This window comes from Okeania sp., from assembly GCF_035285525.1.
Classification (GTDB): domain Bacteria; phylum Cyanobacteriota; class Cyanobacteriia; order Cyanobacteriales; family Microcoleaceae; genus Trichodesmium.
In genome coordinates this window covers 1-51,437 of record NZ_JAYKGW010000058.1, presented here as the reverse complement: position 1 = coordinate 51,437, position 51,437 = coordinate 1, and the positions used below count along the sequence as shown (strand labels likewise).

Below are 51,437 nucleotides of genomic sequence, written 5' to 3'. Positions count from 1 at the left end.
GTTTCAGAAAAAGAGTTATCTAAAACTGAAACTGTTGTTAGTTCGATTCCTTATTTTGAAAAAATAATAGAGGATGTAGGAATGTGGAGTTAATTTTCAATAGATTATCAGTTGTGAGTTAGTAGTTTTATATAGCAACCCTAAATAATTCTTGGAAAAAACTGTAGGGGTTTGCTTTCCAAATCCCTTATTGGTTTGTGTTTGGAGACCAAACCCATACGAGTAAATTTTACAACTTATTTAGTATTAAAATATAGAATTTATCAAGTTACTGAAATACAATTTTTTTCCTGATTTTCTATTCACTATTTCCTAAATTACTGCTACTCCCTACTGCCCACTCCCTAAATAGGATTTATCAAGTTACTAAAATACAACTTTTTTCCTGATTTTCTATTCCCTATTTCCTGAATTACTACTACTCCCTACTCCCTACTCCCTACTCCCTACTCCCTACTCTGTCAAATAGCAATGAATAACCAACTTGATTCTCAACAAAAAAGTTATTATGAACTGCTACGATATCTACTTTTAAATATAGAAAACTTTCAAATATCATCCAAAATTAAATTAGAAACAAACTTACCCCAAAAAGTTAGAAACCTAATTAAAACTTATTTTGGTACTTATAAATCTGCTTGTGAATTTGCTAACCAAATATTCTTAGAACTTTATCAACCAGGAACCATAAAAAAATACTGCCAACAAAGCCAAATAGGGAAAAAATTACCAACTGCATTTTATATTCATATCTCAGCTTTAGAAAAACTTCATCCTTTTCTACAACTTTACGAAAATATCGCTCATCATTTATATTTGAAATCTCTTTCTCACCAAAAAACTGATGCCAAAACCATAACATTAATCAAATTTAATTTTGATAAACCAACAATTTCTTATTTACACTATCCAGATTTTAATATTCACCCTCATCCTGCCTTAAAAAATAGCATTTCTATTAATCTGAATAATGGAAAAGTTGAACAGAGAAATTACAGTAATAGTGAAAATCCTCCGGTTCTGCATCGGAAAGAAACTTTTGTTACTCCTGAATATCGCCACTATCAAAAATTTGCTAAATTAACCTCTGCTGAAGTTAAACTCGGACTGTTAGATAATACTCGTTTAATTGGTACTCGTCAAGGATGGTTAAAACACCTAAAAAATCATGGCATAGAAATTAAAGACCATCGTGTAATTCAACATACTATTGAAAAACCAATTCCGCAAATAGAACGTCATAAAGCTGCTATAGTTCGTAAAAAAATTTCTAAACCAGTACGTTTAGCTCTAGAAGCAAATTTATTTACAGAAAACACAACCTTTTTTGACTATGGTTGTGGTCATGGCGAAGATATTAAATTTATTAATCAAAAAGGTTATTTAAGTGCTGGTTGGGATCCTTATTATTTGCCAGAAACTTCTTGCATTGCTGCTGATATTGTTAATCTTGGTTATGTAATTAATGTGATAGAATCTTTAGCCGAACGTAGGGAAGCTTTGATTAAATCTTGGCAGTTAACTAAAAAAGTTTTAATTGTTTCTTCTTTAGTATTAGTTAATGATAGTAAAACTGAAGGAAAACTTGCTTATGGAGATGGCATAATTACATCTCGTAAGACTTTTCAAAAATATTATGAACAAGAAGAATTAAAATCTTATATTGACCAAGTTTTAAATGTAGATTCAATTCCTATTGATTTAGGAATTTTCTTGGTTTTTAGAGATGAAGCAGAAGCTCAAAATTTCCGCGCATCTCGATTAAGAACTCGTTTATCTACCCCCAGAATTAGTTGTAAAAATAAACGCTTTGAAGATTATCAAGAACAGCTTATTCCTTTGATGAACTTTATGAGCGATCGCGGTCGTTTACCAGTTAGAGGAGAACTTGCGGAAGAAACAGATTTAATTGCAGAATTTGGTACTTTTCGTCGTGCTTTCCAGGTAATTCTTCAGGTAACAAACTATCAAGAATGGGATGCTATAACCGATAAACGCCGTCAAGATTTCTTAGTATATCTGGCTTTAACTAAATTTGGTAATCGACCAAAATTTTCCCAATTATCCGTAGTAGTCAGAAATGATATTAAAGCTTTATTTGGAAGTTATACAAACGCCTGCACTTTAGCTGATTTAATGTTATTTAGTTTAGGTGATTCTGATTTAATTAGCAAATGTTGTCGAAATAGTTCTATTGGTTATAAATCTACTAATTTTTTGTTAGTTCATGTTTCGGCTATAGTCAAACTTGACCCCTTATTACGACTTTATGAAGGTTGTGCTAATCGTACAATTGGTAGATTAAATGAAGTAAATATCGTTAAATTTCATTATAAGTTACCAATAATATCTTATTTATTTTATCCCGACTTTGATAAAGAAGCTCACCCAGTTTTACATACAACAATGAATGTTGATTTGCGAGACTTGAGCGTGAGCTATCAGGATTATACAAAAGAATATAATCCACCAATTTTGCATAGAAAAGATGCTTTAGTTACTTCAGATTATCCCCACTATGAAAAATTTGCTAAACTGACAGTACAAGAAGAAGATAGAGGACTTTTAAATAATTTCAAACAAATTCAAAATAGACTAGGATGGCTCAAATGTTTAGAAGAAAATTGTACAGAAATTAAAGGTCATCGTCTTTATTGGCGTAACGATGTTGACCCTTATCAATTAAAATTATTAAAATCTACTGATGCTGCTCGAAAGCGCAAAAGAAAACAATAAATAATCCCCCTAAATCCCCCTTTGTAAGGGGAACTTTTTCTTGGCTATTCCTTTACAAAGGAGAGTTTTTTCTTGACTCCCTTCTTGCAAAGGGGGGATATAAAAATGGATATAAAAACGACTAATTATTGTTATCATATTATAAAATTTATATATTATTTTTATAAGTGATTTTTTTTAAGTCTTTAAGAGTATTGTAAACATAAATCAAAGATAATGATTACTATTAATTTAAAACCATAAATTGAAGCTAAAATCAAAGAAAAAGCTAAATTCTAATACTTATCAATTGAAAAATATATTGAAACTTTAATAGAAAAAGAAATTGAAAATATTGTTTCTGAAGTTGACGAAACATCCTACTTATTGAAAAGCAAAACCAACAAAAATAGACTATTAAATGCTGTGAAAAATGTCGAACATAAAACCAATTTAATTGAACTTTCATTAGAATAAATCGAGTGAGCAAAAGAATAGTATTTGAAACTTCTGCTTTTTCATACTTTACTGAATGGGTGAAAATTGATAAAAAAATTAATCAGAAAATAATCACTCTAATTAGGACTTGTGTATGAAAATATCAAAGCTTTATTTGTAAAACCTTTTAGCATTTTTAGGTCTCAAAAAAGTACCAGCTTTCTAAGTCTTTCAAGCTAAAAAATCTAGGATTTTCTACCATAATTAGCCTATTTTTCGGGAACCGTAAATCAACGGATAATTCTTCCTCCTACCTCTTCTATAATTCCTATTCCTCCTGGATTCACCGATTCTGGATTATGGCTTCTCCCCGCTCCTAAAAGACTTTTTAAGCAAACCCTAATTAAAGATATTGACCGTTCTTCATTTTCTGGTTTACCTAAACCAAAACCTCTTAAATCTGAACTTAGTGGTTATTGCTCAAGACGTATCAATAACGAACACCATTTAGTTTATAAAGTAACTAATGATGAAATTATTATTATTGCCTATAAATACCATTATGAGTAATAAAAGAAATTCTGAAATTTAATCCAGAAGGTGAAACTACTGGTCAAGCAATTCTTCTTGAAGTTGTTCAATCTGGAAAAAATCCACTTTGCTCTAATTTAGATTTTTGTATAGTAAAGTTTTAATATTAATTTTTCCCTAAACTACCTCGCTTCATTTGTTCTCTTTCAATAGCTTCAAATAAAGCTTGAAAATTACCTTGACCAAAACCAGGAGTTTCCATTTTTTTACCATTTACCCACACAATTTTACGTTCAATAAATTCAAAAAATACTGTTGGTTGCTTAAATATTGGTTGAGTAAAAATTTGTAGTAGCATTGCTCCTGGTATACTCTTTTGCCAATCTAGCAAAATTTCACAATCTTGAACTTTTTGCCAGTCAGTTTCTGATAAACAACTTAATGCTTTCTTTTCCAAACTAGAATAATATGTTCCTGGAACTTGTAAAAAAGGTAAACCAAGCGATCGCAACTCTTCTACCACTCCCAAAATATTCTCTGTCCGTAAAGCAATATGTTGTATCCCCGCACCACAGTTAGCATCTAAAAATTCTTGAATTTGAGAATTAGGGGATGTAGGTTCATTGATCGGAAATTTTACTTCTCCCTCTGGGTGTATCATCACTTGACTACGCAAACCAGATTTTTTTGTCTGAATATCAAAATTTTGATGAGGTTGGAAATCTAAGATTTGATGATACCAGTTAAAAGCAGATTTTAAATTGTCCTCAGCTACATTCAAAACTACATGATCGATCGCTACAATATTTCTAGAAAGTTGTTTGGGAGAATTAAAAATTTGTGCATTATCAATTTTTTCGATTAAAGTATGAGTCAAGTCTCCCCATCCAGAAATTTTTGCCCACTTCAAACCTTGTAAGTTTTGTTGAATAGGTTGCAAAATATTTCCTCCGTTAACTGCTGCTTTTGTCACAACTGAGTTAATATCTCCAACCCGAAAAGCTACATCAGCGACTCCAGGAGGATGTAAACTCAGAAAATTAGCAACCGGACTTTTTGATGTGATAGCAGAAGATAAGGCAAAATATACTTGACCTCTGTTGATAATTTCTTTTTGAGTGTGTTCACTGGTTTGAGAAGCAATAGACTTAAAACCTAATTTTTCTCTAAACCACTCTCGTGACTCTATAGCATTTTCAACGTAGAAATGAATATGATCAAATTCCATAATCAACTTTTATAGCAAGCGTGATAAATTTTTGTTAGAAATGGTAGAGACGTTGCATAGTCCCTACTAACTCTTTTCCGTATAGTGCTCCGCGCAGGGAACAGGTATAGGGGGAACACTTAACTGGGAGAATAAATTGCCTATAATATAAAGCTTTGAGCTGCTTGGACACCTGCTGCAATTTGTAAATATTAAGTGCTGCTATAGATGTCAATTATTTTCAGGACTTACCCATGCGCAACGCAATTTTGTCATGGCGCGACTCGCAGCTTTGCGATAGCAAGCGACAGCGTTTCGCTCCGCGACATGAATGGGTCGCAGTCCGTCAGGATAGCAATCTCAAACCCCTATTTTTCCTACCTCATGGCTTTAGTCCTAATTTTAATCAAAATGTTATCAGGACTTACACGGGAGGAACCCGGTTTCTAGGAGAAGTAGTTGTTTTGAACAATAGACCCTTACAAGAAACCGGGTTTCTGGGTTCCTCCTGGGTAAGTCCTAATTAATGCAGCTTGCGTATTTTCTAGACTCTCTACTCCCTACACCTCCCACATTCGCTACACTCTCCTACTCCCTACTCTCTTAAAAGAATAAATGACTATCTGGTTGAATATTAATTTCCATTGGTACCGCTTGGGGTTCTGCATTGAGAGCAAACATAATAGCATCAGCAGCAGTTTCCGAACTGAGCATTTTAGAGCGATCAACTTTCAGACTAACGTTATCCCAAAAAGGAGTGTTCACTCCTCCAAAATAGAAAAGAGTCACTTTGATACCATAACGTCGCAACTCATCTGCCATACATTTGCTTAATCCTACCAAACCAAACTTAGAAGCACAATAAACACTTCCCATTGCCATTGAATGTTTCCCAAGAATCCCCACCACATTACAAATATGACCTGATTTTTGTGCTTTCATAATATTAGCAGCAGCTTGGCAAGTGTAAAAACTACCTTTCAAATTTAGGTCAAGCATCATATCCAGGTCAGCAGGTTCAATTTTGTTCCATTGTTTGAGAATACCTGCTCCTGCTGCATTAACTAAAACATCTATTCTACCAAAATGATTGGTAGCTTTTTCCATCAGGATTTCTACTTCTTGGGGGTTAGTAATATCTGTAGGTACAGTAATAATTTCGGTAGTAGATATTTGGGTGAATAAAGTATCTAATTTATGATTATCTCTGGCAGCCAAAACTAATTTAGCCCCAGAATTTCCTAATTTTTCTACCAGGGCTGAACCTATACCTCCAGTCGCACCAACTATTACTATAACTTTGTCCTTCATTTGCTTTTTCGTTACTTTTCTTTACATAATTTTTTATGATATACCACTATGTATAATTCTAAATTCTGACTTAATTTCAGAACCTATACTTCAAATCTTGTAATAAATTATACCTGAGCTTCCCTTTGACAAAACGGTTATAATTTTTATCAACTGTCTAAATCAGGAACATTGATTATGTCTAATATCCGAGAAGAAATGCCTGTATTAGTCCGCCATGAAGGAATTTGGCAGGGAATATATACAATAATAGATAATCAAGGAAATATTATTGATCGACACAGTTCCTACTTAACTTGTCAATTTCCAGAGAATGTAGAATATCCTTATTATCAAACTAATCGTTATGAATGGGCGAATGGTAAAAAAGAAGAATATCAATTTCCGGGAACGTATCGAGATAAAAAGATTTGGTTTGATACAGAAAGGTTGGATGGTTATGCTTGGGAAGCAGATAATTCAACAATTATTTTGTGGATAACTTATAAAGGAATGGCAGATTTTTATATCTATGAAATGATTAATATTAGTGCTGATAATAATCATCGCGCTCGAACTTGGCATTGGTTTCAAAACGATCAAATTGTCAAAAGAACAGTTATTAAAGAAGAAAGAGTTCGGTTAAATGAAAAGCCTAAATTCCCCTAGTTAGGAAAGGTAAGCATTTAGCCGTCAGCTCTCAGCGATTACTTTCAATTTTAGTTTTAGATAAAAGCTTTGCTAATTGAGCCAGAATTAAATCTTAACTAAAAAAGCTGACTTGAAAGCCTATATTCCATTGAAAATCTCTTCTGTTAGTGAGAGCTGACAGCTAATAGCTGAATGGTTATTAGGAAAGTAATAATTTCATCATTTTTTGGTTATTAACTAACTTAAATTATTGGGAATACTGAAATGACTAATCTATATGAAAAAGATTTTGTGCAATGGGCAGAAGAACAAGTAAAAGCTTTGAGTGAACATAATGAAAAGTCACTTGATTGGGAGAATTTGAAGGAGGAAATAGATAACTTGGGAAAAGAGCAAATTAACGCAGTTCATAGCTTTTTAAAGCCAATTATAATTCACAAGTTAAAGTTAGATTACACTAACGAAATTTCATCACGCAGACATTGGATGGATGAAATTGATGATTTCCAAGATTAAATTGAGATCAGACTGACAAATACTCTATTAAATAAAATAAATATTCAACCTGAATATGAACGAGCAAAGCGTAAATTTTTAAAAGTTTATGATGTTAATTTACCTGATATCTGTCCTTATACTTTTGCAGATTTGATGAAAAGATTGCCATAAAATTGACTATGATTATATTTTTAGGACTTACGCACCAAAAGAAGAAATCCGGTTTGTTACCATAATTATTCAATCAGGAAATTTCCTTAATAAACCTGATTTTTGCGTAAGCCCTATTGAGATTACGGTTCAAAACATTGCTGCCCAATATCAGTATTGTGAAGCATCCAATTATATCCTAGTTCTCCCTTAGTTCGGAATAACAAAAGCGACCCAGTGTCTGTCCAAAAAGGACCGTGAGGAATATGAGCAGGTCTCCAGAAATAACCATCTTGTCTCATGGTTGAGTAACGCCGATTAAATGGATCGTCATTCATCGCCCAATGACCATGAATACTCCCTATAATCATATAAGCTTCTTCAGTGGTCGGATGTCCTCCGAGAAAGTTTCCTTCAATAAACATCGGAACTAAACCAAGTATCCAAGTATCGCGACCGGTCTCTTTATTTGAAGAAAGACTTCGTCGCGCAGCACCAGGAGGTAAATATGAATATTTCGTAGTTTCCCAAGGCATTGACTTGATTTCCTTAATCGGGATATAGTCACGAACAGCGACAGCACTCTGAGCTAGCTTGTGATAGACTGAATTTTCAGGAATTTGAGGGAGTTGAGCATAGGGTTCAGTCACATAAATAGGTGTAGCTTCTGGCATCCATAATAATATGCTATCTTCCTCTGCTATCCATGGTCCGATGGGTACACCAGCAGGGATATAGGAATATGATAGCTCTCGCAGAGGGAAACCTCCCTGTTTGACTTTCCCCTTCAGCACAAATAGTTCTAAATTTTCAGTGAAGTGTCCGATAGGAGCAGTCCATCCCTTCCTAATATGTACTCGTTGAGTTGATTCACCTGTATTGATATCTGCTGAGAGAATTTGCGTCTTTGCTGCTTCACCATTAATAAAATTATCGACTGTAAAGTTGACTTTGGGAAATTCTATAACTGAGTTCAAAGATTCCTCAGATTCTACATGGATTCTTCCAATAGAAGTTTGTGCAGCAGCAGAAATATTTGTCTGAAGCTTTGGTTTTGTTTGCATCAAGAAACCTCTTCTAATACCTATTGTTTTATAGCAATGCATGAGGATGGTAAGGTACACTTAACACCTACTGCAGTTCAGCCTTCGTTTGCTGTAACAACCACCGAAGGTTGTGTTACTAAAGTTACTAAATAAAATTTTGTACCTCACGCGCGGGCGTGAAATTGCTGTAATTCTTGACAGATAGCTGAACCAGGAAACGTTCAGGGGGTAAAATTTTAATTAGATGGTGCTACTTGTTTATGATTTATAGTGAATAGTCAAGAGAAATAGGGATTTATAGAACCCCTAACCCTATCTTTGCAAATGTGCAGATTTTTGGCAAAGGAGTCACGAGTCAACCCACCCCTAACCCCGAGCGTCGAGGGAAAATAGAGAAAAAGGTAGAAAAATACCCCCATCACTCCATCACCCCATCCCCCCATTACCACACCTAATTTTATAGTTCCCAAATGGATTTTATAGAGGAGGTACACGGTTCCCGATAAATCAGAAAAATTATCCTTTGATTTTTCCGCCTTCTTCGCCAAAAACATGGTACTTTTTCCCGACCTAAAAAGGTTAAAACCTTTATCTGTTAATCTTTTTATATTTAATCAGCAAAGCCTAATTATCTAAAAAGTCCATAACTACTTTAGCAATTTCCTTAGGCATTTGATTCATCATATAAACAGTACCACCTTCAATATTAACCATCTTAGCATTAGTAATTGTTTCACCAATAAATTTTCTATTTTCTGCTTTTGCAATTCCCAATTTTTCTAGTTGTTTGATGTCTTCTGTTCCAGATAATATCAAGGTTTTACAATTGATTAATCTAAATCTTTCTAAGCTTTTTTCTGCATAATTCATTATTGCCAAAGGACCATAGGGAGGATAACCATGGCATTTAAACTCATCTAATAAACAACGATGATTTAATTCTAAATCTACATAACTTAAACGAACAGACCATCTTTTTGTTAGGTGAGAACCATCTTCTTTAATTTGGTAAACTTCAGAAAATTTATTATAAAGTTTTTTTATTTGCTCTTCCTCAAAATAATCAATGCCACATAACACAAGTTTGTTAACTATTTTTGGGTATGCTGCTGCTACTTCTGCTGCTACAAAACCACCTGTATGATACCCAAGAATATTTGCTTTTTTGATTCCTAATTTATCTAGAAGTAAAGTAACTGTTTTGGCATAGTCTTCAATGTAATACATTCTAGGAGGTTTATCGGATTCACCAAAACCCAAAAAATCCATAGCAATAACTAACTTTTTTTCTTTAATAAATAAAGGCATTAATTCTCGATATTCATCACTACTTATTGGATTTTGATGCAGCAAAATTAGTGGTTCACCTTCTCCTCCAATTCGATAATGTATTTGCCCGTCTTCTGTATCTAAAAATGCTCTCTTTATTTTCATAAAATTTAATTTATATTTATCTATATTTTATCTAAAAAATCAACAATAACTGTAGATATTTCTTCAGCCATTTGATTAATCATCCATAAAGTTCCTCCAGAGATTTTAACTGTTTGACTATGAGGAATTACTTCAGATAACCAACCTTGATTTTCTATCTTGACAAAACCATATTTGTCTAAAGGCTCTAAAGCTTTAGTACCATTACAAACTAAGGTCGGACATTGAATAATTTTAAACCTTTCTGGAGCAGAAAGACAATATTTACCCAGAGCAACTCCAGGGTAAATAGTTCCTCCAAAAGCTTTTAAATCATCTAAAACACAACGGTGATTTAATGCTCCTTTTCCTACATAATTAATTCTTGCTAACCATCTTTCCATGAGATGGGAACCATCTTCTTTTATGGTAAATCCTTGACTATATCTTTGAATAATTTTTTCCGCTTCTTCTGCATCAAAACCATGAGTATTACAAAGGATTAATTTATGCAAGCGATCGCCATAAGATACAGCAACTTCTCCAGCAATATAACCCCCCGTTAAATTTCCTAAAATATTACATTTTTTAATTCCTAATTCATCTAACAATAAAATAACAGTTTTAGCATAGTCTGAAATAGAATATTCTCTAGGAGGTTTATCAGAATCTCCTAACCCCATTAAGTCCATAGCAATAACACGATATTTAGGAGCTAAAATTGCCATTAATTCTTTAAATTCATCGCTACTTCGAGGAGTCATAGGAAGTAAAACTAGAGGTTCTCCAGCTCCTCCAATGCGGTAAAAAATTTGTCCGTCTTCTGTGTCTAAAAAAGCTTTTTTAACCGGTTGATTCATTTTTAGTTATTAGTTATAATTAGCAACTCTTGAAGTGAGGATATTGAAATACTGAAGTTTATTCTTTATCATCTTCAGGACTTACGCAGAAGCCTGGTTTATTTACCCAAATTTCCTGGTTTTAACCACAATATCATGGTAATAAACCCGGTTTATTGGCTGGGAAAGCGTAAGTTATAATCCCCTGAAAACGAAAGGATTTGTTTGGTTTTTATAAGAAGAGGTCATTTCAGTTATCAGTTATCAGTAGAGAGTGAACCTCCAACTTTAGTTGGAGGCTGGAAATACTGATTTATCGGGAACCGTGTTAAAATTTTTTCATCCCCGAACCAGGGGAGGCTTTATACCTCTTTTTTTTGGTAATTATTAATAATTAACAATTAATAATTAATTATTGAACCTGGAGTTGTTCAATAATGGGATCTAAATGAGCAGTAATCATCAAAGCACCACCATTAATATTAATAACTTGACCATTAACAAAGCTACCAAAATCCGAAGCAAGATATAGGCAAGCTTCAGCTATATCTTCCGAAGTTCCCAGACGACCCACAGGAATCAATTTTTTCATAGTTTCGTATTTAGTTTGTAAATTGGGGTAATCTTTAGCAATACGAGCAGTATCAATCGTCCCTGGACTAACAGTATTTGCAGTAATTCCGTAGGGTCCAAGTTCTGTAGCGATCGCTTTAGCGAAAGCATCAAGACCTCCTTTACAAGTAACATTATGAGCGCGGTGTGCTGCACCTATTGAACCATCATAACCAGAAATATGAATAATCCGACCCCATCCTCTAGCTTTCATCCCTGGGATTGTGGCCTTAGCTAGATAGAATGCAGAATTAAGGTTTGTATTAATTACTTGATGCCAATCTTCAAGGGAAATATCTGAAAAATTTTGTCTTTTTCGGAGGGAAACATTAGAGACAGCAATATCAACTGCACCAAACTTTTCTATAGCAGAATCAACCATGTTTTGTACTGCATCAGGGTTACTCACATCCGCCATTACTGCTATTGCTTGACCCCCTAAATCACGAGCTTCTTGGGCAACTTTTTCAATTGCTTCTTGATGGCGATGACCATTAATGACCACGTTAGCACCAGATGAGGCAAATAATAAGGCGATCGATCTACCTATATTCTGACCTGATCCTGTAATTATAGCGGTTCGACCTTGTAATGCTTTATTTCTATCTTTCATTATTTTGTAACCCAATTATTCAAGACCTGAACTATTTCACAATATATCACTAAATGATAGCAGTTTTCGAGTTAATCATAACTTACATATCGACTGTATATAGTGCTTATAACTGTTTAAAAAGAGTTTTTAAATCTATATCTAGTACATTTATGTAAGTCCTGTTAATTATAAAAAATACCTTTAAAATTAGGGTTGGCCTCAAAGTGAAAAGTATGCCTAATACTATAAAAATATTTAATTATAGCTATATCAGATACTTTTGTATAATTTCCAATTATGTCAAAATAAAAATATTGCTGAATTATTGAGAAGAAAAAATGTCAGAAACTGTAGATTTTGATTTAATTATTAAAAATGTACGGGTGGTGCGCCCAAATAATAATGCGATCGCTCACCTCGACTTAGGAATTAAAAATGGCAAGTTTGCTCATATCGCCCCAGAAATCAAACCAGAATTAGGTAAAGAAATATTTGATGCCAAAGAATTATTAGGTTTTCCCGGATTAGTAGACTCCCATCAACATATTGGTATTTATCAACCCCTGCCTCAAGACGCCATTACAGAAACCAAAGCTGCTGCCATGGGTGGAGTGACAACAGGTTTAACATATATTCGTACCGGACAATATTATCTCAACCGAGGCGGTGCTTACAAAGATTTTTTTCCTGAAGCATTGAAGCTTTCAGAAGGTAATTTTTTTGTAGACTATGGCTACCATCTCGCCCCCATTAGCAGTAGTCATATTGATGAATTACAGTTTTTATTTGAGGAATATGGGGTGCCATCATTTAAAATATTTATGTTTTATGGAGGCTATGGTTTGCACGGGATGTCAGACCAACAAAACCTATTTTTGATGATTGACAAGTCAGAAAGATACGATTTTGCTCATTTTGAATTTATCATGCGGGGGTTAACAAAATTACGGGAAACTTACCCAGAAATGCAGGATTATATTAGTTTAAGTTTGCACTGCGAAATTGCTGATATTCTCAATGCTTATACTAAAATCGTCCAAAATGATACTTCTGTCACTGGTCTCAAAGCTTATAGTGCTGCTCGTCCTCCTCATTCCGAAGCATTAGCAATTTTTATTGCTTCCTATTTAGCTTATGAAACTAATTGTGTCAATATTAATTTATTACATCTGAGTTCCCAGAAAGCACTGGAAGCAGCATTAATGATGCAAAAAACATTTCCTCATATTAATTTTCGCCGAGAAGTGACGGTAGGACATTTATTATTAGATGTGGATGCACCTACAGGCAAATGGGCAAAAGTGAATCCCCCTATACGTTCCCGTGAAGATGTAGAATATTTATGGCAGGCAGTGTTAAACCGCGATATTGACTGGATAGTTAGCGATCATGCTTGTTGTTCGGCAGAGAAAAAAGCTAGTAGTCAAGACCCGGAAAATATTTGGTTAGCAAGATCAGGTTTTGGTGGTACAGAATATTTATTATCTGGAGTTTTCAGCGAAGGTAGTAAAAGGGGAATGTCTGATAATCACATTGCTGAGTTGTTGTCATGGAATCCTGCACAACGTTATGGTTTGTTAGAAAAAGGAGATATTGCTGTAGGGTATGATGCAGATTTGGTACTTTTTGATCCCAATGAAACTTTTGTAGTGCGTGCGAGTGAGTCAGAGTCACAACAGGGGTATACACCATTTGAAGGAATGGAGTTGACTGGAAAAGTGAAAAGTACATTTTTGCGCGGAAATTTGATTTATAATAATGGAGAAGTTTTGGGTTCGCCCCAAGGCAAATATTTATCACGGCCTTATAAGACAGTTATCAGTTAACAGTTATCAGTTACAGCAAATCCACTGTAACACAGCCTTCGTTTGCTGTAACAACCACCGAAGGTTGTGTTACCAAACCCTTAACTACTCCCTACTCCCTACTCCCTATTCCCTATTCCCCTATGAAATATTGGCTAATCAAATCAGAACCAAAAACTTACAGTATCTCAGATATGAAACAAGAAAAAACTTGTATTTGGGATGGAGTAAGAAATTATCAAGCACGGAATTTTATCCGACAAATGAACCCTGGAGATTTAGCATTTTTCTATCATTCTAATACTACACCTCCTGGGATTATTGGGTTAGTAAAAATATTAGAAAGTGGCATTGCTGACCCTACTCAGTTTGACCCAGAAAGCAAATATTATGATTCTAAATCTACTCCTAATGCACCTCGGTGGCAGACTGTTTCTGTAGAATTTGTAGAAGAATTTCCTCAGTTAATATCTTTAGCTAATTTAAAACAACAATTTACTGAAGATGAATTATTAGTTGTTAAAAAAGGAAATAGATTATCTGTAATGCCTGTTGCTGAAAATGTGGCAGAGAAAATTTTAGCCATGAAAAATGTATAGCAATCCTAAATAGGTTGTAAGATTTTATTGTAGAGGTTTGGAGACCAAACCCCTACTACGCAGGCAAACCCAGAAACCCGGTTTTTTGTAGAAACCGGGTTTCTTTGCGCAAGTTTCTTGGTTTCAACAACAATATCACGAAAATAAATCTAGTTTATTGGTTGCTTATGCATAATTTATGCTATTAAAAACTCCTCGATAATCTATATAAATCTACATAAATTTATTTACGGAAACTAACTTTTTATTCAGGTAGTTTAAGTTTAAGCTTAATTATTTTAGAGGTATAAAGGTGTTAACCAATATATATGTATACACCTTTTTTGTGCCCGGATTTGGTATCAGAATCAATGAGAATTATAGAAGAAGTACTCGGAAAAATTGTCCCTTAGTTTTTCTGCCCAACTCTTACCCAAAATGCTAAATTTTTGTGTGGAAACACCTAAAAGCTAGCACTTTTTGATACCTAAAAATTTTCAAACCTTCAAGAGAATTAAAGGAAGCTGATCGCAAATTGCACTAACACTATATTTAGTTTTCTTTAGCTGTTTCCTCAATCTGTTTGGTTTGACCGATGTTGTTGTTGTTGTGGAGAAATTATGCAATGAATTTGCAATCTGTAAAACCAGTAAGGCTTTTGTTGATTTTTATCGCAATCTGTTTCGTTGAAGTTCCAATTTTTCGATTACGTCAGGAATTAGAGCGACAAGCTCTTAATATTGCATGGCATCAAAGTTTGAAAGAAGAAACACCTAAAACTCAGGTTTTTGAAGATTTTATCAAGAAAGCTCAGGAAAATCTTGAGGATGAGATTGACGGTCTGCGCGTGTTGCCCCAAAATCAAGAACTTTCAGATTTTAGTAAATGTAATAACGCTCTCAAAATAGAAATTAAAAAAAATAGTATAAAAAAAGATGCCTATTTTGATTGTATCTATATCGCTGACTTTGATACGGAATCGAAGACCGAATACCAAAAGCGATCTGACCAATCAAAACAAAGCGTTGTTTTTCGTCAATTTCAAAAACTAATGCTTCAGCAAGGTGAGAAGTTACTCTCGAAAAAACCTGAAGACGTTAGTCTAGAACATAGCAGAATATTTATTAAGTATCTCACAGGCGATCTGAATTTTTTAGATCGAGTACCTGGATTCAGAATAGACACTGTCTACTTATTTGATGAAAAAAATGGTGTTATAGCTCTTTATCCTGGGACTTCAGATGGAGTTTTCAATAACAGAAAACTTAACTACAGAGAGCGCCCTTGGTATAAATCTAGTATAAATGAATATGAGACTTTTTATTCGCAAAAAGTTTATGAAGGTACATCAGGACTTACTGGAATTTTCATTGATATCACTGATAAAAGGACTCCCAATGCCATCAGAGCACTCTGGTATCGTTTCAAAGACATGGATGGAAATCAATATGTTTTGGCATTTGATATGTTCTTAGATCAAACAGATAATTCTTTTCTTTCCTTTTTATGGTTATCGACTCCCTGGGAACTGATGATGTTGGTGTTAATTCCACTGTTTTTATCACTACTACTAAGTTGGCTGTATGAAAAGTTAAACAGATTTTTACTAGACGCTGATTATTTCAATAATTTGTCTGGAATTAGGTTTACTCTGGTAAAAGAATACTATGCTGATTTGAACGATCAGAGCATTTCATTCAGTGATAATAATGTCAGGAGAAACCTTTCTTCTACACAAACATCTTCAGGAGTGAAGTTCTCCCTTCCAGGAACACCTATGGAAGGCAACATTGAGCGAATCGCGCAACAGAATCGTCAAGAAGAAAAAGTTTATACCTATAGCTTCGATAACCAATACAGTTTGAAAGTCGGTCCCGTCAGACCAACCCATAAAGCTGTACAGATTTGGCAAGCTAAACGGGGCTCCTTCTTAGGTAAATCACAGGTTGTCGGTCATGTGGTTGCAGATTGGAAAACGAATAACAATGTCGATTCATCGGCAGAGTTGTCAATTAGGTCAATGTTTTGGAATGAAAACCAGAAGATATACCTTCCTTCTTTCCAACGTCAACTAAGAGATCATCTGCTTGCTGGTGAGACGAAAGAACTTACTTTAGTTCTTGATACGCAATATCAAAAAAGACAAAGCATCCCCGCTTTGTTAAGGAATATTGATCCCGATCAACTGGAGGAAGTTCCTGAATTGAAGCGAGTGATTGATAATAGCTTTGATCTTGAGCAGGGACGCTTTTTTGTCGAACAACTGGAGACGGTGGAAGCGCTTTATGCTTTAGGTCATGTCAAGGCTATATATTCCATTCCTTTTGTCCACAAGATTATAACCGACGGACACCATGATTTTTTCAAGAGAACGGCAATGGACACCGAAAGAGAAGAGTTTCGCTTCGTGCTTGAGCATGACACTCATCACTTCAAAAATCAGGTATATAATGCTCTTAATCAATCTATTCAAGATGACTGGAACAACGAATCACCATTTCAGATCATGGTACATCAGCGCAGTAACACAGAAAATGTCATCCTGGAGCAAGAAGGATTTTCGCTCATTTACATCAACCATGTGTTAAGCTTTGTATTGTACTCGTTGTCTGATGATAGATATTCAGGAATTGGCTGGGTTAGCTGGCGCCAGGTCGATCTTAAGTTTTTCCAAACCCTTTACGAGTATCAGTTTTCAAAAGGCAATACCTTCAAAACAGTGGAAAACTACATTGAACCGTAAAGTGGAGATGGGGAGATGGTTAATATAGGACTATTTTTCTACCTTTTTCCTGATTCTCTTTCTCCATCTCCCCTCCTGGGAGGGGTTCGGGGTGGGTTGAATCCTGTCTCCTTTGCCAAAAACTTGCACCTCGTCCAGAGATACCAACATGGGTTTTATATTATAGTACCTTGGTGCTTTACGAGATGCGCTAACACACCCTACCGCTCTGTAACACAGCCTTCTAGGCTGTAACAACCAGGATGGTTGTGTTACCAGTTTAATTATAGGGACGTTTCATGGAACTTACCTACAAAGTTTGATCTGAAAAACGCTGTCAAATAGTGGGAGCATCTTGCTCCCAAACTAAACAATCTGGCAAATAACAACCTTCAAATTAGGTGATTACAGTAGGTTTTTCCCTGCCTGTAATATTCTTAATTTGAGCAATTTCATCTGCTAAACTAATCAGAGAAGATAATGCTGCCTGAGTATCTTGATCTTGTTTACTAACATCTGGTTCATAACTTTCCACATACAAACGCAAAGTTGCTCCCTGAGTTCCTGTACCAGAAAGTCGGAAAATAATCCGAGAACCATCTGTGAAACCAATCCGAATACCCTGTTTTTGACTAACGCTACCATCTATGGGATCGGTATAACTAAAGTCATCAGCATATTTAACTTCATATTCGCCAAATTCTTTTCCTACAAAAGAAGGTAATAGAGAACGTAAATTATCCATCAAAGTATTAGCTTTATCAGTTTCTATTCCTTCATAGTCATGGCGAGAATAATAGTTGCGACCGTACTCTTTCCAATGTTCCTTGACAATATCCTCTACCGACTCTTGCCGTACTGCCAGAATATTCAACCAGAAAAATACTGCCCAAAGTCCGTCTTTTTCTCGTATATGATTAGAACCTGTACCAAAACTTTCCTCACCGCAAAGAGTCGCCTTGTTTGCATCTAATAAATTACCAAAAAATTTCCAACCAGTAGGAGTCTCATAACAGTCAATACCCATTTTTTCCGCTACTCGATCTGGTGCTGCTGAAGTTGGCATCGATCGCGCAATACCAGCTAAACCAGAACTATATCCAGGAACTAAATGTGCATTAGCAGCTAATATTGCCAAACTATCGCTAGGAGTAACAAAGAAATTTTTCCCTAAAATCATGTTGCGATCGCCATCTCCATCGGAAGCAGCACCAAAGTCGGGAGCATTTTCACCAAACATGATTTCTACTAAGTCGTGAGCATATACCAAATTAGGGTCAGGATGTCCGCCACCAAAATCTTCTAGAGGTACACCATTTTGCACTGTACCGACGGGAGCGCCTAACCGTTGCTCAAAAATATCTTTGGCATAAGGTCCGGTGACAGCGTGCAATGAGTCCATACACATCCGAAACTTATCAGACTTTAACAGTTCCGATATTTTGCCGAAATCAAACAATGACTCCATCAACTCAGCATAGTCTGCTACAGAATCAATAACTTCCACAGTCATTTCCCCTACTTTCTGAGTACCCAGTTCATCTAAATTAACATCCGTAGCTTCAATAATTTTGTAGCTATCAATAACTTTAGTACGTTCATAGATAGCACTTGTCACTTTTTCGGGAGCTGGACCACCATTACTAATATTGTATTTAACCCCAAAATCTTCTTCTGGTCCACCGGGGTTGTGACTAGCGGAGAGGATTATACCACCAAAAGCGTTATTTTTGCGAATAATGCAGGAAGCAGCAGGAGTAGAAAGAATCCCACCTTGACCTACTAACATTCGGCCAACTCCATTAGCAGCAGCCATTTTTAGAATTATTTGGATTGCCTCACGGTTGTAATAGCGACCATCACCACCAAGTACAAATGTTTGACCAGAAAAGTTTTCTAGACTGTCAAAGATAGACTGAATAAAGTTTTCTAGGTAGTTAGGTTGTTTAAAAGTTGGCACTTTTTTCCGGAGTCCCGAAGTACCCGGTTTTTGGTCATTAAATGGTTGGGTTGTAACTGTTTGTACGTTCATTATGGTTTATGGAAATTGTTATAGGACTTACGCAACACAAGGCATTTCTGTCATTGCTCGTGAGGTGCGTTTGCGAAGCAGTCCGTCAGGATAGCAATCTCAAATCACCAAAACTCGTCGATTATGCGTAAGTCCTGTGTTATTTAAGTTATCAGTTTTAGTTAATTTAAACTTTTAACTTTTGATTTTGAATTTTCTTCTCTAAGAAGATTCTGTATATAACTTTTACAATAAATATGGCACTTTATAAAAATTAATTTTTGTTTTTGAGTAAATCTACTCATACAGCGGTTTTCATTTTTGTAAACCACAGTAGGGACGTTGCATAACAAAAATGCTAACGTCCCTACTGGATTTTGGTTTGAACATTGTGGTTTATCCATTTAAAAAGTGCTGTAATATCCAGGAAATATCCAATTGTCTGAATCAATATCGAGGATAAAAGTATGCAGCCAGAATATGATCTAACTAAAATGAAAAGTCGTCCTAATCCTTATGCAAAAAAACTAAAGCAACAAGTGAGTTTATCTTTAGGAAATGAAGTAATAGAATATTTTGAGAAAAAAGCCCAAGAAAAAGGAATTTGCTATCAAGAATTAATTGATTGATATCTTCAAGATTGTGTCAATAACCAACGTGAACTATCTTTTTTAAAGGTAAATATTCAGTTATAGTAGGTAGTAGTTAAGAGTTAGATACGGAAGATTTATGAACCTCCTGTAAAAAATTTTTAAAGTTTTCAGCGTACTGCTAAATATTATAGGACTAAAGCCATGAGGTAGGAAAAACAGGGCTTTGAGATTGCTTACCGACCGTCGTATCGGACGAAAATACGTTGCACTTGCGTAAGTCCTGTATTAATGCTAGAATACTTGCTAATTTTAATTTTTCCTACACTTGAAAACCCTTCTAAAATTATGCACAAAACCAAATTATTATTCATCGACTCCCAGGTAGAAAATTACAGTCACCTCATCTCACAGGTTGATTCTCAGACAGAAGTAGTTATTCTACAACCCAATCAAAATGGTATAGAACAAATATCTAAAAGTTTGGGTGAATGCCATAATCTGGAAACAGTTCATATTATTTCTCATGGAGCAAAAGGTACTTTGTATCTGGGAAATAGTATCCTGAAAAATGACAATATTCATTTATACGTCGAAAGTATGCAGCAGTGGGGTAAATGTTTGTCTGCTGATGGGGAAATATTAATTTATGGTTGTCAGGTAGCAAGTGGTAAAGAAGGTAAAAAATTTGTCCGACAACTGCATCAACTCACCGGAGCAAATATTGCTGCCTCGGAAACCCTGACAGGAAATATTAACAGAGGTGGTAATTGGAATTTAGAAGTAATATTCGGTAAATTCAAGTCAGCGTTAGCATTTACTCCAGAAATTAGGGCGAGTTATGCAGGAGTGTTGGCAGATATTGTGGTAAATACTACTGAAGATATAGTAGATGATAGTGATGGAGTTACTTCTCTGCGGGAAGCAATAATTAAAGCAAACAGTACCCCAGAAGATGATACTATTCAACTGACAGCAGGAGCAACGTATAATCTGACTATCTCAGGAAGTGATGAAGATGCTGCTGCAACGGGAGATTTAGATATTGTAGCAGGAAGTGGAGAAACAACAATTATTTCTGACGGAGTTGAAAAAACAGTTATTGATGCTGGAGGTATAGAAGGATTAGGCGATCGAGTATTTCATGTTTTGGAGAATGCAAATCTAGAGTTGCAAAATGCCGAAGTTACAGGTGGTTTTGTAACAAATGATTCTGGTGGTGGTATCTTCAACTCAGGTACACTTACTCTCAATAACAGCACTATTAGTGGAAATTTAGAGAATTTCTTAAATGGTGGTGGAGGGATTAACAACACAGGTACAACGAATATTACCAAGAGCACTATTAGTGGAAATTCAGCATTTTATGGTGGAGGTATTCAAAACACAGGTACAGTCAATCTGAACAATAGCACTATTAGTGATAATTTTGGTAATAGTCTTGGTGGAGGTATTCAAAACACAGGTACAGTTAATCTCAAAGATAGCACTATTAGTGGAAACTCAGCAGATATAACCGGTGCTGGTATCTCGAATTCAGGTATAGTCACTTTGAATAACAGTAATGTTACTGGAAATTCACTAGGTACAGCTGGGAGTAATGGCGGTGGTATCTTCAATTCAGGTACAGTTAATATTAGCGACAGCACTATTAGTGGTAATTCAGCAGATACAAGTGATGGTGGTGGTATCTTTAACACAGGTACTGCTAGCATTAATAATAGCGATATTAGTGGTAATTATGCTTATAATGGTGGTGGAATTAATAACTCAGGCGAAGCTATTATCACTAACACCACTTTTAGTGGAAATGTTACATTTTTAGCAGGTGGTGGTATCAGGAACTCAGGTCAAACAGATGTTATCAATAGCACTTTTAGTACGAATTCAGCGAATCGTGGTGGCGGTGTCTACAACACAGGTACAACAAATATTAGTAATAGCACTTTTAGCGGAGGTATATCTAACCATGGTGGTGGTATATATAATGCTGGAACAGCTAGCATCAGTAATAGTACGATTACTGGTAATGGAGGTCAACCAAATCAAGGAAGTGGTATTCTGACTAAAGTTATTAATGAGTTAGAATTCAACCCCAATACTACTGTTACCTCTAGTATTGTCTCTGGTAATTCTAGCACTGATTTTGACTCTAGAGGAAATAATAACACTGTTGTTAGTGGTGGCAATAATCTAATTGGTACAGGTAACGCTATTGATATTTTTGACGATGATAGCGACAAAACAGGTATCACCGATCCTCTACTTGGAGACCTTAGTGACAATGGTGGTCTCACGTTAACTTACTTACCTTTCCCCAATAGTCCCGCCATTGATGCAGGTAGTAATCCGAACTCACTGACGACAGACCAAAGAGGGGAACCACGGTTTGTAGGAGAAGGGGTTGATATTGGTGCAGTAGAATTACAAATTTCACCAAATATCACTGGTACTCCTAAAAGCGATCGTCTGAATGGTACAAATGAAAATAACACTATTAAAGGTTTAGCAGGTAATGACACTATCAATGGTAGTGGTGGTGATGACCAAATTATAGGTAATCGAGGTAATGACTTCCTGTTTGGCAAAAACGGAAATGATACCCTCCAAGGTCGTCAGGGTAGCGATCGCCTCTTTGGTGGTAATGGTGACGACTCTCTGATTGGTGGTCAAGGTCGCGATCGCTTTAACGGTGGTGCTGGTGACGATACTCTCATTGGTGGAGGGGGTATTGACAGTTTTATTTTCAATACTAATCAAGAATTTGCTCAAGAAGATGTGGGAATAGATACCATCAGTGATTTTCTGCCAGAAAAAGATAGAATTATACTTGACAAAACTACATTTACTGCTATTACCAGTGACTCAGGAAGAGGTTTCAGTATCAATGGTGAATTTGCCATAGTTACGACTGATGCTGATGCCGAAACTTCTTCAGGAGTTATTGTTTACAACAGCAGTAACGGGAAGTTATTCTACAATCCTAATGGAACAGAAGCAGAATTTGGTAGCGGTAGTGAATTTGCTAATCTCACTAATACTGCATCTATTAGTGAGAATGATTTCATCCTGAGAGCATAAGCGACAAGAAAAATATAGCAATGTGCGCACTTTACGCTTTACAACTTGCAGGAGGTTTCCAATAGCTAAAAGCCTTATATTATAAGCAATTTATTCTCCCTCTTCCCTGTTGCCTGTTGCCTGTTGCCTGCGTGCAGCGCTATATTTCTCTCCCTTCCCTTGCCTATCCATTACCAGGAAATCCTGAAACTTTTGTGGGGAGACGGGGAGAAGAGAGCAGTGGAGAAAGGAGAAACAATCATAGTAGCTAAATACAAATACTTAAGTAATTGCAAAAAAAATGTACTTTTTTATACTTTATTTTCAAAAAAGCCGAATTAATATTTACTCATAACTTGTCAAGTTTTATGTTAAGAAAATAAAGATGTTTATAAAGCATAGCTTCCGTTGCAGGGGGGGGTTAGGTTTTTAACTCACATTTTCAACCTTGACGTACTACTACTAATAGCGTGAATGCGTAAGTCCTATTAGTATATATAAATATTTATACTGTAAGAATTATCTTTATTTAACTTTCTCATTCGTCAGATTCTCAAGAAAATATTAAGCATAAATATTTACTTCTGCCCCCTGTTTTCTGCTATTATATGCAAAAAGCCAGAAAGGTGAAAAGAATATCAATGTAATTATGATTTAATTATTATTGGTTTATTATTTGTTTCGATATCAAACTAGATTTATTGTATGGTTGAACAAATGACTTGTAATAATAGTCTATCCATCAAAGATGGGACATTGAAAACTTATTTCATGGCATTAAGACCGAACCAGTGGACAAAAAATTTGTTGGTCTTCGCTGCACCACTTTTTGCTTTTCAGATAAATATTAATTCTTTTTCCTCTACTCTCATAGCATTTTGTCTATTTTGTATAGTATCTAGCAGTTTTTACCTGTTAAATGATGTCAAAGATCTAGAGTCAGATCGTCAGCATCCAGTTAAGTGCAATCGGGCGATTGCAGCGGGACATATCAGTGTACCCATTGCTGTAACTATGGCCAGTTTGTTTCTATTAGTAACCCTGAGTTTTAGCTGGTTTTGCAGCTTATCCCTGGGAGCAGTGCTAACCTGTTACTCTCTGATTCAGGTTGCCTACAATTTAAAGCTTAAGGAAATGCCACTATTGGATATTGCTTGTATCGCTAGTGGATTTGTTTTAAGAGCTGGCGCTGGGTTTATCGTCACTAATATATATCCCTCCCCATGGTTTTTAATATTTATAGCAATGCTGGCTCTGTTCTTAGCTATTGAGAAGCGCAAGGCAGAGTTACACAATTTGCAACTCAAAGGAAAAGTCATTACCCGCGAGGTTCTCAAAGTATATTCTTTACCACTGCTCAATCGTATGGAAAGTATTGTAGCAACAGGAGCAGTTATGAGTTATGCTATTTGGAGTTCTGGCTGGAATTGCAGTTCTGATTTTTGTGAAGTACCAACTCCTTGGATGAGCATTACCTTACCCTTTGTCATGTACGGTATCTTCCGATATCAGCTCTTAGGTGACTCCGCAGTAAAGGTTCATCAGTTACAGGAAAAGCCGGAAAAAGTTAAGGCAGTCAACCACAGGACAGAAGTTCCCGATCGAGTGTTACTTTCCGATGAGCATATTCAATATACAATAATTGCTTGGCTAATAACTTGCACTTTGACACTTTGGCTCAACAGTCAAGGCGTTATATAATCTGCGGTTGAATAATTAGACTTTGCTGGAAGGAAGGCAGAAGGAAGAAAGCAGGAGGCAGAAGGTTTTCTCCCATTGTCATCTTAGTTTTATACACAAACGATGCTACCGGACATGGTATTATTTAGTTAATTTAATTCAATTTTCTCAATTCATCAGAATGTTTCTATAAAAATTAATTTAACAATGAATTTTGAACCAACTATATCTGCACTTTGTTATACATTTATTAATAAACACTCAGAGAAACATCAGCCTCTGTTACACTTCCCTAATAATCAAGTTGTTGAGTTTGTCAGCTCACAATATAGAAATATGCCTGACTATCTAAAACTACCCCTGTTTATCCTCACGGCTATTTTTGATTTTTGCTCAATCATCAGACGAGGCAAAAGGTTTCATCAACTTCCACCGACTATTCGAGTTAATCAGATAGCAACTTGGAAAATGTCACCTCTGAGAGTTTGTCGTGACTTGATAAGATTTTACGAAAGCTTAACCATATTTAGTTATTATCAAATAATTAATAATTAGATATTTCTATACAAGAGGGAATAGGCAATAGGTATCTCCAGAAAATAGGGAACAGGGAACAACGAACAGGGAACAGGGAACGGGGGGGAGTAATTGATGATTTATGGATAATAATTGATTATATTTTTAATTTTTAGAGATGTCTAATCAGCAATAGGCAATAGGAAGAAATAATTGATAATTTATGTAGGATAATTGATGGAGTTTTTGATTTCTGGAGATATCTATTAAATAATTCAGAATTTATTATTGATTGGAAATTTAATCAGTAAGACCTAATTATCAATTATTAATTATTAAATTGATAATTTATGTAGGATAATTGATGGAATTTTTGATTTCTGGAGATATCTATTAGATTAGATAATTCAGAATTTATTATTGGTTGGAAATTTAATCAGTAAACCCTAATTATCAATTATTAATTATTAATTATTAATTATTAATTATTAAAGTGAGCCAGGAAAAATTGACATGACAGTATGCGAACAAAACATTCTCACTGAGCCAGATACTGCTCTCAACTGCGAAGTTGCTATTGTTGGTTCAGGCCCTGGGGGAGCGGTTACGGCTGCAACTCTTAGCAAAGCTGGACTCGACGTTTTACTGATTGAAGAAGGTCCTTATTTGCCTTTGGAATCATGTACCCCCTTTTCTCAGGAAGAGATGGTGCAAAAATATCGGAATCGCGGTCTTACTGTTGCGTTTGGCAGTCCCAAAATTCAGTATGTTGAGGGCAGATGTGTCGGTGGTGGCAGCGAAGTCAATAGCGGGCTTTATCACCGCATTCCTTCCGATGTCTTAGCTCACTGGCAAGAAAAATTTCAGGTGCAAAAGCTGACAGAAGCAGAACTTGCTCCCCACTATGAAGCCTGCGAAAATGCCGTTAGTGTTAGTTATCTACCCGATAAACCTTCCCTCGCATCTCTCAAATTGCAGGAAGGTGCAACTCAGCTTGGTTGGGACTCCCAGGAAGTACCCCGTTGGTTTAAGTACGAACCAAATAACGACCCTAGTGTTGCTTTCAAGGGAACTAAGCAATCTATGACGAAAACTTATGTTCCCGAAATGCTGCGCACAGGGGGTAAAATTCTCGCCAACACTAAAATAAAAAAGCTCCGTCGTCTCGGTGATCGCTGGATTCTCCAAGGACTTTATACCAATAGTTCCTCCCCATACCAAATTAAGATAACTGCCAAAACAGTTTTTATCGCTGCTGGAGCAGTACAAACACCAGCATTGCTACGTCGTAGTGGCATCACTCGCAATATAGGTAACGCCCTACAGATGCACCCCACCGTCAAAGTTGTTGCTCAATTTTCAGAACCCGTTAGCTCTGAACAATTGGATGTAGCTGTGCATCAGGTTAAAGAGTTTGCACCAAAGCTAAGTTTTGGAGGTTCTATCAGTTCGCTCCCCTACCTACAACTAGCCATGTTGGATTATCCTGAATACACCCATGAAGTCGATCAGTACTGGCAAAATATGAACATTTACTATGCTGCCCTAAAGGGAACAGGTAGAGGTACTGTTCGTTGTTTGCCAGGCTTTGACGATCCCTTGGTGCGTTACAATCTGCCCTCTGATGATTTGCAGGTATTAGCTAGTGGCTTGAAAAATCTATGTCGGTTATTAATAGCTGCCAAAGCTAAAGCCATATTTCCACTGCTACCAAAAGCAACCAGATTAACTACACTAGCTGACATAGAGCAGTTACCCGAACAACTTCCCTCAGATACCAGTCTGATGACAGTTCACTTGTTTTCATCTTGCCCTATGGGAGAAAACTTAGAGTTATGTGCAACCAACTCTTTTGGTAAAGTTCATCGACAGGAAAATCTGTATGTTGCTGATGCCAGTTTGCTCTGTACTGCTCTGGGAGTAAATCCTCAAGGTTCTGTGATGGCTATTGCCCGACGAAATGCTTTACATTTTTTAGAAGAGAGCTAGAATGATGAATTTTGATACACCTTTAGTTTTAGTAACCGGAGCTAATGGCTGGTTAGGATATAGTCTGGTTAAGGCACTGGTTGCCGGATTGCCCGACTGTGAAGCCCTGAAAAATCCACAACCAGACCTCACGATTCGCTGTTTTGTGTTACCAGGTACTGATGAGAAACCTCTAAAAGCACTTTCAAAAAAAATAGAAGTAGTATCGGGAGACTTGCGTAATCCAGAAGATTGCGATCGCTTTTGTCAGGGTGCGAAAGGGGCTATTTTGTTTCATACAGCAGGAATAATCCATCCCCAAAAAATTGATGACTTTAATCAGGTGAACGTTAGGGGAACTGAGAATCTTCTGGCAGCCGCCCATAGTGCCTCGGTTAAACGAGCAGTCGTCATGTCTTCTAACTCTCCTTGTGGTTGCAATCCTCATTCCGATCATCGGTTTGATGAAAGTTCTCCCTATAACCCATACATGGGGTATGGAAAATCCAAAATGCAGATGGAGTTAGCTATTAAGACTTTCTTTGATGCTGGCAAACTAGAAACCGTTATTATCCGTGCCCCTTGGTTTTATGGTCCCCATCAGCCACCACGGCAAACACTATTTTTTGAAATGATTAGAACCGGCAAATGCCCAATAGTTGGTGATGGTAACAATTTGCGCTCGATGGCTTATACTGAAAATCTCTGTCAAGGGCTGATTTTAGCAGGGATTACTCCCAGAGCTAAGGGAGAAACTTATTGGATTGCAGATGAACGGCCTTACACCATGAATGAAGTGGTTGACACAGTTGAAAATCTCTTAGAAACAGAATTTCATCAAATCTGTCGCCACACGCGCCTGAAGCTACCTAGTTTCGTCAGCGAACTAGCCTTGCTGGTAGACAGAAGTCTGCAAGCAATAGGGGTTTATCACCAGAAAATTCATGTACTTTCCGAGATGAACAAAACCATTGCTTGCTCAATCGTCAAAGCGCAACGAGAGCTAAGTTATCAACCCATGATTGACTTAGAAGAAGGAATGCGTCGTAGTTTGACATGGATGTTTAATAATTAATAATTAATAATTAATAATTTAGGACTTACCCATAAACGCTATTGGTAGGGTGCGTTAGCGCACTTCGTAACGCACCAAGACTATATATAGTGGCTTTCGTAAGTCGTGTAATTGATAATTGATAATGAAAACTATCTCTAATTATAGCAATCTGAAATAGGTTGTCAGATTTTATGGTAGGGCCTACTGAAAACTGCTATATCTCTAATTATCGCAATCCTAAATAGGTTGTCAGATTTTATTGTGGGGGTTTGGTTTCCCAACCAAAGCGCCAAGGGGTTTGGAGACCAAACCCCTACAGTAAACTGTTACCTATTGCCTATTCCCTGTTCCCTGTTACATATTGCCTATTGCCTATTCCCTGTTCCCTGTTACATATTGCCTGTTCCCTATTGCTTGTTCCCTGTTCCCTAATTTAATTGAGGTAAAAAATTATGAATGTTATGTCTTCTGCTTTAGTAACTGGTGGCTCTGGATATTTTGGCTCGCTTTTAGTAAAAAAGCTGCTGGAGAAAGGGATATCTTGCAGTATCCTAGATATAATTGATGCACCCGATCGCCCCGCCAATGTTAAGCTATTCCAATGTGATATTCGAGATGCTGAAGCCGTCAAAGCTGCCTGCCAAAATGTAGATGTAGTTTACCACAGCGTTGCCCAAGTTCCACTGGCTAAAAATAAAGAATTATTCAATTCTGTAAATATTCAAGGAACAGAAAATGTGTTAGCAGCAGCCCTGGCAAATAGTGTTAAAAAAGTCGTTTATACTTCATCTAGCTCAATTTTTGGCATACCCAAGAAAAATCCTGTCACAGAAGCTGACATCCCTAAGCCACTAGAAGCTTACGGTAAAGCTAAACTAGAAGGTGAGCATCTCTGCAAAAGTTATATTCAGCAGGGGTTAGATGTTTCCATAATCCGTCCCCGCACAATGTTAGGCCATGGTAGGTTAGGAATTTTTCAAATTCTGTTCGAGTGGATTCGCCAAGGCTATAATGTACCAGTTTTGGGAAAAGGTGACAATCGCTATCAGTTTGTTCATTCTGACGATCTTGCTGAAGCGTGCATTTTAGCAGCAAGTCGCCCCGGTTCTGAACTTTATAACTGTGGTACAGACAGATTTGGCACAATGCGGGCGCTCCTAGAAGCACTTTGTCAGCACGCCAAAACTGGTTCTATAGTTAAAGGACTACCAGCCAAACCGACAATTTGGGCAATGAAAGCTACTAGCGCTCTAGGGGTTTCTCCTTTGGGAATATATCACGCCATGTTATACGGTGGAGAGATGTATTTTGATATTTCCAAAGCTACTACAGAACTGGGTTGGCAGCCACAATATTCTAACAGCGAAATGTTGATTCAGAGCTATGAGTGGTATTTGGCTAATCGAGAAAATGTATTGAGTTCTAGTGGTGGCAGTCCTCATCGCTCTCCAGTCAAACAGGGAGTGTTGAACGCAGTTAAGTGGATTCTTTAGAAAAGAGGGAATAGGGAACAGGGAATAGGGAACCCACCCCCAACCCCTCCCAGGAGGGGAGTGATTGATGATTTATGGATAAGAATTGATTCTATTTTTTACAGGATTTACGCAAAGGTACTATATATAGATTTCAAAAACTATTGTACAATAGTTTTAGACGCTATATATACAGTATCTGCGTAAGTCCTGTTTTATTTTTGAAGATGTCTAGTGAGCAAAAAAAAACTGCTCCTTCTTTTCCCCTCCTGGGAGGGGTTAGGGGTCGGTTGATTCCTCCCTCGTTATTCATCGGGACTTACGCAACGTAAGAAAATATACAGCATCTGTAGGGGCGAATGGCATTCGCCCTCTACCGATTGCAAATCAGACTGATATTCTATTGTTCCCTCTTCCCTATTCCCTAGCCCTACGCGCTATAAAAGTATGAAACCAGAATATGACCTAACTAAAATAGACATCTCCAAAAATTATCAAGCACTTACTGTAACTATCTTTGAGAGAGCGATCGCCAGCTCCTCCAGATAGTCATTTTTTATGAGATTTATAGTATTACATATAGTTATTGTTAATTATTTACCATTTTTATGTAATTATTTATTGCTTTTTACTAGACCTAAATTTATGATTTATCTTAACATTATTGTTCCCATTCTTAATCTCACTAAACCACATATTGTTAAAATTACTTTTTCACGGGTTACTCTCTTTTAATCTGAATCTTTCTCGTGCTACTCGCGCATATTTTTATCAGTCTTATTACATGTTCTACAAATATTCTTTTTTGAGCTTTTTTTTGATTCTCTTTCTTGACTTTTTCTGAGATTTTCTGGTTTCTTTTTTTTCTTTGGCGTGTCAATTCTTTCCCCACCTTGATAACCTTTATCTCCTGGAAATCTTTGTTCTTTATTAAACTTTTTTTGTGGTTTTTGCTTGGGAATTTATATCACTCTCTGGACCTTTTTCTCCTACTATTACATCAACTATTTCTTCTCCCAAAGCTAGTGATTACTATTTGATTTTTACAGTCATGACTTTTTGGCTTTCCTAAGTAATATTTTTTCTGTTTTTCATCATTTTTTGGCCTGAATATATACGGCACGAAGTACTATCAACTATCAATTCTATTTCTGTCAAAGCTTCTTTTATCCATAAATATTCGTTTTCTTTTCCCGAGAATTCCTCTAGTAAACAAGGGTGGTAATAATTCCCTCAAAATATCGAGCCAAAGCGCGAAAAATATTATTTGCTGTTGATTCACTAACTCGCTTAGATTGCTCCTAGTAGTTGATCGGGTTGGTACATGATGCAAATAATATAATGTCAACATTATCTCTTCTGCCTTGCCTAAAGACTTTTTTCTTCCTCCTCCTGCCTTGATTAATCTTTTTTCTTCACTGGCGATCGCCTGTCTTTTTTTTCTTCAACTTTTTGAGCATTTTCTATTAATTTTATGAGTTGTTTATCTGTAATACCAATAATCCTTTTTGTTTATGAGTGGATGATTATAAATATATTCTAATACATTATTCATTTTGGGACAGCATATATATAATTTGCCACTATAATTTTACCTTAATTTCTATTTTGGAGAGGTCTAATACCCCGATACAATTGCTTGGCATTAATTTCTTGAATACCCACATTAGTTAAATCAATTGCAGCACAGGCAAACCCTTCTTTTTCTAATCTCGCCTTAGTCCGTAACATTAAACTATATTTTCCCATTTGTCGGCAGTTCAACACATAACAAAACTATCCTAATTTGAGGGCATGATAAAGATTTTAATCTGCTTGTCGTTTGACATAACTAGGAGCATCAAGAGGTAAACTTCCTCCTACTTGATATTGGTGATTTTGGTTTGACTTTGTGTTCATGGAGGATGGAGAAAATTAATTATTATGATTATGTCGTTTTAAATAGAAAATTTTCATTGTGAGGGGTGTTTAATAGCAGTAATTTTTGTGAAAAAATATACTTAGGGAGTAGCAAAAAAATAGACTACCAGATAATCTACAGAGTAGAGATTGCTACTCTAAGAGAAGGCTTCGCCTACGGCTAAGTTGACTCTTACTAATTAAACTTGAGTCTAATATTACCGCCTCGCTGCGGACAAGCACAGTCTTTTTTATTTACTAATAAATGGAAAATTTTCATTGCGAGGGGTGTTTAGCACAAGTAACTTTTGTGGGAAAATATACTTACCCCCGAAGCAATCTCCGCGCACCCCTAAGATTGCTTCCTTTCATATACCTTGGTAGTTGGGGAAAGGAGACCAAACCCCTACAGTTTTTTCTCACAAATTATATTAAATCGAAAATTGTCATTACCGTTTCATCTAAAAATGTGCATTAGGGAATCAGGAGACGTAGGGGCGGGTTTAACAAGTGAGTTAACGAGTTTTCATAAGTAAGTCAGCTAAACCCGCCCCCTTATTATGTAAGCCAACGTCCCAGGGGCGGGTTTATGTAAATCTTAGAGTCAGCATGAAAATTTCTGATAAAACCCGCCCCTACCCCATACACCATTTTAGATGAAATAATGCACTACTAATAGCGTTAATATGTAAGTCCTAACTATTATAAATTAAAATAGTTATTACAAGCGATCGCTAAAATATTGTCGATATAATTCACATCTAGGAACAACATTATTACCTACTAATTTTACTAATCCTAAACTATACAATTTATAAGTAAAAAGGGAATCTATATTTAGAGGTTCTGTAGCTATAACAACTTTCTTAAAAGCTCCTTTTAGTTCGGAATCACGTTTTAAAGTTGACAATAATTCTTGGAGATGACTCCGATAAATTCCGGCATTAGTTGGTGCTGTTTCTAGTAACTCTGATCAGCTTAAATCTTGATGATTTTTTAAATAAGACAGAGCTTTATCTAATAAAAAAGGATGCCCTCCAACTAAATCAGTTAATTCATTCACTTTTTCAGCTTGCCAATTTAATTTATAAATTTCAGTAAGTTGCCGTACTTGCTCCAGAGCAAATTCTTTTAATTCAATTAGATCACCCACATTAAAAGGAGATTGATTAATATCTAAAGGAATATAAACTTATGTGGAATGAACTACTACTAACCGTAACTTTTTCCAGAGAAGTTTTTGTTTACCTTTTTCATGCCAGGAACGTAATAATCCCAAAAAATCCTGAGCAGTTGGATGTGAAAAAATTAAGTCTATATTATCTATAGATAAAACCAATGCTTCTGTTATTTTTGGTAATAAAAATTCTTCAAAATAAATGTGGCAATTTGTCTTACTATCATCTCCCTCATCCCAAGACTTATGCAAAGTTTCTCTTGGCACTTTTAATTCACGACTGACACCACGACAAAACCACTGCAAAAATTTATCTAAATCCTGAAAATTAGCAGTATCAGTAGCTAATAAATCAATAGATGCTGTTTGGTAATCATATCTTTTCGCTGGTTCTAAAACTCTATTAATTAGCAAAGTTTTTCCCATTTTTTGAGGAGCTTGAATTCTAATTAAAGAACCTGATTTTAAGATAGTTTCATCACCAATAGATTCAATAGGTGGCCGTTTAATATAAATAGTTTTTTCTGCCTCTTGTTCATTTTCTGGTATTTGAGCGATCGCTTGCCAATCAATACATAATTTCTCACATATTTCGGTAAAATTCAAGAAATCTACAGGTTTACCATTAAGGAAATTAGAGACAGTTGAACGAGCAATACCTAAATCAAGAGCTAGAGCTTTTTGACTAGGAAAACTATTATGTTTAACAGCAAATTTAACCTTTTCCAGATATTTTGGTGCTACTTTAAGGGATCTAGGAGACATAACTTTAACTATAATAAAAGCTGAATAAGTGTAAGCAAAAAGCTATTAGCCGTCAGCTAACAGCAAATCTTATCAAAACTTTAAAATAGCTTTAAATAAATATAAGCTATAAAGTCGGCTTTGATAGTAAGATTCAATTTACCTCAACAAAGCCAAGCTTTTATCTCAAACTAAAATAAATAGCTGACTGCTAAATGCTGACTGCTGAATGCTTACGGATAAGTCTATAAATACTGACTCTACATTTTAGCATTACTAAGTCATTAGCCAAAAATTTTCAATTAACTCAGTCACAAGTCCGACAAATTATTTTTTATCAACAAGCTGAAACTCAATCATCAGTATATTTTAATAAAATTGTAGAAAAAAACCAGGAATTAACAGAGGAGTTTTCGTCATGGCTAAATTAAATAATAATCAAAACCATAACCCTGACACAATGGAAAAAATAGTTATTCAAGAACGCCTCCGTCAAGCAAAATTAAGCTTTAATATTGCCCTAATTTTAACTATAATTAGTGCAATTATTAGCGTAACAGGAGTTGGACTTTTATGATCAGGAAAAACTTCAGAAGGAACAGCCACAACTGCAGGCGGACTTGCATCACAAATGGTTAGTGCTGGATTATTAAAAATCACTCAAGAAAGTAATGAACGACTTAATACAATAGCCACAGAATTTCTAGATGAAGACTAAAATAAACTAAAAGTAGGGTAAGTAATTTTAGTTATCAGTTATCAGTTGTAAATATTTATCCCCCCTACTGCAATTCAATTTTGCGATTTAACAACAATTAGGGTAATCAACCAGTTTTTTCCTTTGGGTGTATAAGTCGTAATTATGTATGATTCAAAAAATATAAAATTTTCACAAAGGAGAAATTTGTGGCTGTTACATAAGTGTTATTATTGATATAATTTTTTTCCCTATACTTGAAAATCCTTCTTTTTTTATGAAATATTCTTTAGTAATTCCTATATATAATGAAGAGAAAAATCTCCCCGAATTATATCGGCGTATCAGTACAATAATGAACAACATGGATGGAGATGCAGAATTAATTTTGATTAACGATGGTAGTCGCGATCGCTCTCTCCAAATATTCCGAGAATTCCGTGAAAAAGACTCTAGAGTTTGCTATTTAAGTTTTGCTCGTAACTTCGGACATCAAATTGCTGTTACTGCTGGTTTAAATTTTGCTAGAGGTAAAGTTATTGTAGTTTTAGATGGAGATTTACAAGACCCACCAGAATTAATTCCTAGCTTAATTGAAAAGTGGCGACAAGGTTATCAAGTTGTCTATGCTCAACGGATAAAAAGACATCAAGAAAGTTGGTTAAAAAAGTTTCCGGCTTTTGTTTATTATCGGGTTTTAAGAAGTTTAGCAGATGTGGAAATTCCGACTGATACGGGTGATTTTTGTTTGATGGATAAATCTGTGGTAGATTTGTTAAATAAAATGCCGGAAACTAATCGTTATATTCGGGGTTTAAGAGCATGGATAGGGTTCCGACAAACAGCAGTAAAATTTGAAAGAGAACCTCGTTTTGCTGGAGAGATTCAATATACTTTTGCCAAATCTTTAGCATTAGCTATTAATGGTTTAGTGTCTTTTTCTAAAGTACCTTTACGATTGTCTACTTATGTAGGATTATTTGCTGCTTGTGTATCTTTATTGATGGCTTGTTTAGTTTTATATTGGCGGATTTTTTATCCAGAATCTCCTTTAACAGGTTTGGCAATTATTATGATGACAATTTTCTTTTTAGGAGCAGTACAATTAGTAAGTATTGGAATTTTAGGAGAATATATTGGTAGGATTTATGAAGAAGTAAAAGGTAGACCCCTTTATACTTTATCTGAAGCAGTAGGTTTTGGGGAGAGAAATAAATCTTTGTAGTAGAAGTATCTTGTTTGTCAATGTTGGGTTGAGGAACGAAACCCAACCTACATTGCACTGTTCCCAGTTAAGTGTTCTCTATTCCCTAGCGCTAAAAATACCACAACAATTTTTTCAACAACCTATGCTTCAAATTAGTGTTCAAGAGTTAGCAAGTCGCCTAATAGATGGTATTCCTGAAAACTTACAATTAGTTGATGTTCGGGAACCCCAAGAAGTCCAAATAGCTTTTATCAAAGGTTTTAAAGTTTTACCTTTAAGTCAGTTTCGTGAATGGTCAGAACAAATATACACTCATTTAGACCCCGATCAAGAAACCTTGGTTTTGTGTCACCATGGGATGCGTTCTGCTCAAATGTGCCAATGGTTGAAGAGTCAAGGTTTTACTAATGTTAAAAATATTATTGGTGGTATAGATGCTTACTCATTAGTTGTAGATCAAAGTATACCTCGCTATTAGCTATAGCAAAACTTAGGCACTAAAACAAGAAACCGGTTTAATTTTCCCTCCTGGGATAGGTTAGGGGTGGATTGTCACTTTTGTCAAAAACCCCTACCGCGTGCAAAGATACCAAATAGCTTATATAAACTCGGTTTCTAGGTAAGCTCTTATAGCAACCGACAAGGTGATTAGGACATGGACTGATGATCAATCAAAGACCACGGAAACACTTTTCTAACTGTTCCCAGATCCGCTGTTCCCAGATCCGCTGTTCCCACCTTCTGTGTTCCCTGTTCCCTTTATATAGATTATGATTAGGAAAGTTCGTTTTGCTACATAGTTCCTAAATAAAACAGGCTAAATTATATCATAATAAACCACTAAATAATATTAAGAAAAATAACCTTGATGTTATGATTAAATTATTAAGATCATTTTTCTGTTATAGCAGTCGAAACAAAGGTCAAGACATTTATAAATGCTCAAACTCAGTCAAAAATTACTTTTGACTTTTGACTTTTGACTTTTGACTTGCTCGTAGCACTATATTTTCTGGTAGCTTACCGATATTCTTATCCTACACCCATGTCAGTGCAAGTGAAGCTTAATAATCGCCATCAACATATTCTCTGGGCAACAGTTCGCCACTATATTGCGACGGCAGAGCCAGTTGGCTCCAAATCCCTTCTAGAAGTAGAAGAGTATAATCTCAGTGTTAGTCCAGCGACTATCCGCAATGGGATGAGCTTTTTAGAGAAAAGTGGACTTTTGTATCAACCTCACACTTCGGCTGGAAGAGTTCCATCAGACTCAGGCTACCGCATATATGTCGATCAATTAATTAAACCTTCAGAAAATCTGTCTTTTGAAGTTGAAGAACTTTTACAAAAACAACTAAATTGGCCAGAAGGTCGCCTAGAGGCCGTACTTCAAGGAGCCGCTCAAATTTTAGCGACTCTCAGTGGTTATATTTCTTTGGTGACAATGCCTCAAACTTCCACGGCCAAGTTACGACATCTACAACTCGTACAGGTGGAGGCAGAAAAAATTATGTTAATTGTAGTGACAAATACTTATGAAACTCAGTCACTGATTATGGATTTGAGGACAATAAATCAGATGTGCGATCGCACAAATTTAGAGGATAATTTGGTAGTCCCCTATTTAGAAGATATTGATGGAGAGCTACAAATATTATCAAATTTTTTGAATAGTCAACTAAAGGGGCGAGCCATCGGAGAATTATCTTTATTAGACTGGAGTGAGCTAGATAGGGAGTTTGAGAAATATGCTGAATTAATCAAAAATCTGTTGGAAAATTTAACCCTTCGTTGTCAGACACCAGATTATACTAAAATTTTGATTAGTGGTATGGCAGAAGCACTACGTTTACCAGAATTTTCTCAACTTGAACAGGTCCAAACTATTATTCAACTGCTGGAAGAAAAACAAGATGAACTTTGGCCTTTAATATTTGGAGGAGCTGCCAAAAAAACAGATCGGCAGGTGAAAGTTAGAATTGGTTCAGAAAATCCTTTGGAAACTATTCAAGGTTGTGCTTTGGTTTCTGCAACTTATGGAAATGGAAAAATTCCTTTGGGTAGTGTGGGAGTCTTAGGGCCAACTCGAATGGTGTATGAAAATGCGATCGCATTAGTTAAGTCTACTGCCGATTTTCTTTCGGAAACAATAGGAATTAATTAATCAGGACTTAAGCAGAAGCCTAGTTATCATAGGAAATTTCATGGCTTGAATAACAATAATCAAGGCAATAAACCTGGTTTTTTGGGTTGTTTTGTGTAAGTCCTGATCATTAAAAAATTTACAAAAATATTTTTCAATAAAAACAAACAGTATATTTTACAGACTATTTTTAGAAATGTCTGAAGCTTACTTTCAACTCATTGGTCGAACCAAAATTTGTCTAATCATCAATTATTAGTTATGATCTGTATCACATAGCAGCCAATTATAACAAAAATTAGGCACTGATGAATCAAGTAAATATAGGCAATAAATGCAGTATAAAAACATCAGATATTCAAGGTTCAACTTCAGACGAACCTAGTAGCCTTATGATTGTGCAGCTAAATAACAACTTGCAATCTAGTCCTCCCATTAATTATCAGGGAGGTGACACTAGCTGAACAGACCCCCATCGCAGCCACATAAGGGTCTCTAGACTGCAAGGAAATACCATAATCATCCTTTAATTTGGTAAATACAACAACTGATAATTATTCATTTAGGTAAGAATTTTTCTCACCTAAAACTTATCATTACTGACATAAGTAATCTAGGACATCCCTGATTAGGGCTGCGCCGATCAGCCTTGTTTAGCATTAACAAAACATAAATTTATTTTGAAAGTTTGAGTCGCCAAAAAATCCTGAGAACTTAATTTTTTTTCCAGTTCTGAGGAAATTAAATAGGGCAAGCGGGCTGGAAATATCAAAGTTTTGATAGGTAAAAGCTTTAAGATTTTTAGGTAGGTCAAAAGTACCAGCTTTGAGGTTAAAAAGGTTAAAAAAGTTAGCACAAAAGCCTGATACTTGGCAGAAAAATTGAGAGACAATTCTGACAACTAATTCCTTTATAACTCCTATTCCTTTTGACTTCCCCTCCATCGGAGGGGTTAGGGGTGGGTTTACTCCCTATTTCCTACTCCCTACTCCCTACCAAGAGCCAAAAGACTTTCCATACGGAAACCCTAAACATATCAACACAAATTCAGATAAACTAACAGATTTATTTTATGAATGTCAGTGAGCTTTTAAGCGCGAATGAATTATTAGTTAGACACTCCAAAGGAGAAAGAAATTTTCAGGGAGTAAACCTAATAGAAGTTAATTTAGGTGAAGCCAACCTCAATCGTAGTAATTTAAGTAATGCTAGTTTCAGAAATTCCTACTTAGCTAAAACTAAACTAATTGGAGCCAACTTAAATAATGTAGATTTTAGTCATGCTAATATGTCTCAAACTAATTTAATTGAAGCTAATTTAAGTGCTGCTAGTTTGACTAAAACCACACTTATAGAAGCTGATTTAAGTGGGGCTATTCTCAGTGGGGCCATTTTCTCAGAAGCTGATTTAACCAGAGCCATTCTCATTGGCACAAGTATGGTCGGAACTTGTTTACTAAATTCCTCCAAATTAACAAAAGCCAATCTAACAGGAGCGACTCTCAGTCATAGTATTCTCTGTGGTACCGATTTAACACAGGCAACTCTGAACCGGGCAATAATGAGTCAAGTAGACCTAAATGGCACTATACTAAATCAGGCAAGTTTAATTCGAGCTTATCTACAACAAGGTAATCTTAGTGGTGCAGAACTAATCGAGGCAGATTTAACAGAAGCAACACTGGTAGAAGCTAACCTTTGTGCTTCAGACTTAACTGGAGCAGACTTGCAGGGTGCCAACCTCAGTAATGCCAATTTGAGTGGGGCTAATTTGAGTGAGGTTAATTTAAGTGGGGCAAATTTAAGTGGGGCAAATCTGGATGGTGTGATTCTACACCAGGCAGACTTACGGGCCGCGGACTTAAGTAAAACTAACTTGCGAGGAGCTAACTTGAAAGCAGCAAATCTTTCAGGTGCAAACTTATTGGAAGCCGATCTACGGGGGACTAACTTACAAAAAGCTAATCTTTGTGGTGCGGGTTTATTGTTAGTCTCTCTCAAAGGTGCGATTTTACAAGAAGCTTGTTTGTGCCGTGCTAATTTGATAGGATCAAGTTTAAATTTTTCTAGCCTTCAAGATGTTTGTCTCCAAGAAGCAATTATGCCCAATGGTTCAAGTCATAAGTAGAGAGTAGAGAGTAGAGAGTAGTTAAGAGTAAGGAGAAGCGGAAAGTTAAAGAAGAAGTAGTTGAAAAAATAGTTCCTTAATTTTTTGTCCTAGTTAACCTAAAATGCTTAGATACCTGAACTTGATCAGCCTCAAAACTTGCACTTTTTCGGATTCTACAAAGACTGAAACCTTTATTGATCAATACTTTGAGATTATTTATTCAGCAAACCATAAGTATGGCGGGCTGAATCAACCTAAAAGTATTGACAGACAAAGCTTTTAGGAACTTTAAGTCTGGAAAAAGTGTCAGTTTTTAGGTCAAAAAGGTTTAAAAAGGTCTAGATTTGATATAATTCCTAACTACCTAATTATTAACAAATTAAAAATTTTTGTGATTTGTGATATATTGGTACAATAAGGATACTTTATCGGGTGGAGGTATAACCGCGCAGAATGAAACAATTGGGAACCCATCTAGTAGTTGATGCTTGGCAATCTCCCGCAGAGCTACTCAACGACCCAGAACGCATACGTCGCTCTCTAATGAATGCAATTTCAGCAGGAGGAGCAACCCTCATAGATTTATGTGTTCATCAGTTTAGCCCTCATGGGGTGACGGCAACGGCAACATTAGCAGAATCTCATATCGCCATCCACACATGGCCTGAGTTAGGTTATTTTGCTGCTGACTTATTTTTCTGTGGCCATGGCAACCCACACAAGGCTATAGAAATCCTAGAAACCGCTCTCCAAGCTAAACAAATAAAATTGACAGAGATTAAGCGCGGTTTTGATCCTGAGATGGGAGTTCAAGATACTGCTACACTGAATTACAGTAGTAAAAGTTTAGCGCCAGTCGAGTTGAAGTAGGCATTATGGCTCTACACGCAAGTTAGATAGAGAAGTTGTTGGCCTGACGAAGTACAAAATTTAGAACTCAGAAGTAGTTCCTAACCTGGTTCGAGCATTTTTTATAAATATCTTAGGGCTGGCTGAAAAAGTATGTTGGTGAAGGTAGGCAATAGGCAATAGTTACAGTCGTTAATTTTTCTAAATTTTTCCAAGTCTTGTGAGAAAAAATCCAGAGTTTTCCAGGTTAATTTAGTAGTTTTTTCACACTTTTTGTGACTAGAAAAAGCCTTTAAGCTTTGTCTGTTAATCCTTTTAGATTTAATCAGCTAGCCCTATCCTAATCTGTGCTTCGACTCCTATAATTATCTGAAGTTTGCTCAATGTTGAGTAGGTTGAGGAAGGTTAAATGTTGCACATATCAATATAATCAATCTTATTGGCTTTAGCTGTTGCCGAAATTCAACGTAGCAAGATTAAGCCTTCCTTTGTTATTTCTATGACATTTAACTTTTCAACTATATATTATGAGTTAGTTTGTTCTTAATATCACTTTTGATGTATTTAGTCAAGCTAAATTAAGTTTTATCTATCGCTGGAAAATTGGTCGGACTACCAAATAACCAGCACCAAATGCGGCAATTACAATTAGAAAAACAGCAACTACTAACCAAATTCCATTTAAGTTAGATAGTTGTGTAGAACTAGAAAATCTATTGTAGCGATTTTGATCTGGTTCTTCTGTAAATAGATGTTCTGGAAAATCTGGCTCTGTTGGTTGAGGTTCGGTAAATGGTAGAGAAGGAGAGGATGATGATATTTCAGGAGAATCTACTTTAAAGCTAGAGCTTAAATAATTAGAATTAACTGTATTAAAGTTAGATTGGGAATTAGGAAAAGAAGTTATTTGTGGGGGGGCTATTTGATGAGCTGCTGACTGGGCGGTATTTAGAGCTTCTTGTAACTGCATTGCAGAATTAACCACTTTTTCAATTTCTATTCTCAGTTTTTGATTTTGCTGGGTTAGCTGTTCGTTATGGACTTTGAGAGATTCTAACTTGAGTTGAGTTGCTTCTAGTTCAGCAGTAGCTTCTCTGTATACAGAAATCGGTACAGATGGAGAATAGTTATTTTTTGAATTGGGCTTATTTTGACCAGATATATTAATATTTTGCATTATGTTACTACATTAATACTAACTTGATGGACGTTGCAGAGATGCGAGATAATTTTAATAGTTTTTGGGAATGGATATCTTGGCTGTTCCTCAGATTTTTGGGTGAACAAGATGTCCACTTTATTGATATGGTACTATAGGCAAATCAGAAGTAATGTTTGAGACAGTTTGAGAATTTTTTAATGTTCCTATCTTGGCTCCGGATGGGATAATTAGTCCAATTAGAGCAATAAAATAGAAATTCGTCAAGTTACAATTATTGAATATTTTATCAAAATAACAAAGCTCAAATTTAACTTCTGACTTCAAAAAGACTTCTGATTCTAAAGGAAAGAAGTCTATTTTATTTTTTATTATTTGGATATATTTTATATGAATAATTATGAAAATACTGGTGCAGTATCTCAAGATACAAATACGCCAGAACTTAAATATGGGGAAAGAAATATATTGGAGGGAGAGTTAATTACTTTTCCTAATCCTCGTATCGGACGACGTTATGAAATAAATATAAGTTTACCAGAATTTACTTGTAAATGTCCTTTTTCTGGTTATCCAGATTTTGCCACAATCAACATAAAATATGTTCCCAATGAACGAGTAGTAGAGTTGAAAGCGATAAAACTGTATATCAATAGTTATCGCGATCGCTACATTTCCCATGAAGAATCAGTGAATCAAATTTTAGATGATTTTGTGGCAGCTTGCGATCCTTTAGAAGTAAAAATTCAAGGTGATTTTTTTCCACGGGGAAATGTTCATACTACTGTAGAAGTTGAACATTATAAAGCAAGTTAAAGAAGAAAGAAAATGCCATAAAACTAACAAGACTAAAGCCACGGGAACCCAGAAACCCGGTACGAGCCTAGATTCTTACTGTTCAAAACAAGGATTTCTCGTAGCAACCGGGTTTCTTTGCGTAAGTCCTGACTAATAAACATTTCCAGAAAAGAGCCAGAAAAGGGGGAGTAGGGAGTAGGGAGTAGGGAGTAGAGGGAAAGAATAGATGATGATTTAGGTCCGATAATCAATTATTATCCATAAATCATCAATTACTCCCCCCTATTTCCTCTTCCCAGTTAAGTGTTCCCTCTTTTGGTGGAGATGTGATTAGACATTATTTAGTAGGAGTTTGCTATAATGTGTTTGGACATTCGGATAAAAAGGATTTCATAATTTATGATTTCACAGTTGCAAAAATTCTCTGCTGTTGCTATCTGTACTACTGCTATTAGTCTGGTTGGTATAAAAGCTAACTTGGTTCAAGCGTTAACTTTTGGATTGGATATTGAAGTAGGCAATAATTCATTCTCAGGTTTTTTAGATATAGTTGATAATGCTTTTGATGATGATATGCTTAATGACCAAGAATTAGAGCAACTGGTTATCAACAATTTTACTCTGGAAGGAAATTCAGTTTCCCTACCTTCTCCCCTAATTTTTAATGATTTTACTGGTTCAAATTTTAATATTTCAGCTCTGGATCTGTTCAACGATCAGCTCAATAACATTGACGGTAAACTTGTATCTACAAGCACTGATGGAAATTCAAGTTTTTCACTTTTAGTTGGCGATAATACTAATGATTCTAATAATGAACTAGAGTTTGAGTTTCTATCTCCAATTTTGGCAGGTATGGGTGGCAGTTTCTCTTTGAGCTTTACTGAAGAACAGGTAGAGCAGACAGATGTTTTGTCTCTCGCTCTTATACCTGTATCCACACCTGAACCTGCTGCAACATTTGGTCTACTCACAGTTGGTGCTGCTGGTGCTGTTTCTACATTGATGCGCAGGCAAAAATAGAAAACTGAGAATAAGAACAAACAACCTGAGAGCAGAATAGCTTACTCAGGACTTACATCAAGATACATAAGCACTCAGCTATTAGCTTTTGAAGTAATAACTTACCAAGGTTAGCTGACGATCTTTTTCTTTATTGAAAATATTTAGAACAGAACTTACGCATGAGGAACGAAATTTGAAGGTTTGAGATTGCTATCCTGACGGACTGCGATCCATTCATGTCGCGGAGCGAAACGCACCTCGCGAGCAATGACGGAAATACCTGATTTTGCGTAAGTCCTATAGAATCTAAAAAATAATGTAGGGATGTTCCAAAGAATATCCCTACAAAGGCTACTTAATTAATATATCCGACAAGGCGATTACAGCAGTTTTCATGTCGGTAGACCACAGTAGGGACGTTGCATGCAACGTCCCTACAAGGTTTTGATTATGGCGATGTGGTTCATCAAGAGCGAAAAGCGCTGTAGGACATGAACTGATAATGAATCTTATACTAGGAAACACTTTTCCAACTGTTCCCACCTTCTGTGTTCCCACCTTCTGTGTTCCCTGCTATAATTTTTGAGGACTTACACGGGAGGAACCCGGTTTCTAGGATAAATCGTTGTTTTAAGTAATAGAATTAATTCTAGGCTCGTACCGGGTTTCTGGGTTCATCTGGGTAAGTCCTGTTTTTATTCATTTTTATCAATTTTCTGTGGTGGAAAAGTTAGAAAATTACCAACTGCACCAATAGTCTGATATCTCTTACCAGTAAATTCAGTTGTATAAAGACTAAATAATATTAAATTCTGACGTTTGGTGGCATTATCCATTATTTCTTTAATATTAGTTCTTTGACTTTTGATTAGCTTTTCACAACTTTTAAGTAAATCACCTGTCAAGTTATTCAAAACCTCTGGTACGTTAGATTCTTTACAAACAGATTCTTTAATTTCAGTTGCCAATTTATTAGAAGCATAATTAACATATTCGTCTCTAGGAGGATTAGTAAATCCCATTACTGTAGCTCCTACTGTGAGAAAAATTATTCCTACTTTGCTCAAACCCCAATATAAAGGTGCTTTGTTATAACTGCTAGATTTTTTATCTTGTGACATAGTTAGAAATTCCTGATTATTTTGTATAGTTTGAATAGAGAAAATAATAAGTTGGTTTTCTTTACTTATGAAAGAAAAGATGAATATATTTTTACAGTCTTTATATTTTTAATTACATATTAATAGAGTCTAATTTCCGGACAAAAATTTAGGTTTGAGGGAATAGGGAACACAGAAGGTGGGAACAGAAAAGAAGAAAAAGAAGGAAGACAAGGAGGACAAGGAAGACAAGGGAGACAAGGGAGACAAGTAGGACAAGGGAGATAAGGGAGACAAGTAGGACAAGGGAGACAAGGGAGACAAGTAGGACAAGGGAGACAAGGGAGACAAGGGAGAAAATCTAATGGACTGTTTCATCTGAAAATGGTAGATTAAGGAGTCAGGTAGTAGGAGAGAAAGATTGTTGTTGGGTTTCGTTCCTCAACCCAACTACTGGACTGGGAACAGAAAATAAGAAAAACAAGGTAGACAAGGAGGACAAGGAAGATAAGGGAGACAAGGAAGATAAGGGAGACAAGGGAGACAAGGGAGACAAGTAGGACAAGGGAGACAAGGGAGATAAGGGAGAAAATCTAATGGACTGTTTCACCTAAAATAGTGCATTATAATTGTCATTGCGAACAATAGTGAAGCAATCTCAGACCAATTTGCAATTCCAACATTGAAGATGAAAAAGTTCACTATTGGACTCCTCCCTACTCCCTACTCCCTACTCCCTACTCCCTACTCCTTATTTTGACTTAATTCGATTAATTTCCTCTCTTAACTGCTCAATTTCACGACGCAAAGTATCTGCTTCATTATTTGGAGACTCTACTTCCACCTCAACAGCACCCTCCGCACTAGCACGTTTATAGTTACCAGAATGAATTTGCTGATATTCCGCAGAATTTGCCCAATGTTGTAGATACCGCAGTCGTTCCACAGGAAAAGGATGACTCAACATCATACCCTGACCACCATTATAAAGCAAGAATTTATACACTTGATTCAGGCCATCTTGGTCTAAGTCTTGATAATCATCGGACTGACGAATAAATTCTTGTAAACTACACTCATTAGCATACTTACTGCTCACTCCAGCTACCTTCATCATAGTTTCCATAACTATATTCAAGTCATCCATGACTAACAGAGCTGCCCGATCTGCCGATAATTCAGCTTTACGTCGCCACTCATAGAAAGCAAAAATTAATCCACTACTGACTAGATTGCCCAAACCAAATGTGACTTCCCCAATGGCTGAAGCCACACCCATAGCCCAAATGGCCATCAGGTTTAAAATTGGATGGCCACACTTAATATGTCCTAATTCGTGAGCTAATACAGTTTTTAATTCTGCTTCATTTAATAAGTCTAAAAGCCCTGTATTTATGACAATTAAAGGCTGATCTTTACCTAAGGAATAGCTATTTACTTGAGGATTTTGAGAAACAAATAAGGCGGGTTCAGGTAATATATCTAAGTCTCTGACACATCCTCTAAATATCTGATAAATACTGGCATATTGACGAGGCCCAACTTTAATTCCATTACCCATTAAATAAACATATTGGGGGCGTTCATAAACAAATTCTACGAATTTACGGGCAACTAAGTCAAATCCAGGTACTCTACGGAGAGCATCTTCAGCTTGACTATCTAGGGGATGACGAAAAGCTTCACTAGAAATTCCGGTATAGGTAGGCATGATTAAAATTTGATAATTGAGTTAGAATAAACCAGTTTTGATTCTGGTATTTATAAGGTTTATATGTAAGCATTCAGCCCTCAGCTATCAGCTATCATAAGAGTGCTTTTAGCGAGTGATAAAAACAATATTTAACCGAGCTAGAAAAATCTTTCTACAAAAGTTAGCTCTAAAGCTATACTCATTTAAACCCCGTGTCTAACCACAGGTTCTTATTGCTGTTAGCTGCCAATAGCTGTTTGTGCAGCATTCCGCAGGAAATGCTTACGTTTATATTTATTATATTGACAGATAAAACCAAGAAATTGCAATTTGAGGTTCAAAGTTGAATATGGATTATCTAAAAAATTACGATTCATTGGATCGTTCTGTAGAAAAAGATTTGACTAATCAACTGATTGATAGATATTTTGATCATACAGAAAGTTGGCTGAGGGCTATTCTCCGGAAGTGCATTTTTTCTCTGACTTTTTTACATGGAGAAACTGTGTTTGTAATAGAATGCCCTAATGTGGCTGTTGCCAAAAGATTAAGTCGTAAAACTTATCCTTTTTTATGTTTTGCAGACCATTTTTCTGATTCTAATAATGAGAGGATTTTAGTTTGTTATTTGGATGAAAATGAGAGTTGGCAGTGTTATGATTCTAGTCAAAAGTCGTGGATGTCGTTGTCTAATTTTGTTTGTTATTCTGCTCCAAATGATAGTTGATAATGGATAGCGGATCATAAAAACTATCTTTAATTATTAATTACCTATTAATCAATTTAGTGGTGCATCTATCGGATGAAGTTGATTTGATTTCGAGACTAAATTGTTTACCTAATAATGTTTTTGGTAATTGTGCTAAAGTTCTTTTAAATGAAGTATTATTCTTGAGAACTCTTGCGTAAGTCCTGAGGAAGATAGTTTTTATTTAGGAACAGTAAATTCCCATAATTGTCGGTGTATTCAGTTTCGCGGTAAATCTCAATTTTGAAGAAAGCCAAAAACTTATCCCTTTTAGGGAACAGAGAATTAGGTATGGAGGAAAAAAGTATTTTTGCAAAGATATGATACACCTCTTAAATCTTAAAACTGTCTCAAGTCTCTAAAAATTAATTTGATTACTTAGGAATCAGAAACTACAGGATTTATTTGAGCAGGAAGAGTTAAAGTCACGATGCTCAAAAGATTAAGACTGCGATAACCATCAGAGATTACATCTGCATATTCTTTGGAATAAAAGGGACTACTATGATAAGCAAATCCTTCTCCTACTTGATATTTGCTTAATTCTGGTAGTGAAGTGGTTACTACTTGAATTTGTCGTTCGTTTTGTGGTACTACTACTACATGATATCTAGCAGCATTTGGTTCTTGACTAATAAATTCAGAAAGTAAGCCATCTAATTCTCCCATAATTAACTTTTCTTGTTCTGAAACTTCTTGATCAATGTTCACTAGAGCATCAATAATATCTTTTAGTTCTGATACTTGCTTTTGAGGTGGAGAAGTTACTAAATAATCAGCGACATCCTGACGTAAATTTATCAGATTTACGGCACTATTTACCTGTTTATTTATAGTTAAATTTTCCCAGGAAAACTTAATACCCCAATGGTCAGCAAATGATTGAATAAATTCTTTTTCTCTGGGGTCAATTACTTCATCAATCATAGCTACTTGGCTTAAAATATTGATGTTTTTTTTAGCTCCTGAAGGTTTTAAAAAGGACTTAGCTAAATCTCCAGCTTCTTTTCTTTCAAATTTAAGGGTTTCTTTAATTAAAGTCCAGAAACCTTTTTTTCTTTCTCCTGGTACCCATAATGACATTCCTACAAGAATATAAAAAACTGCTAAACCAGCAAATAATGTAGTGTCTATCAAGCCTATATATTCTCCATTGAAAAAATAATTAAGGGCAAAGATAAATCCTGGCATTAAAGAAACTAATTGTGCAGTAACAGATATACTTTCTACAACTACACGCTCATGTTTTCGCTTCCAGATTTGGTTGACTGTTAGGTAGACTTCTGTTAAAGAAAAACCTATGGATAAGAAAGCTAGCACAGATATTACTTTCTGAAAAAATTCCATGATAATGTTCTAAAATATAGTAACTACATAAAAGTTTACAACTAGAGAATATATAACATTAAATTAACTCGAAATTGAATCAATGTAAAAAAAATTAATATAAATCAATAACAGAAAGTGGTAGCAAAGATTACTGTTTGGATATGGAAAATACAGGGATAACTTCTTAGGAAAAAATGGATTGAAAAGGTAAGGTTTGTATTGGTCGCAATAGGGATAATGAAGAAGTGATCGCCGCCCTAGCCCAACTTCCAGAATCAGAACAAGATGGTATCAATAGCCTAGAAATAATGTGACAAAGTTCAGTCTTAGACTTGGAAAGCCCTTCTCTTATTTATCAAGCCATAGAACGAACAAAAAAAGGAAGTGCAGATTTCTCCGATTCTATTTTTTAATAGGAGCAATAGCTCGTCAGACAGGTTGTAACGAAACTGTTACGTTCGACAGAAAGTTAAGAGAAAAATCAGGATTTAATTGTTTTTGAGAAATAGCGATCGCTATTCCAAAACTTATTATTTCTTACTGGTTTTGATTTAGTTTGATAAACACACAATGCTAGTGAACATGATATAGTTAATAATTAATAAATGTTAACTAATAATTTATATGACTACTTTATCTCCTGAACTAAAGAAAAAATTAACTACTCCACTCAAAATTGGCAATTTTGAAGTAAAAAGTCGCGTCCTTCAATCACCATTATCAGGAGTAACAGATTTAGTATTTCGTCGCCTAGTTCGTCGTCATGCTCCAGAGTCAATGATGTACACTGAAATGGTAAATGCTACCGGTTTACATTATGTGAAAGAATTACCTCAAATAATGGAGGTTGATAATAATGAACGACCAATAAGTATTCAATTATTTGATTGTCGTCCAGATTTTTTGGCAGAGGCAGCAGAAATGGCTGTTAAAGAAGGTGCTGATACTGTTGATATTAATATGGGTTGTCCTGTTAATAAAATCACTAAAAATGGTGGGGGTTCTTCTTTATTAAGACAACCAGAATTAGCAGGAGAAATTGTTAGTAAAGTGGTAAAAGCTGTACCGGTTCCTGTTACTGTAAAAACTAGAATTGGTTGGAGTAATCAAGAAATTAATATCCTGGAATTTGCAAAAAGAATGGAAGATGCTGGTGCCCAAATGTTAACTTTACATGGGCGGACTCGTGCCCAAGGATATAATGGCCCGGCAAGATGGGAATGGATTACTAAAGTTAAGGAAATACTTTCTATTCCAGTTATTGCTAATGGAGATATTTTTTCTGTGGATGCTGCCATACGTTGTTTGGAGGAAACTGGAGCGGACGGGGTAATGTGTTCCCGTGGTACTTTGGGTTATCCTTTTTTGGTGGGAGAAATTGATTATTTCTTGAAAAATGGTGTGGAAAAGGTAGCGCCCACTGCAATAGAAAAACTGGAATGTGCTAAGGACCATTTACAGGCATTGTGGGAGTATAAAGGCGATCGGGGAATTCGTCAAGCTCGTAAGCATTTGACTTGGTATTCTAAGGGTTTTGGGGGTGCGGGTGAGTTGCGGGGTAAGTTGGCAAGGGTGGAAACTGTGGCGGAAGGTTGTGATTTGATCGATCAGGTGATTGAGAATTTATAGGATTAGGGAGTAGGGAGTAGGGAGTAGTGGACTGTTTCATCTAAAATGGTGCATTAGGGAGTAGGGGAGTAGGGGAGTAGGGGAGTAGGGAAGAAACGTTTTTGTAACCTACAGTTATTGCACCATTTAAGTTAAGGTGAAACAATGCAGTAGGGAGTAGGAAGAAGGTAGAAGGTTAATATTTACATGACTTACGCAGACCAACCCAGAAACCGGGTTTTTTCTTAGATGTTGACTACAAAGAAACAATTTATCTGAAAAACCCGGTTTCTTTCCCCACTTATGATAATATTTTATTCTCCAAAGCGAATTTCAGATTGACAGGACTTATGCAGACCAACCCAAAAACGGGTTTTTTCTTAGATGTTGACTACAAAGAAACAATTTATCTGAAAAAACCGGTTTCTTTGTGTAATTTCTCATCAAATCTTATTGTTTTAGGACTTACGCATGCGAAACCCGGTTTCTAGGATAAATCGTTGTTTTGAGCAATAGACATCTACGCTCGTACCGGGTTTCTGGGTTCACCTGCGTAAGTCTTGTGTTTATAAAATTAGTAGTAAATTAGTAAATTATGGATAAATTAAAAGGACGAGATTTATTAAGTTTAGCAGACTTAAATTCTGATGAATTAAAAGAACTTTTAGAATTAGCATCTCAACTCAAATCTGGTAAAATAAATCTCAAATGTAATAAAGTATTGGGGTTATTATTTTCTAAAGCTTCAACCAGAACTAGGGTAAGTTTTACTGTCGCTATGTATCAATTGGGAGGTCAAGTTATTGATTTGAATCCTAATGTTACTCAGGTTAGTCGGGGGGAACCTTTGATAGATACTGCTAGAGTTTTAGACCAATACTTGGATATTTTGGCGATTCGGACTTTTGAACAAAAAGATTTAGAAACTTTTGCTAATTATGCTAAAATTCCTGTTATTAATGCTTTGACAGATAGGGAACATCCTTGTCAAGTATTGGCTGATTTATTAACAGTTCAAGAATGTTTTGGGAAGTTGGATGGAATAACTTTAAGTTATTTTGGTGATGGTAATAATATGGCAAATTCTTTACTATTGGGTTGTGCTATGGCAGGAATGAATGTTAGGATAGCAAGTCCAGCAAATTATCTGCCAAATCCAGAAATTGTAGAACAAGCAAAGACTATTGCTAATGGTAAAAGTGAAGTTATAGTTACTGAAGATTCCCAGGTAGCAGTTAAGGATGCTCAAGTGCTTTATACTGATGTTTGGGCAAGTATGGGACAAGAGGAGGAAGCTAATAGTCGAATCCCTATTTTTCAACCTTATCAAGTTAATGAAAAGTTGGTGGAGAGTGCAGCAGATGATGTGATAGTTTTACATTGTTTACCAGCACATCGAGATGAAGAAATTACAGATGGAGTGATAGAAGGAGAGCGATCACGAGTTTGGCAACAAGCAGAAAATAGAATGCACGCTCAGAAAGCATTATTGGTTAGTCTTTTAGGTAGCGATTAAGGTTTATAGCGCTACGCGCTAGGGAACAGGGAACAGGGAACAGTCCAGTAGGGTGCGTTACGCTACGCTAACGCACCAAGACTCTATGAAGACAAGGGAGACAAGGGAGACAAGGGAGACAAGGGAGACAAGGGAGACAAGGGAGACAAGGGAGACAAGGGAGACAAGGGAGACAAGGGAGACAAGGGAGACAAGGGAGACAAGGGAGACA

36 protein-coding genes and 2 pseudogenes are annotated in these 51,437 nt (G+C 35.9%); 25 read left to right on the top strand and 13 right to left on the bottom strand.

Translation table 11 applies throughout. The annotated features are described in order from the left end of the window. Positions 1 to 411: 411 nt before the first annotated feature. Together VKJ25_RS06140 and VKJ25_RS06135 are read left to right on the top strand one after the other, a co-directional pair. Positions 412 to 2,736, top strand: coding sequence for a DNA phosphorothioation-associated putative methyltransferase (locus VKJ25_RS06140; RefSeq protein WP_324235744.1), 2,325 nt, complete (start codon positions 412 to 414; stop codon positions 2,734 to 2,736). A gap of 714 nt (positions 2,737 to 3,450) precedes the next feature. After that, positions 3,451 to 3,723 (top strand): Txe/YoeB family addiction module toxin, encoded by a 273-nt coding sequence (locus VKJ25_RS06135; RefSeq protein WP_324235743.1) that lies wholly within the window; start codon positions 3,451 to 3,453, stop codon positions 3,721 to 3,723. 127 nt (positions 3,724 to 3,850) lie between these two features. On the opposite strand, the gene hppD is transcribed toward VKJ25_RS06135, so the two are convergent. Then, positions 3,851 to 4,912, bottom strand: a complete 1,062-nt coding sequence (hppD, locus tag VKJ25_RS06130) for a 4-hydroxyphenylpyruvate dioxygenase (RefSeq protein WP_324235741.1) — start codon at positions 4,910 to 4,912, stop codon at positions 3,851 to 3,853. 582 nt (positions 4,913 to 5,494) lie between these two features. Continuing rightward, a complete protein-coding gene (locus VKJ25_RS06125; RefSeq protein ID WP_324235740.1) occupies positions 5,495 to 6,202 on the bottom strand; it encodes an SDR family oxidoreductase in 708 nt (235 codons plus the stop codon). Positions 6,203 to 6,379: 177 nt separating this feature from the next. On the opposite strand from VKJ25_RS06125, the gene VKJ25_RS06120 reads away from it, so the two are divergent. After that, positions 6,380 to 6,850, top strand: coding sequence for a DUF3598 family protein (locus tag VKJ25_RS06120; protein WP_324235739.1), 471 nt, complete (start codon positions 6,380 to 6,382; stop codon positions 6,848 to 6,850). A 246-nt stretch (positions 6,851 to 7,096) separates the two neighbouring features. Beyond that, positions 7,097 to 7,348, top strand: a complete 252-nt coding sequence (locus VKJ25_RS06115; RefSeq protein WP_324235738.1) for a DUF29 domain-containing protein — start codon at positions 7,097 to 7,099, stop codon at positions 7,346 to 7,348. Between the two features lie 275 nt (positions 7,349 to 7,623). On the opposite strand, the gene VKJ25_RS06110 is transcribed toward VKJ25_RS06115, so the two are convergent. From VKJ25_RS06110 to VKJ25_RS06095, 4 genes are all read right to left on the bottom strand, one after another. Then, on the bottom strand, positions 7,624 to 8,544 hold the full coding sequence (locus VKJ25_RS06110; RefSeq protein WP_324235737.1) for a DUF4437 domain-containing protein: 921 nt from the start codon (positions 8,542 to 8,544) through the stop codon (positions 7,624 to 7,626). Between the two features lie 606 nt (positions 8,545 to 9,150). Continuing rightward, positions 9,151 to 9,960, bottom strand: a complete 810-nt coding sequence (locus VKJ25_RS06105; protein ID WP_324235736.1) for an alpha/beta fold hydrolase — start codon at positions 9,958 to 9,960, stop codon at positions 9,151 to 9,153. Positions 9,961 to 9,980: 20 nt separating this feature from the next. Next, positions 9,981 to 10,799, bottom strand: a complete 819-nt coding sequence (locus VKJ25_RS06100; RefSeq protein ID WP_324235735.1) for an alpha/beta fold hydrolase — start codon at positions 10,797 to 10,799, stop codon at positions 9,981 to 9,983. Positions 10,800 to 11,190: 391 nt separating this feature from the next. Continuing rightward, entirely contained in the window at positions 11,191 to 12,003 is an 813-nt protein-coding gene (locus tag VKJ25_RS06095; RefSeq protein WP_324235734.1) for an SDR family NAD(P)-dependent oxidoreductase, read from the bottom strand. A gap of 320 nt (positions 12,004 to 12,323) precedes the next feature. Between VKJ25_RS06095 and VKJ25_RS06090 the strand changes: the two genes are divergently transcribed. The 3 genes from VKJ25_RS06090 (at position 12,324) to VKJ25_RS06080 (ending at position 17,111) form a co-directional block, all read left to right on the top strand. After that, a complete protein-coding gene (locus tag VKJ25_RS06090; RefSeq protein WP_324235733.1) occupies positions 12,324 to 13,811 on the top strand; it encodes a dihydroorotase in 1,488 nt (495 codons plus the stop codon). 122 nt (positions 13,812 to 13,933) lie between these two features. Next, entirely contained in the window at positions 13,934 to 14,389 is a 456-nt protein-coding gene (locus VKJ25_RS06085) for an EVE domain-containing protein (RefSeq protein WP_324235732.1), read from the top strand. A 604-nt stretch (positions 14,390 to 14,993) separates the two neighbouring features. Beyond that, on the top strand, positions 14,994 to 17,111 hold the full coding sequence (locus tag VKJ25_RS06080; RefSeq protein WP_324235731.1) for a hypothetical protein: 2,118 nt from the start codon (positions 14,994 to 14,996) through the stop codon (positions 17,109 to 17,111). Between the two features lie 376 nt (positions 17,112 to 17,487). Here the strand turns inward: VKJ25_RS06080 and VKJ25_RS06075 are convergent, their stop codons facing one another. Continuing rightward, positions 17,488 to 19,122: an alpha-D-glucose phosphate-specific phosphoglucomutase gene (locus tag VKJ25_RS06075; protein ID WP_324235730.1), complete on the bottom strand. Its 1,635-nt coding sequence runs from the start codon at positions 19,120 to 19,122 to the stop codon at positions 17,488 to 17,490. Positions 19,123 to 19,568: 446 nt separating this feature from the next. Here VKJ25_RS06075 and VKJ25_RS06070 point away from each other — a divergent pair, with 446 nt between their 5' ends. The 7 genes from VKJ25_RS06070 to VKJ25_RS06040 all read left to right on the top strand — a co-directional run bounded on the left by VKJ25_RS06070 (position 19,569) and on the right by VKJ25_RS06040 (position 29,465). Further along, positions 19,569 to 19,730, top strand: coding sequence for an antitoxin (locus VKJ25_RS06070; protein WP_324235729.1), 162 nt, complete (start codon positions 19,569 to 19,571; stop codon positions 19,728 to 19,730). A gap of 309 nt (positions 19,731 to 20,039) precedes the next feature. Beyond that, positions 20,040 to 22,772, top strand: a complete 2,733-nt coding sequence (locus VKJ25_RS06065; protein WP_324235728.1) for a DUF4347 domain-containing protein — start codon at positions 20,040 to 20,042, stop codon at positions 22,770 to 22,772. Between the two features lie 684 nt (positions 22,773 to 23,456). Next, the gene (locus VKJ25_RS06060; protein WP_324235727.1) at positions 23,457 to 24,452 is read left to right on the top strand and encodes a decaprenyl-phosphate phosphoribosyltransferase; all 996 of its coding nucleotides are present in this window, start codon (positions 23,457 to 23,459) and stop codon (positions 24,450 to 24,452) included. Positions 24,453 to 24,638: 186 nt separating this feature from the next. After that, a complete protein-coding gene (locus VKJ25_RS06055) occupies positions 24,639 to 24,986 on the top strand; it encodes a hypothetical protein (RefSeq protein WP_324235726.1) in 348 nt (115 codons plus the stop codon). Positions 24,987 to 25,460: 474 nt separating this feature from the next. Next, a complete protein-coding gene (locus VKJ25_RS06050; RefSeq protein ID WP_324235725.1) occupies positions 25,461 to 26,936 on the top strand; it encodes a GMC family oxidoreductase in 1,476 nt (491 codons plus the stop codon). Position 26,937: 1 nt separating this feature from the next. Continuing rightward, positions 26,938 to 27,990, top strand: coding sequence for an NAD-dependent epimerase/dehydratase family protein (locus tag VKJ25_RS06045; RefSeq protein ID WP_324235724.1), 1,053 nt, complete (start codon positions 26,938 to 26,940; stop codon positions 27,988 to 27,990). A gap of 434 nt (positions 27,991 to 28,424) precedes the next feature. Continuing rightward, a complete protein-coding gene (locus VKJ25_RS06040; protein ID WP_324235723.1) occupies positions 28,425 to 29,465 on the top strand; it encodes an NAD-dependent epimerase/dehydratase family protein in 1,041 nt (346 codons plus the stop codon). Positions 29,466 to 31,040: 1,575 nt separating this feature from the next. Here VKJ25_RS06040 and VKJ25_RS06035 read toward each other — a convergent pair. Together VKJ25_RS06035 and VKJ25_RS06030 are read right to left on the bottom strand one after the other, a co-directional pair. After that, a complete protein-coding gene (locus VKJ25_RS06035; RefSeq protein ID WP_324235722.1) occupies positions 31,041 to 31,193 on the bottom strand; it encodes a hypothetical protein in 153 nt (50 codons plus the stop codon). Positions 31,194 to 32,064: 871 nt separating this feature from the next. After that, positions 32,065 to 33,285, bottom strand: a pseudogene (locus tag VKJ25_RS06030) (AAA-like domain-containing protein). Positions 33,286 to 33,682: 397 nt separating this feature from the next. Here VKJ25_RS06030 and VKJ25_RS06025 point away from each other — a divergent pair. The 6 genes and pseudogenes from VKJ25_RS06025 (at position 33,683) to speD (ending at position 40,291) form a co-directional block, all read left to right on the top strand. Further along, positions 33,683 to 33,982, top strand: a pseudogene (locus VKJ25_RS06025) (TRADD-N-associated membrane domain-containing protein). Positions 33,983 to 34,238: 256 nt separating this feature from the next. Beyond that, on the top strand, positions 34,239 to 35,186 hold the full coding sequence (locus VKJ25_RS06020; protein WP_324235721.1) for a glycosyltransferase family 2 protein: 948 nt from the start codon (positions 34,239 to 34,241) through the stop codon (positions 35,184 to 35,186). A gap of 124 nt (positions 35,187 to 35,310) precedes the next feature. Further along, positions 35,311 to 35,646 (top strand): rhodanese-like domain-containing protein, encoded by a 336-nt coding sequence (locus VKJ25_RS06015; protein WP_324235720.1) that lies wholly within the window; start codon positions 35,311 to 35,313, stop codon positions 35,644 to 35,646. Between the two features lie 567 nt (positions 35,647 to 36,213). After that, positions 36,214 to 37,332 carry a heat-inducible transcriptional repressor HrcA gene (gene hrcA / locus VKJ25_RS06010; RefSeq protein WP_483143734.1) on the top strand — a complete coding sequence of 373 codons (1,119 nt, stop codon included), beginning with the start codon at positions 36,214 to 36,216 and terminating at the stop codon, positions 37,330 to 37,332. 1,051 nt (positions 37,333 to 38,383) lie between these two features. Then, entirely contained in the window at positions 38,384 to 39,439 is a 1,056-nt protein-coding gene (locus VKJ25_RS06005; protein ID WP_324235719.1) for a pentapeptide repeat-containing protein, read from the top strand. A 435-nt stretch (positions 39,440 to 39,874) separates the two neighbouring features. Next, a complete protein-coding gene (speD, locus tag VKJ25_RS06000) occupies positions 39,875 to 40,291 on the top strand; it encodes an adenosylmethionine decarboxylase (RefSeq protein ID WP_324235718.1) in 417 nt (138 codons plus the stop codon). 568 nt (positions 40,292 to 40,859) lie between these two features. Here the strand turns inward: speD and VKJ25_RS05995 are convergent. Next, a complete protein-coding gene (locus VKJ25_RS05995; RefSeq protein ID WP_324235717.1) occupies positions 40,860 to 41,447 on the bottom strand; it encodes a hypothetical protein in 588 nt (195 codons plus the stop codon). 372 nt (positions 41,448 to 41,819) lie between these two features. Here VKJ25_RS05995 and queF point away from each other — a divergent pair, with 372 nt between their 5' ends. Both queF and VKJ25_RS05985 read left to right on the top strand, forming a co-directional pair. Further along, positions 41,820 to 42,245, top strand: coding sequence for a preQ(1) synthase (gene queF, locus VKJ25_RS05990; protein WP_324235716.1), 426 nt, complete (start codon positions 41,820 to 41,822; stop codon positions 42,243 to 42,245). Positions 42,246 to 42,626: 381 nt separating this feature from the next. Continuing rightward, complete coding sequence (locus VKJ25_RS05985; RefSeq protein ID WP_324235715.1) at positions 42,627 to 43,250, top strand: PEP-CTERM sorting domain-containing protein; 624 nt, start codon at positions 42,627 to 42,629, stop codon at positions 43,248 to 43,250. Between the two features lie 677 nt (positions 43,251 to 43,927). Here the strand turns inward: VKJ25_RS05985 and VKJ25_RS05980 are convergent. Both VKJ25_RS05980 and VKJ25_RS05975 read right to left on the bottom strand, forming a co-directional pair. Next, complete coding sequence (locus VKJ25_RS05980) at positions 43,928 to 44,353, bottom strand: DUF4359 domain-containing protein (RefSeq protein WP_324235714.1); 426 nt, start codon at positions 44,351 to 44,353, stop codon at positions 43,928 to 43,930. A 730-nt stretch (positions 44,354 to 45,083) separates the two neighbouring features. Continuing rightward, entirely contained in the window at positions 45,084 to 46,043 is a 960-nt protein-coding gene (locus VKJ25_RS05975; RefSeq protein ID WP_324235713.1) for a M48 family metallopeptidase, read from the bottom strand. Positions 46,044 to 46,374: 331 nt separating this feature from the next. On the opposite strand from VKJ25_RS05975, the gene VKJ25_RS05970 reads away from it, so the two are divergent. Then, positions 46,375 to 46,752, top strand: coding sequence for a hypothetical protein (locus VKJ25_RS05970; protein ID WP_324235712.1), 378 nt, complete (start codon positions 46,375 to 46,377; stop codon positions 46,750 to 46,752). A 399-nt stretch (positions 46,753 to 47,151) separates the two neighbouring features. On the opposite strand, the gene VKJ25_RS05965 is transcribed toward VKJ25_RS05970, so the two are convergent. Then, the gene (locus VKJ25_RS05965; RefSeq protein WP_324235711.1) at positions 47,152 to 48,120 is read right to left on the bottom strand and encodes a hypothetical protein; all 969 of its coding nucleotides are present in this window, start codon (positions 48,118 to 48,120) and stop codon (positions 47,152 to 47,154) included. Between the two features lie 606 nt (positions 48,121 to 48,726). Here VKJ25_RS05965 and dusB point away from each other — a divergent pair. Then, positions 48,727 to 49,731 carry a tRNA dihydrouridine synthase DusB gene (gene dusB, locus VKJ25_RS05960; protein WP_324235710.1) on the top strand — a complete coding sequence of 335 codons (1,005 nt, stop codon included), beginning with the start codon at positions 48,727 to 48,729 and terminating at the stop codon, positions 49,729 to 49,731. A gap of 574 nt (positions 49,732 to 50,305) precedes the next feature. Beyond that, the gene (gene argF, locus VKJ25_RS05955; protein WP_324235709.1) at positions 50,306 to 51,226 is read left to right on the top strand and encodes an ornithine carbamoyltransferase; all 921 of its coding nucleotides are present in this window, start codon (positions 50,306 to 50,308) and stop codon (positions 51,224 to 51,226) included. The last annotated feature ends 211 nt before the right edge of the window (positions 51,227 to 51,437 follow it).

Bases quoted from the DNA above. Each gene is read 5' to 3' on its own strand.
- hppD (WP_324235741.1), bottom strand. From the start codon at position 4,912: ATGGAATTTGATCATATTCATTTCTACGTTGAAAATGCTATAGAGTCA.
- VKJ25_RS06125 (WP_324235740.1), bottom strand. From the start codon at position 6,202: ATGAAGGACAAAGTTATAGTAATAGTTGGTGCGACTGGAGGTATAGGT.
- VKJ25_RS06120 (WP_324235739.1), top strand. From the start codon at position 6,380: ATGTCTAATATCCGAGAAGAAATGCCTGTATTAGTCCGCCATGAAGGA.
- VKJ25_RS06115 (WP_324235738.1), top strand. From the start codon at position 7,097: ATGACTAATCTATATGAAAAAGATTTTGTGCAATGGGCAGAAGAACAA.
- VKJ25_RS06110 (WP_324235737.1), bottom strand. From the start codon at position 8,544: ATGCAAACAAAACCAAAGCTTCAGACAAATATTTCTGCTGCTGCACAA.
- VKJ25_RS06105 (WP_324235736.1), bottom strand. From the start codon at position 9,960: ATGAAAATAAAGAGAGCATTTTTAGATACAGAAGACGGGCAAATACAT.
- VKJ25_RS06100 (WP_324235735.1), bottom strand. From the start codon at position 10,799: ATGAATCAACCGGTTAAAAAAGCTTTTTTAGACACAGAAGACGGACAA.
- VKJ25_RS06095 (WP_324235734.1), bottom strand. From the start codon at position 12,003: ATGAAAGATAGAAATAAAGCATTACAAGGTCGAACCGCTATAATTACA.
- VKJ25_RS06090 (WP_324235733.1), top strand. From the start codon at position 12,324: ATGTCAGAAACTGTAGATTTTGATTTAATTATTAAAAATGTACGGGTG.
- VKJ25_RS06085 (WP_324235732.1), top strand. From the start codon at position 13,934: ATGAAATATTGGCTAATCAAATCAGAACCAAAAACTTACAGTATCTCA.
- VKJ25_RS06080 (WP_324235731.1), top strand. From the start codon at position 14,994: ATGAATTTGCAATCTGTAAAACCAGTAAGGCTTTTGTTGATTTTTATC.
- VKJ25_RS06075 (WP_324235730.1), bottom strand. From the start codon at position 19,122: ATGAACGTACAAACAGTTACAACCCAACCATTTAATGACCAAAAACCG.
- VKJ25_RS06070 (WP_324235729.1), top strand. From the start codon at position 19,569: ATGCAGCCAGAATATGATCTAACTAAAATGAAAAGTCGTCCTAATCCT.
- VKJ25_RS06065 (WP_324235728.1), top strand. From the start codon at position 20,040: ATGCACAAAACCAAATTATTATTCATCGACTCCCAGGTAGAAAATTAC.
- VKJ25_RS06060 (WP_324235727.1), top strand. From the start codon at position 23,457: ATGGTTGAACAAATGACTTGTAATAATAGTCTATCCATCAAAGATGGG.
- VKJ25_RS06055 (WP_324235726.1), top strand. From the start codon at position 24,639: ATGAATTTTGAACCAACTATATCTGCACTTTGTTATACATTTATTAAT.
- VKJ25_RS06050 (WP_324235725.1), top strand. From the start codon at position 25,461: ATGACAGTATGCGAACAAAACATTCTCACTGAGCCAGATACTGCTCTC.
- VKJ25_RS06045 (WP_324235724.1), top strand. From the start codon at position 26,938: ATGATGAATTTTGATACACCTTTAGTTTTAGTAACCGGAGCTAATGGC.
- VKJ25_RS06040 (WP_324235723.1), top strand. From the start codon at position 28,425: ATGAATGTTATGTCTTCTGCTTTAGTAACTGGTGGCTCTGGATATTTT.
- VKJ25_RS06035 (WP_324235722.1), bottom strand. From the start codon at position 31,193: ATGGGAAAATATAGTTTAATGTTACGGACTAAGGCGAGATTAGAAAAA.
- VKJ25_RS06020 (WP_324235721.1), top strand. From the start codon at position 34,239: ATGAAATATTCTTTAGTAATTCCTATATATAATGAAGAGAAAAATCTC.
- VKJ25_RS06015 (WP_324235720.1), top strand. From the start codon at position 35,311: ATGCTTCAAATTAGTGTTCAAGAGTTAGCAAGTCGCCTAATAGATGGT.
- hrcA (WP_483143734.1), top strand. From the start codon at position 36,214: ATGTCAGTGCAAGTGAAGCTTAATAATCGCCATCAACATATTCTCTGG.
- VKJ25_RS06005 (WP_324235719.1), top strand. From the start codon at position 38,384: ATGAATGTCAGTGAGCTTTTAAGCGCGAATGAATTATTAGTTAGACAC.
- speD (WP_324235718.1), top strand. From the start codon at position 39,875: ATGAAACAATTGGGAACCCATCTAGTAGTTGATGCTTGGCAATCTCCC.
- VKJ25_RS05995 (WP_324235717.1), bottom strand. From the start codon at position 41,447: ATGCAAAATATTAATATATCTGGTCAAAATAAGCCCAATTCAAAAAAT.
- queF (WP_324235716.1), top strand. From the start codon at position 41,820: ATGAATAATTATGAAAATACTGGTGCAGTATCTCAAGATACAAATACG.
- VKJ25_RS05985 (WP_324235715.1), top strand. From the start codon at position 42,627: ATGATTTCACAGTTGCAAAAATTCTCTGCTGTTGCTATCTGTACTACT.
- VKJ25_RS05980 (WP_324235714.1), bottom strand. From the start codon at position 44,353: ATGTCACAAGATAAAAAATCTAGCAGTTATAACAAAGCACCTTTATAT.
- VKJ25_RS05975 (WP_324235713.1), bottom strand. From the start codon at position 46,043: ATGCCTACCTATACCGGAATTTCTAGTGAAGCTTTTCGTCATCCCCTA.
- VKJ25_RS05970 (WP_324235712.1), top strand. From the start codon at position 46,375: ATGGATTATCTAAAAAATTACGATTCATTGGATCGTTCTGTAGAAAAA.
- VKJ25_RS05965 (WP_324235711.1), bottom strand. From the start codon at position 48,120: ATGGAATTTTTTCAGAAAGTAATATCTGTGCTAGCTTTCTTATCCATA.
- dusB (WP_324235710.1), top strand. From the start codon at position 48,727: ATGACTACTTTATCTCCTGAACTAAAGAAAAAATTAACTACTCCACTC.
- argF (WP_324235709.1), top strand. From the start codon at position 50,306: ATGGATAAATTAAAAGGACGAGATTTATTAAGTTTAGCAGACTTAAAT.